Below are 57,671 nucleotides of genomic sequence, written 5' to 3'. Positions count from 1 at the left end.
ACACTTCAAATATGTGGCTTAGCTGGATCAAATACGTAATGCCGTACTACTATTTAATGCGCGACGATTACAGCTTTCTGGTCATCATCGTATTGGCGGGACTGATGCTTGGAGCGGCACAGCTCGTTTTTCATAGGAGGGATTTCTAATGATTGCAATCGAAACGAAGCAGCTGGCCAAAACCTTTGGATCCGTACAGGTTGTAAAAGGGATCAATTTGACTGTAAAAACGGGTGAAATCTTCGGATTTCTAGGACGCAACGGAGCCGGGAAATCGACGTTTATCAATATGCTTACCGGGATCATTAGACCGACCTACGGAAGTTATTCGTTATTAGGCGGAGACGGAGCCAGTGATGAAATCAAGCGGAGAATCGGCGTTATGCCGGATTACTCCACCTTTTACAGCTCGCTAACGGCACTTGAGCATCTTAAATATTTCTCCGCTCTCTCTGGGAAGCCAGCGGGAAGAGACAAATGCATGCAGGTGCTGAGAAGAGTGGGCCTGGAGGCTCATGCGAACAAAAAATCCGGTTCCTTTTCATTTGGCATGAAAAAGAAGCTTGGCATTGCACAGGCACTCATTCATGAGCCTGAGCTGATTTTTCTTGATGAACCGACTTCAGGGCTTGACGCCGAATCGGTGATTGAAGTGCAGCACTTGATCAGAGAGCTGCAGAAGCAGGGAATCACCATTTTCATGACCTCACACAATTTAGATGAGGTAGAAAAGCTGTGTACGACCATTGCCATTATGAAAGAGGGCCAGATCATCAGGATCGGCACGATCGAAGAATTACGGGCGTTTTATCGTTCAAGCATCTCGGTTCGGATCAAGCACTCGCCAATCCCTAATTCGGAGCTGGCTAATCTGCGGCAGTTTCTGGAATCGCTTGGAGAGGATTTGTCTATGACGGATGCCTACCTTCATATTTCCGTCAATGAGGAGAAAAAAATTGCGATGATGGTTCGCGCCTTAAACCAAATGAAAATCGACATCTTCCGTGTCGATGTGGAAGAGCCAACCTTGGAAGAGATGTTTTTGGAAGTGCAGCGATAGAATTTTGGGAATGGCGGGAAAGCTGGAGCACCGTTCCAAAACATTAACCGAGATTTTGAAGTAAGCCCTAGATCCATTAGTTGTTCGAGAAGCTTGAGAAATCAAGCTTTTTTTCTTTGCCGATGAAGTCAAAATAGTTTGGAATTGATCAAGATAGCGTTACGGTTGCAGCCGATCTTTTTAATACAATTAACTCAATGGATGAAATCAAAAACGAAAAGAGGTGATCCCTGTGCAACCGGTTGCGGAAACTCATAGGCTTACGCGAAGGAGGCGAATGAGCGGCATACAGCGGAAGGAGTCGCTTGCGGGCTGGCTTTTTGTCAGTCCCATGCTGATCGGTGTCGGTGTTATGGTGCTGTTGCCCATATTCGGTGCGATTTTCTTAAGCTTTTCGGAGTGGAGTATGGTTACGGGTATCGAGGGCATCAAATGGATCGGCTTCGACAATTACGAGCGGCTCCTGCAGGACAGCAAGTTTTTGAAAGCGCTTCGCAACAATGCTGTATTTTTGCTGACTGTGCCTGCTTATTTAACAATTTCACTGCTCCTAGCGATTCTGATCAACAAGTACGTGTACCTGAAAGGTTTGTTTAAAGTCATTTATTTCCTCCCATATATCTCCAGCGTTGTTGCCGTTGCCACCGTGTGGAGAGTACTGTTTCACCCGTCGATGGGTCCCGTAAATCAGTTTTTACGTTCCGTTGGGATCGAGAATCCGCCGAAATGGATCGCTGATCCAAGCTTTGCACTCGTTTCCGTAATGATGATTTCCGTATGGATTTCCATCGGGTACAACATGATCGTTTATTTGGCCGGACTGCAGTCGATTCCGAAGGATCTTTATGAGGCCGCTGATATTGACGGGGCAAACGGATGGACACGGTTTTGGCGCATTACGCTGCCGATGCTTTCGCCGACCACCTTTTTCCTGCTCATCACGGGCATTATTTATTCGTTCAAAGTATTTGAGCTCATCGTGGTGCTTACGCAGGGAGGACCGGCCAATTCGACCAACGTGATGGTGTATTACATGTATGACACGGCTTTTCTTAATTTAAAAATGGGTTATGCATCGGCTCAGGCCATTTTCCTGTTCGTATGCGTGCTTGTCGTTACGATGGTGCAGTGGATCGGACAGAAGAGGTGGGTGAATTATTGATATGAACAAACTTCAATGGCGGAAGCTGCTGACAACGGTAATTATGCTGCTATTTGGAATTGTGTTCGTGCTGCCGTTCGCGTGGATGCTTTCCGCCTCCTTTAAGCTTGAAGGGGAAGTGTTTTCCTATCCCATTCAATGGATTCCTACAGAATGGATCGGTTTTAGCAACTACGAGCAGGTGTGGTTCGGCAAGCATCCGTTCTGGCTTTATTATTGGAATACCTTGAAGGTTACGGTTGCGACGACGTTCCTGTCGTGCTTGGTTTCCGCATTGGCAGCCTACGGCTTTTCAAAAATTCAGTTTCCTGCCGGCAAATGGCTGTTCTTCATTGTGCTTGCTACCTTTATGGTGCCGCAGCAGGCGATTTTAGTGCCGCAGTTTATTCTTTATCGCATGATTGGATTATTTGACAGCCATGTAGGCTTGATCTTCCTTGGCAGCTTTAGTGTGCTGGGTACCTTTATGCTGAGACAGTTTTTTATGGGCATTCACAATGAGTTTATTGAATCGGCCAAAATCGATGGTGCCGGACATTTCCGCATTTTCACAACCATTGCCTTTCCGTTAGTAAAGCCGGCCATCGCCACTTATGCGATTCTCCGCTTCATCTGGACGTGGAACGATTACTTGAATCCGCTCATTTTTCTGCGGACGGATTCGCTCTATACGATCCAGCTTGCGATGCAAAAGTTTACTTCGATCAATGGGGAGTTTTGGGCTTTAATTATGGCCGCGGCTGTGTCGGCGATCGTTCCGCTTCTTGTCATGTTTGTGATTGGACAAAAACGGGTCATTGAGGGGATTGCCGCCGGGGGGATTAAGGGGTAAGGAAGCATATATGGTCAAAATGTTGTTATAAATAGTCAATCCAAGCGTATCGGAAGCTTTTTCCAATTGATACAATGTAACCAATAAATAAAACGCTTTCAACAGGAGGGGTACAATGAAAAAGAAATTTGCGAGCAATTGTGTTGCACTCGGCTTGACGCTCAGTTTATTGGCAGGCTGCACTTCAGGCGGGGGGACGGAGCCGGCCTCAGGAAATTCTCCCGCTCCAAGCGAGGGAGGCGCCAAGTCCAGTGGAGCAGCCGCAGAACAGGTGACGCTAAAATTTCATACACACGGCACCGAAGCGCAATACAATTGGAATGCGACGATTGCCGCCTTCAAGGAGGCTCATCCGAATATTAACGTCGAGCTCGTGCTGCTTAGTGAAAAAGGCGATACGAATGAAGCGACTCAAAAGCTCGACCTTGCCGCTGCATCCGGCGAGCAGCTCGATATTTTGATGTTCAGTGATCCGGCTTCCTATGCGCAGCGTGTTGGACTCGGCATGGTGGCCCCGATCACAACTTATATCAAGGAAGAAGGATTTACGGTTTCGGAAGAGTACAAGATCGACACGCTGCTGAATGGTGAATACTTCGCGCTCCCTGGTAAATTTAATCCGTGGTACGTGATGCTGAATAAGGATCACCTCGACGCGGCAGGACTTAAGGTGCCGACCGATTGGACGTGGGATGAATTTGTGCAATATGCTAAAGCTCTGACCACAGGAGAAGGGGCTTCGAAGCGGTATGGAACGTATTTCCATGGCCCGCAAAACGGCGGTTGGATGGAGTTTCTGCGGCTCACCATGGCGAACCGAGCGGATAACACTGATTTTCTAAAAGCCGACGGCACCTCTAATCTGGACGATCCGATGTTCAAAAAGACGCTGGAGCTTCGGCTGAAAATGGAGCGTGAGGACGCTTCAGCAACTCCTTATGCGGATATGCTTTCCCAGAAGCTGCACTACCGCACGCAATTTTTCAATCAATCCGCCAGTATGGTCATGATCGGCAGCTGGATGAACAGCGAGCTGGGAGGGACGGAGCAGAATCCTTTAAATTTCCATGTTGCGATCGCTCCTTACCCGAAGAACAGCAGCTCCGATCAAATCGGCTATACCCCGGTTACTACCGATTTCATGGCAGTGGCGGCCAAATCGAAGCACAAGAAGGAAGCATACCAATTTATTCGCTGGTACACGACGGAAGGGCTCTCCAAGTATGGACGTAACATTCCGTCCTGGAGCAAGGTTTCCGAAGGCGATTTGGACAAAATTGTAACCTCAATCCTGAGCGGGACCAAAAAGCCGGAGAACGTGGATAAAGCCTCCTTGATTCATGTGCTGAAAAACTCCAAGTCCGGAAAAATTATTCCGCCGGTCACCTATCAGGCGGAAGTGTATAAAGCGTTAAATGAACAATATGAGCTGATGATTTTGGGGTCACAGGATTTGGAAACAACGTTTGCCAGCATGAAAACGGCAGTTCAGGAAATTATCGACAGCAATAAATAAATAGCGATATGATAAGGAGGAAGAGGCGTAAGCATCGCGCCTCTTTTCGTCTTCGAAACGAAAGGAGTCGATATCGTGAAGCAGAGGCACTGGTTCCGTGCAGGAAACGGATCGTTTCGCAACAAGCTGCTTTTTACGTCGATCGCCTGCCTCCTTATTCCCACCTTGATTACACTCACCGTGTCCAGCCTGCTTACCAAAGACGCTGTGAAGGAGCAGGCGGAAACCAATGCCGCGGAGCAGTTGAAATTGATCGATGGCTATGTAACCAATCTGTTTCATTACATGCTCCATATTTCCAATTACATCACCGTTGAACCGCAAATGAATGTCATTCTGAAGCAGCTCGAAGCAGGTAAGCAATATACGGGTCCCGATGCGGAATACCGCAAATTTGTGGATCAGCATGAAGTGACAAGCAAAATCGAGAACATTTCTATCGTCGGCGAGAAAACCTATATTACGATTTTGCTGCCGGACGGGCGATCATTTACGAATTATTTGTATCAGGAGTATGACCCGACACTGCTTTTTCAGGAGCCGTGGTTTCAAAAGTTACATGATCTGGCGGTAATGGATACGTACTGGATTGAAGGACAGCCGTCCCCATTTTTATACGAAAAGGGACGTCACCAGCTCAGCCTAGCTAGGACCCTACGCCGACCAAATTATGAGATCTATGCTTATGTAATCGTTTCGATCCCGGATACACAAATTCAGGATATTTTTAGACGGCTGGCCGGAGGTCAAGAAACGATGCTCGTCGATGGCAGCAATCGAATTATGACCCATCTTCAGAGGGAGCGTATCGGCGAGCTGTCGCCTTTTACAGCGGGCAGCCATTCGAATGCAGCTTTAATCGAAGTCGGGGGTGAAGATTTCCTCGTTTCGCAGCGCCCGTTAACAATCAAGGATTGGAAGCTGGTTATGCTTACCCCTTATGAGGATGCGATCCATAAAATCAATGACATCTTTCGCTCTGTATTTGTACTGCAGATCATTTCTTTTGCCATTTTTCTCGTGCTGATGATCATATTGAACCGCACCTTTACACGGCCGCTCGTGCGGCTCGGAAAGTTGGCCCATACGGTGCAGCGGGGGAATTTGGAGGTTCGGTCCCATATTAAGGGGAACGATGAAATTGGCCGTCTCGGCGCATCCTTCGATCAAATGCTGGATCGAATCAAACAAATGATCCGGGAAATTACGCTGGAGCAATCGAGAAAGCGAAAGGCAGAGCTTGCGATGCTGCAGGCGCAAATTAATCCGCATTTCTTGTTTAATGTGCTGAACTCCATCCGGGTGACCGTGCTGCGCAAAGGGGATCAGGACAGTGCGGCGATGCTCGCCTCCTTGTCCCGTTTGCTTCGAATGACGATCGGACGCGAGGAGGAATCGATCACGCTGCATGAAGAGGTTAGCATCGCGATTGATTATGTTGCACTCATGAACATGCGGCAAAAAGAAAAGGTGCAGCTTCATGTCGATATCGCCGCGGACGTCATGCTGGCCAAGGTGCCGCGATTTTTTCTGCAGCCGCTCATTGAAAACGCCATCATTCATGGTCTGCAAAAGGTTGCAGGCTGCATTTCAGTGTCCGCCTGCCAAGCTGAATCGCAGCTTCTTGAGGTCAAGGTGTGCGACGATGGAGTCGGAATGCCGGAAGCGGCACTGCGGAAGCTTCGCAGAAAGCTGGCGGAACGCGATACTGTGATTGATGGCGGGGGAGAGCAGGGTGCGCGCTTCTCCGGCATCGGCTTGCGGAATGTGAATGAACGATTGCGAATTCGCTTCGGTGACGCCGTTCAAATCGGTGTAACAAGCGCCGAAGGAGAAGGAACATGCATTACGGTTCGGATTCCTTTATCGGAGGTGAATGAACATGCGTAGCGTCATGCTGGTTGACGACGATTATCCGGTGTTAGAGCTGCTGCAGGAGACGATTCCATGGGAAGCGCTTGGACTGAGGGTCGCAGGCTGTTTTGAAAATGGCGCGGCCGCACTGGAGGCGTCGCTTCGGGCAATGCCGGACATCCTCATTACCGATATCGGAATGCCGAAGATGGATGGATTAGAATTAATTTCTCTTATGAAAAAACGGAACGCGAATCTGCGCGTGCTGATTTTGTCCTGCCACAGTGAATTCGAATACGCCAAGCGCGCCCTTCAGCTGCAAGTCCATGATTATCTCATCAAAGATACGTTGACCCCGGAGGATCTCATTCCCTTACTGGAGAAATTCACGGCAAGCCTAAATGAGGAGCAGCGCCAGGATGTCGAGAAGGACCGACTGCGTCTTGCGGCGGACCGTTCAAGGGATGTCATGCGGGAGAGATGGATGCAAGCTACGCTCAATCAGCCTATTCTCCAAAAAGTGCGGTGGATCGAGGAATTAGAGAGCTTCGGCCTGCCGGCGGCCGGGCGGAACATTTTACCTACGGCCGGATTTATCGACGGCTTGCGGCAGGCCCGTCAGCGCTTTGCATCCGATGATATTCTTCGCTTTGCCGTGTCCAACGTGATTGACGAGGTGCTGGAGGGCTCTGCCGATCATGCACTGTCGTTCCCGTATGAATCCGGCAAATGGTTTGTTCTTCATTCCTTTCGGCCTACGCTTACCGTCAACGGGTACGACGAGACGCGCCGCTTGCTTGAACACGTTCAAGATGCGCTATATCGCTGCCTGAAAATTTCGATGTCCTTTATGATCGGCGGGCTTTGCAGGTCTCATGACGATGTTAAGCGCAGCGCGCAGGCACTGCTTGCTTCAGAGGAGCAGAGATTTTACCGGAGCATGGGTGAAATGATGTCGGTGCAGTCTTCTTATCCTACGGAGGCAGCTGACTTGTTTGCGTATTACGATGAAGCGAGCGAAGCCTTCCTCGAACAAGTAATGAAGCATGATTCCGAGTCGATCCATGCGAAGACTGCAGAGTGGATCCGCTTTATACGTTCGAAACGGTATCCCCCGGGACTCGTGAAGGAATGGTTCCTGAAGCTGCTGCTGGATCTTCGCCTGAAGCAGCATGCGCTTTGTGCGTTCCGCAGCTCGTTATCCGCGGAAAGTTTGCATAAGGATGCTGCGGAGATAGAATCGCTGCCGGAGCTGCAGGATTGGCTTGTGGGTCAGCTGCTTATGCTGGCAGCAGCGATCCAGAAGAACAGATATGCGTCTCATCGCAAGGAGGTACAGGAGGCGTGCGAATATGTTGCCGCCCACCTGGACCAACGGATCAGTCTGGAGGAAGTGGCGGGCAGCCTGCATTTGAACGCGAGCTACTTCAGCAGGCTCTTTAAAAAAGAAACCGGCGAGACGTTCATTGAATACGTCATTCGGACAAAAATCGATCGGGCAAAGCAGCTGCTGGATCAGACGGCGTATCCTGTCGTGAAAATAACCGAAATGCTGGGGTACGACAATCAGAGCTATTTTATTAAGCTGTTTAAAGGCTGCACGGGTATGACGCCGATGGACTACCGAAACCGAAGTTTACGTTCCGGGTAAGGAGGTATGGCCTTGAACTACCGTCAAGTTTGGCAGGCATTGGAATGGGGGGAGGCGGAGGGATCAGCTGAGCGGCTGTTTCCCGCTGCACGGGACCAACAGAAGTGGGCGGAAATACGCAGTGCTCCTTATTACTCGGAAATGATTCACGCTATTCGACAGGAAAACGAGGGTCTGCTGAGCAAGCCGATCCCTGTGCTGCCCTTCTCCTTATATAAACGATTCGATACGACGGGCTCCCGAATCGAGTACGAACGGGTCTATTTCGAACGGCGAAAACGTTTGTCCCTCTTGGCTTTTGCCTGCTTGTTAGAAGAAGATCAGCGTTTCTCTTATGCAGAAGCATTAGAGGATACGATCTGGGCGATTTGCGATGAATATACGTGGTGCCTGCCGGCTCACTTGGGCGGAACGTCAATGCAGCTTGTAGAAGAGGGGGCTGCTGTTTCTTCTTCGCGACAGGCTGCGCAGAGAGAGCATCCCCGATACGCGATTGATTTGTTCGCAGCGGAAACCGCCTTTGCTCTGGCGGAGATCCTATCGCTTGTCAAAGAGCTGGTAACCCCCGTTGTTGCCCAGCGGGCGGAACAGGAGATTCGCCAGCGTGTGCTTGAGCCGTTCACTTCATTAGGCTCAAGCTATTCGTGGGAAACATTGGGCAACAACTGGGCCAGTGTGTGCGCAGGTTCGATCGGAGCCGCCGCCCTATATGTGCTGCCCCATGCGAAGGAGCTGGCGCCGCTTCTATATCGGGTGCTCGGCACGATGTCCAGCTACCTTGACGGCTTTGGTGACGACGGTGCCTGCACCGAGGGGGTCGGTTACTGGAATTACGGCTTCGGCTTTTATTTGTTTTTTGCCGAACTGCTTAAGGAAAGAACGGCCGGCGCCATCAACCTGATGGGCAATGAGAAGGTAAGGCAAATTGCCCATTTTCACCAAAAATGCTACTTGTCCGGCAGTCATACGGTACCCTTCTCCGACACCGAAAGGAAAGCTTCTTATTCGACTGGCCTCATTCACCGGTTGAAGGAGTATTATCCTGAAGTCCATGTCCCACCCGCATCTCAACGCTATAAAATAGTGGAAGACCCGATCGGCAGATGGGCTCCCTTTATTCGTGATTTTGTATGGAGCCATGCCGAGTGGACGGGAGAGGAATGGCCTGAAGGAAGCGATTATCTTCCCGACGCGCAGTGGCTCATTCACCGGGGGAGAATCGGCTCGAGGCCGTTCGCCTTCGCCGCAAAGGGCGGGCACAATGACGAGCCGCATAACCATAACGATCTCGGCAGCTTTGTTTTGCATATCGACGGGGAAAGCTTGGTAAGCGATCTTGGATCCGGCGAGTACACGAAGGGATATTTCGGCAGGGAGCGGTATTCGTATTTGTGCAACGGATCGCAGGGTCATTCGGTTCCGATCATTGACGGTGGTTTTCAGCAGCCAGGCGATGAACGGAGGGCGAAGGTGCTGGTGTATGATCGTGAGCCCAATAGGGAACGGCTGGTGCTGGATCTCACGAAAGCTTACGATTGCTCAAATTTACAGTCTTTAATACGTGAATTTACGATTACCACGGAAGAAACACAAGTGGAAGCGGATAAGCAGGCCGAACGAAAATCTACTGTTTGTGATAACGCAGACGCTGTGCAAATTCATGAGAGAACGATGGTGTCCGTGGAGCTTACTGATCGTTTGGAGAATGGACTGAAGCCTTCCGCTTTTACAAGTAGGATGATTACGCTATACCAACCAGTCATGGAGGATGATCAGTCCATTCGAGTGGAGGGAGCCCATTCCGGTGTAAGAATGATCTACGACGGCGAGCGGATTCGAGCGTCGGTCCAATGCTATCCATTCATAAATAAAGGTTCGGAACCGGAGGTTGTGTACGCAATCGATTTTACCTTGCTGGATCCGCGAGCTGTAGATGAAATGAAGGTACGGTTAGAGGGCTACTTATTACGTAAAGAATAGGGGGTTATCGTAAGATGGAGATGGAGCGTTCAGCATGGGTACAAGAGGCATGGGAGCGTACGGTGGATAAAATGAAGCTGACTAGCCGGCGAATCGGAGATCATTTTCCTCATGCGAGTGTGAACGGGAAATATGTGCTGGAGCCCGCACATTGGTGGACGGCGGGGTTTTGGCCGGGATTGTTGTGGCTGCTGTACCGTGAAACGTCGGAGGAAACCTTTCGGGAGATTGCTGAATCGTGTGAAAGAAAGCTCGATCAAGTCATCACCGAATATTACAAGCTCGATCACGATATCGGCTTTATGTGGACACTGACGAGCGTTGCCCGATATAAGCTGCTTGGTGAAGAGGACTCGAAGCGCCGTGCGCTGCTGGCTGCGAATTTATTATGTGCTCGCTTTAACATCAAGGGCCGGTACATTCGAGCATGGAATCCTTGGCGTCCGGGCGAGGACAATACCGGCTGGGCGATCATCGACTGCATGATGAATTTACCGCTGCTGTACTGGGCTTCGGACGTGACCGGTGACCCTCGATATCGGCATATCGCTGAGGAGCATGCAAATACGGTGCTTGAGCACTTCATTCGTGCGGACGGCTCCGTAAACCATATCGTTATTTTTGACCCGCATACAGGGGAAAGGCTCGAGGCAAACGGGGGGCAGGGATACGCTGCAAACTCCGCTTGGTCAAGAGGCACGGCGTGGGCATTATACGGGATGGCGCTCAGCTACATGCACACGAAAGAAAAACGCTATCTAACGGCGGCTAAGCAGGTCGCTCATTTTTTCATAGCAAATTTGCCGGAAGATGCCGTGCCGCTATGGGATTTTCGGCTTCCGGCCGATGCGCCAAAGCATCGGGATTCCTCGGCAGGCGCATGCGCGGCATGCGGGCTGATCCTGCTTGGCCGCTTGGTCGATTCGGCTGAATCCGACCTGTACGGCCGGCAGGGAGAGCGCATCCTGCATTCCTTGTCTACGAAGTACAGTGCTTGGGATGCAGAGGAAGAGGGGTTGATTCTGCACGGAACAAGTCATGTTCCGGAAGGCAAAAATATCGACGTTCCTTTGATATACGGCGATTATTTCTTTGTTGAAGGTCTCGCTTTGCTGCGTGGGCAGCAAGAGCTGTTCTGGTAAGAAGGGGGTGCGGGCCAATGAAGCCATCATCATTACCGATTAGCCAAAATCCGCTTTCTACCCGAGAGGATCTGCAGCTCGCGGCACAGCAATTGCTTCGGCCGCTGCTGCCTTATTTTAGTGAAGGAAGAGCAAGGGTGCATCTTGGAGCAACGAGCTCCGGGGCGACGGATGCCACCGCCCAGCTGGAGGGCTTCTCTCGTATTTTATGGGGGCTTGTGCCATGGGCTGCCGGCTGTGCAGCAGACCGTACATTGGAACATGCGAGTAAGACAACCGTTGCGAGTCAGATTCTGCCGGAAGGTTGGACGGATGCAGAAAGCTGCTCGAAGGGTTCAGATGTAACGACGTCTGCACATGACGAGCTGTGGGCCGTTGTGCTGGAAGGCATCCGCAATGGAACGAACCCCGAGCATCCGGAGTATTGGGGTCCTGCGGCGGATTATGACCAAAAGCTTGTGGAAATGGCGGCAATGGGCTTTGCGCTGGCGCTGGCTCCCGAACGAATATGGCAGCCGCTTCGTTCGCAGGAACGCGAGCGCCTTTACTCGTGGCTTGAGCAAATTAACCATCGCAAGCTGCATGATTGCAATTGGCTGCTGTTTCAGGTGGTTGTCAATTTGGGTTTTCGTGCGGTCGGCATGCCATACGACCGGGAACTGATGAATCATTACCTAGACCGTATCGAGGCCTTCTATATGGGAAACGGCTGGTACACCGATGGCCCGCACGGTCATTGCGACTATTATGGCCCATTCGCCATTCATTTTTACAGTTTGCTTTATGCTGTGCTCATGGAAAAAGAGGACCCCGCCCGTTCTGCCTTGTACAAGGAAAGGGCTGCCGCCTTCGCCAAGCAATTTATGTACTGGTTCGCTGAAGACGGCAGCGCTCTGCCCTTCGGGAGAAGTCTGACGTACCGCTTTTCGCAATGCGCGTTTTGGGGGGCATTAGCATACGCTGGAGTCGAGGTTGTCCCGATGGGCGTGCTCAAGGGAATCCTGCTGCGGAATTTGCGCTGGTGGTTCAGGCAGCCGATTTTTCAACCGGACGGAACGCTAACGATTGGATATGCTTATCCGAACCTTGTGATGGCGGAAAATTATAACGCACCAGGATCGCCGTATTGGGCGCTGAAATCGTTTATACCGCTTGCATTTTCGCCCAATCATCCGTTCTGGCTGGCTGAGGAGCAGCCGCTTCCGACGCTTGGCGAATGCTCCGTGCAGGAGGAGCCGAAGCAAATTGTGCATCGGGAGATCGGCAGGAATCATGTCGTCGTTTTTAATGCAGGCTCCCGCAGAACGAACGAGCACACGCATACGTCGGCAAAATACGAAAAATTTGCGTATTCCAGCGCATTCGGCTTTAGTGTTCCACGCGCGGAGTGGGGCCTCGGTCAAGGCGCATACGATTCCATGCTGGCGTTAAGCGAGGCTGGCGACAATTTGTACCGGGTCAAACGAACGGCCGAGGAAGCTGTTGTTCGTGAAAATATGATTTATGCCAAATGGAAGCCATGGCGTGATGTGGAGGTGCAAACCTGGCTCATCACGGGCTCGCCCTGGCACGTACGTGTGCACTGCATCCGTTCCGACCGGGCATTAGATGCAGCGGACGGGGGCTTTGCACTCGGAATCGAAGACCGGGGGCGGCAAGGAGAAGGAGAGGCTTGGTGGGCCATCGAGGAGGAGAACCAAGCCGCAGGGCTGTCCGTCTACGGGGCGAGCGGCGTTTCCGTCCTGTTCGGCGGCGGTTCGGCAAGGCTTATTTTTCCGCACGCCAACACGAATTTGCTTCACACACGGACGGTGATTCCGACGGTGACCGCTAAGCTGGAACCCGGTACCCACTGGATTGCTACCGCCGTGTATGGTCAAGCGGGAAGCAAGAATAGCTTGAGCGATTGGAAGGAAGTTCCGAAGGTGGAGACTACGGATAAGGACATAGTCGTTTATGTGAACCCTTCGCCTAACGGTCCGATCGTCATTCCGAAAGTTCCCGTAATCTCAGAGTCATAAAAGTAAAATCGCATGTACTGGTGGCAAAGCAAGAAACTTAAATTTCTATCCTAATGAGATGATCCGGCACAATACGAGCGTTGCTCGTGCTGTGTCTTTTTTTTCGTGCAAGAAAGGAGCAGTCTGAACTACGGCATGATTGAGATAAGTCTAAGTAAAATTAGTGTTATATTATATGACACAAATGCGACTTAGCAATTGACAGGAAATAACCAGCGGTTATATAATCCTTGCAACAGAAGCCGAATGCCTGCTTGGCAAGATGCCCCAATCATTCGGAATACATACGATGGGTTCGCATTTGATGAAATCAGACCAAACGTTCAGCCGGTAAAGCCAGCTTGTGAGCGAAAGTCCTATTTTAATCATACCGCAGAATCCCATCGTATTTTTTTGTTAAATAACTTGACGCTTATGTATCGCAAGCATCCTCGACGGTGTACTCCAAGTTCAACACATACACTTGAACAATTGTACGTAACGGGAGGTAGTGGAGATGAAGAAGAAAACAACGTTTCGTTTGCTCTGCACCGTAGGACTGCTTACCGGACTAATTTCCGGCTGCAGCACCGGTGGAAGCCAGCCTGTAGAGGAGCCTAAGCCTGCTTCAGCCGTACCTGCTCCTGCTCCAGCAAGCACAGCGTTACCAGAGACTCCGGTTAAGATGCAGGGCACCTTGAAAGTCGCTGTGCAGAGTCCTTTATCCGGCAGCATTGCTACGCTCGGAGAATCGATCAAGCTCGGGGCGCAGCTTGCGCTGGAAGAAAAAGTCGAAGCCTTCAAGTCGCTTGGATTCACGCTGGAGCTGGTGCCCTATGACGATCAGGCAGACCCCAAAAAGGGTGTAGCCAATGCACAAGTGATTGGCGCTGACACCTCGATAGTCGGCATCATCGGTCATTTAAACTCGGGCGTATCGATCCCGGCCTCCGAAACCTATGAGAAATATAACCTCGCCATGATTTCTCCCGCTAGCACCGCAACCGATTTTACCGACCGCAATTTACAAGCGGCACACCGTATCGTTGCAAGAGACGACTTCCAAGGTCCGGCCGGCGCAGAATTTGCAGTAAAGACGCTTGGGGCCAAAACCATTTTTGTGATTCAGGATAAAACCGCATACGGCCAAGGTTTAGCAACCGCATTTCGCGATGCCGCCGAAAAGCTTGGTGCGACGATCGCCGGATACGAGGGCATCACCGTTGGCGAAAAGGATTTTAACGGCGTCCTAAACCAGGTGACTGCAAAAAAACCGGATCTCATATACTTCGGAGGCATGTATTCCGAGGGCGGCTTGATTATCAAGCAGGCACGTGAAAAAAATATTTCGGTGCCCATTATGGGAGGAGACGGAATGGATTCATCCGGATTAATCGAGATCGCCGGTGAATCCGCGGTGAATACGTACTATACTTCCGTTGCGGCCGATATTTCGAAGGTAGACTCCGGTAAATCATTCGTTGAAAAGTATATTGCCAGGTATGGAAAAAACGTCGAATCGTATTCGGTGTATTCGTACGATGCCATGGGGGTCATGCTGAAAGCGATCGAAAATGCAATTGCAGCTAACAGCGGTAAAATGCCTACCCGAGAGCAGGTTAGAGACGCGGTTCGGGAGATCCAGGATTACCAAGGGGTCGTCACGAAGGTCGGTTTTGACGAAAAAGGCGATAACAATTTTGCTAAAGTGTACATTTTTAAATTTGAAAAGGCGGCATATCCAGGAACGCAAACCGGAGAAGTAAGCAAATAACGGTACACATCCATCGGGATACTGCCGTGGAGACTGGCGGTATCCCTCCTTAAGAACAAGCATGGAGGTGAGTAGGTATGATCGATCAAATGCTGCAAACGGTGCCGCAGGTGCTGATCGACGGGCTTACGCTTGGAGCGGTATATGCCATTGTGGCGTTAGGCTATACCATGGTTTACGGCATCCTGGAGCTCATTAACTTCGCACACGGCGATATTTTTATGACCGGCGCATTTGTCGGCACAGCCGTCATTATGGGGACGATGTCTATATCCGCAGGTGCACTGCCCGCATGGGTGCTTCTCCCCGCGGCGCTTATTACAGCTTCGCTTATTGCCGGGGCAACCGGTGTTGCGATTGAGCGGGTCGCCTACCGACCGCTGCGTCACTCGCCGAGGCTGATTGCTTTTATCACGGCAATCGGCGTCTCGTTCCTGCTCCAGGACATCGTCCGCTTTATTACGGAGCTTACGCGCGGCAACTACATCGTCACCACACCGACATTGTATGACGCGCAGCTGTCCTTGCCGGTTTCCGCTGTATTTTCCGTCTTTAATGACGCACATTTTAAAACGATGACGCTGCTTCTGCTTGTTTGCGCGGTCATCGTGATGATTGCGCTCGATTTCTTTGTGAACCGTACCAAGTGGGGGACGGCCATGCGGGCGGTCGCACAGGATCGGGAAACCGCCTCGCTGATGGCGATTAACGTCAATAAAGTAATCGCACTCACCTTTTTTATCGGCTCTGCTTTAGGGGGCTTCGGCGGCGTGCTGTTTGCCCAGCAATATGGGACCATCGATCCTTACATCGGCTTTATTCTCGGCTTAAAGGCATTTACCGCGGCGGTACTCGGCGGAATCGGCAATATGCGCGGAGCGATGTTCGGCGGCATTTTACTCGGAGTCATCGAAATGTTTTCCGCCGCCAATTTGGGAATTTTGACGGCTGGGGCGTTCGGAGCCGAATATAAGGATGTTTTTGCTTTTTCGCTGCTGATCATCGTTCTGATCTTTAAACCGGAAGGCTTCTTCGGCAGGCCTATCAAAGAAAAAGTATAGGTGATGATCATGGAGAAACTACAAAAGCTCGCCATCCAAAACAAGGCCGTTCAAGCTGTTCTATTGCTGGTATTCCTGCTGGTGACCTCGTTAAGCCTTTATTTTGCCCAAAAGTCGGTCGTCGCGTTCCTGCTGCTGCTCGGTTCACTCCTGCTCTTGCATCTGCTGCCTTGGAAAGCTCCACTCAAATGGGGGCTGGCCGCTTGCATTCTACTGTTGATTTTACCCTGGAGCGCCAGCGGCGGTCCGGCGTACCAGTCATATATGGAGGTGGCCACGCAGGTCGGCATTTATATCGCCTTAGCTCTCGGTCTGAACATCGTCGTCGGATTCGCCGGACTGCTCGATCTCGGGTTTGTCGCTTTCTTTGCGGTGGGCGCTTATACGTACGGGATCTTTGCCACAAAGCAGGCTGCGGAGTTTATGCCGTTTGGAGCGTATCCGCTTCCGGGTGAAAGCTTCTGGATTTTTATTTTGCTCGGCGGGGCGGCGGCAGCGGTCTTCGGAATTTTGTTAGGCATTCCCGTGTTACGTGTCAAAGGGGATTATCTCGCTATTGTTACCCTTGGTTTCAGCGAAATTATTCGCATAGTTTTCAACAACCTAGATAAGCCGGTTAATATTACGAACGGGGCGATGGGACTCCCGTCCATTCAGCCGCCGGCATTATTTGGTTACACCTTTGTATACCCGAATCAATTTTACTTCATCGTCCTCGCCATTCTTGCGGTTGTATTGGTCGCCGTGAATAGAATGGAGCATTCTAGAGTCGGCAGAGCCTGGAAGGCCATTCGGGAAAATGAGATTGCCGCACAGTCGATGGGCATTCCGATCGTTCGCTTGAAGCTGACTGCCTTTGCTGCAGGCGCGAGCTTCTCCGGCATGATGGGCGTGTTGTTCGCCGCCAAGCAAACCTTTATTGACCCGACCAGCTTTACCCTCCTGGAGTCGATCACCATCTTAGTCATGGTGCTGCTTGGAGGGCTAGGGAGTGTACCGGGAGTGATTTTGGGCGCTGCGGTCATTGCCCTGCTTAACCTTCAGGTACTAACGGAGCTTACGAATTGGCTCAATCAACTAAGCCTTCAAGGTGAAATCGCAATTCCAGAGGCGCTTTCGCCGGCAAAAATGCAGCGGTTCATCTTTGGGGCTATTCTCGTACTGTTTGCCCTTTATAAGCCGCTTGGACTGCTGCCGCCCAAAAATCGAACCTGGGACGCGGAACAGCTCCGCCCGATTAAACAAGAGGAGGATAGCGCCTATGCCCGTACTTGAGATAAGCGGCGTGTCCAAGCGCTTCGGAGGCATCCAAGCAGCACAACGCATTGAAGCGGCTGTGGACCATGGCTCCATTACGACCGTTATCGGACCGAACGGCGCGGGGAAAACAACGCTTTTTAACTTAATAACCGGCATCTATAAGCCGGACAGCGGACGCATTGAGCTTGAAGGAAAATCACTTATAGGGGTTCGCCCCGATCGGATCGCCGCAAGAGGAATCGCACGAACGTTTCAAAGCATCCGTTTGTTCGGAAAGCTGTCGGTGCTGGACAATGTTCTGGTGGGGATGCACATTCAATTAAAAGCAGGCTTAGCCGGAATTCTTTGCCGGCTTCCAGCGGTTCAGAGAGAAGAAGAGGCGGCCAGGCGCGAAGCATTTCGCATACTGGATCATTTCGGGCTGGCTTCGCTGCTGAATGAAAATGCGGAAAATTTGTCTTATGGAGCCCAGCGGAGGCTGGAAATCGCCCGGGCGATGGCGTCGAAGCCGAAGCTGCTGCTGCTTGACGAGCCAGCGGCCGGGATGAACCCGAAGGAGACGGCTCAATTGGCCGATCTCATTCGAAGCATTCGCGATGATTTGGGAATTACCATTTTGCTGATTGAGCATGATATGAAGTTTGTCATGAGCTTGTCAGACCATCTGATCGTACTGGATCATGGTGAAACGATTGCGGCAGGGACAGCAGACGACATTCGGCGCAATCCGAAGGTCATTGAAGCGTATTTAGGAACGTCCGCCGCTGCGTTGGACAGCGGGCAAGGGAGGAAGCGGCATGGCCTTACTGGAACTTAAACGAATTCATACGTATTATGGTGGCATTCACGCACTAAAAAATATATCGCTGTCGGTTCATGAGGGTGAAATTGTGACTCTCATCGGAAGCAATGGCGCCGGGAAGTCCACGACATTGAAAACGATTAGCGGCCAGGCAGTTCCGAAGCAGGGGGATGTCATGTACCAAGGAATCCCGATTGGCCGTAAGCCCCCTCATGTGACCGCTGCAATCGGGATCGCGCATGTTCCGGAGGGGCGACGGATTTTCCCGCGTAACACAGTGAAAGAAAATATGGAGCTCGGCGCTTTTTTGGTGAAGGATAAGCAGGAGGTTAAGGAACGGATGGAACTCGCGTTTCATTACTTTCCGATTTTGAAAGAACGGCTGCAGCAGAAGGGCGGGACGATGAGCGGCGGCGAGCAGCAAATGCTGGCTATGGCAAGAGCACTTATGATGAGGCCGAAGATTATGCTGCTGGATGAACCTTCTATGGGGCTTGCACCGATGATGGTAGAGAAGATTTTTGACATTATATCCGTGCTTAATAAAGAAGGGATGACGATACTCCTCGTTGAACAAAATGCTTATCAGGCTCTGCAAATCGCACATCGTGGATACGTGCTGCAGTCCGGTGAAATCAAGCTCAGCGAGAGGGCTGAGCTTCTGCTCGAGAACGACATGGTACGTGAAAGCTATCTGGCTTAACTAAAGTTGGAATACAAGGCTGCCGAAGCGCGAAGCTTCTTCTCGGCAGTTTTATTTTTGCGTCAGGGGGGGAGTGTGATTCGTGTATTGCTCATAAATCATGCTAAAATGTGGGGGACACTAGCGTTCTAAGGAGATCGTATGGACTACCAGGATTGGACGATTTTAAAGATGCTTTACGAAAAGAAAAATATGACGAAAACCGCCCAAGTTCTCTTTATTGCCCAGCCTTCCTTGACCAGAAGAATTCAACAGATGGAAAACGAATTCAACGTAACGCTTGTTCAGCGCGGGACTAGGGGCGTACAGTTTACGCCGCAAGGCGAATATTTGGCGAAATGCGCCGACGAGGCACTGCGCCATCTCCAGCACGCGAAGGAAGCAGTGTTAAACATAGGGGATGAAGTAACGGGGACGCTTCGCCTCGGTGTTTCCAATTACATCTCGAAAAACAAGCTTCCTAAGCTCTTGAAGCGGTTTCGCGAACAGTATCCGAAGGTAGAATTTAAAGTCGTAACCGGCTGGAGCGGTGACGTATTCGATCTCGTGTACAATCAGGACGTCCATATCGGCTTTGTTCGCGGGGATTATAAATGGCCGGAATCGAAGCTGCTGCTCTTTCATGAGCATATTAGCATTGCCTCGATCGAACCGTTCGAAATCGAGCAGCTGCCCTTTCTGCCTCGCATTGAATACGAAATGGATCCGCTGATGAAGGCCACGATCAACCGTTGGTGGAACGGAACCTTTTCTCACCCGCCTTCGATTGGAATGGAAGTGGACAAAGGCGATACCTGCAAGGAAATGGTGCTTAACGGCTTGGGGTACGGAATTCTTTCCAGCGCACTCATTGACCACATACCGGACGTGGTGAAAATCCCGATTACCGACGAGCAGGGGAAGCCGATCATTCGAAATACGTGGATGGTTTACCACGATCATTCTCTAGAGCTGAAAACGATCCAAGCGTTCGTCCGCTTCGTTGAATCGATAGACTTTACAAATGACTTGATCTAATCGTGACATAAGCCGTCATCGAAAACGTGGGTGAATCCGCGTTTTTTTTGCATTGAGATACTTTTTTTCTATGACTATCGCTGCAAAATCCGTATTTTTCTCCCCATGAATTTTGGCTTACGATAAAACAACATAGAGAAGGGGAGCGAGTGCGATGGCCGTCTTTTTCGTGATTGTCGTTCAGGTGATTATACCGGTATTTATCTTAATTGCAGCGGGAGCTTATATCCATCGAATATTTCAGGTTGATTTGAACACTCTTTCTAAACTAAATCTGTACTTATTGCTGCCCTGTGTTACGTTTACGAATATTTATGAGAGCAGTATGAACGGTGGGACAATCATTCAAATTCTCGCCTTTTTGCTGGTGCAAAATATGCTCCTCATGGCGGTGAGCTGGGGGATTGCCAAGGCAGGAAAATACGATCAAAGCATGACGGCCACGTTTAAAAATAGTGTCGTGCTTAATAATTCGGGCAATTTCGGACTTCCGGTCAGTCAGCTTGTGTTTCAAAGCAATCCGTTAGGGGCTTCGATCCAAGTAATCGTGAGCATCTTTCAATATCTGCTGACAAACACGTACGGTCTGCTAAATGTGATATCCGCCAAGAGCACCGGCACAAAGGTACTGCTTGAGTTTCTAAAGCTGCCCACGCTGTACGCCCTTGTCCTTGGATTGCTGTTAAACATTACATCCGTACCGATTCCCGTGTTTCTATGGAATACGATCGAAAATATGTCGAACGCCTTTCTGGCGGTTGCCCTTCTTACGTTGGGAGCGCAAAGTGCTTATATCCAAATAAAGCGTGTTTCACTCCCATTGATTTGGAGTCTTGTTGGTCGGCTTATTCTTTCGCCTTGTATCGCATCGGGAGTGATCCTCTTGCTGGGACTTGATGGGATTGTGGCTCAAGCCTTATTTATCGCCAGCTCGTATCCATCCTCTAGAAACAGCGCACAGCTGGCCCTTGAATACAATCAACATCCGGAATATGCGGCGCAAGCGGTCCTTCTTTCGACGCTGTTAAGCAGCTTTACAGTTGCTGTTGTTGTATATTTGTCAACGGTGTTGTATGGCTAATGGCTCCTGGATCATGATATTTACTATATTAATTATTAATGGAATTAAAAATTATTTGTAGATAGGAAGGTTACGTTATGGACATTCGGATCGTACCTAAAAAACAAGCTTGGCAGCTCCGTCACAAGGTCATGTGGCCGGACCGGGAGCTCGACTATGTAAAGCTTGCAGATGACGACCAAGGGACCCATTTTGGTCTCTTTGAAAACGAGCTGCTTGTGTCGGTGGTGTCCTTATTCATTCAAGGGGAGGAAGCGCAGTTTCGAAAGTTTGCGACATTAACTTCCCAGCAAGGAAAGGGCTACGGAAGCAAACTCTTGAAGCACGTGCTTGATGAAGCAATGCACTCCGGAGTAAAGCGTATCTTTTGCAACGCACGAATAGAAAAAGCATCCTTTTACGAAAAGTTTGGGCTCCGGAAAACCGATCACACCTTTACGAAAGGCGGTAAGGATTACGTTGTGATGGAGAATAAATGGATATAGTCATTTAAGGAGGTTCCTTCCATGAGGGTGCCGAGGTACGATAAAGGCACCTTAAGCTGGAAGGATGTTCGTTTTCGTGCTCAAATTTAAATATTTATTTCATAACGTTGACTTGGCAGAAATGCTGTTGAAGCATTGGGAGTTCGACGAATCGTCCCTTGATATGTTCAAGCACTACCGCATTTCCTCCAATGCGATTTACCCCTTTAAGCGAGAAGGGAAGATACAGCTTTTGCGATTTGCTCCGCAGGAAGAGAAGCTGGAGACGAACCTAAGGGCGGAGCTGGATTTTATCGCGTATTTGCATGAAAACGGCTGTGGAGTGCTGAAAGCGGTGGAATCAAAGGGCGGGGTGAAGCTGGTTGAAGCAAAGACGCCTTGGGGAGAGTACTTTGCTACTGTATTTGAACGCGTCCCCGGAAAGCAGCTAAACGCCGCCGCAGTTAACGATCTCGTTGTCTACAAATATGGGCAAGCTTTAGGAAAGCTTCACTCCTTATCTAGCCAATATCACCCTGATTCCACGAAGAGATGGTCGTACGAGGATGTATTCGATTGGATTGAAGCTGTGCTTGCACGAGCTCCTGCTCTGGAAATCAGTCAAGCAGCATCGGCAGAGCTTACGTTGTTACGGCATTATTTTGCCGCGCAGCCTAAGTCGAATTCGAATTTCGGACTCATTCATTATGATTTTGAATACGACAATGTGTTTTATGATGAAAATACGCAATCCTGCTATATAATCGATTTTGACGATGCGATGTATCATTGGTATGCCATGGACATGGAGCGGACGCTGGCTAGCATGCAAAGCCTTGTTTCCTCTGGAACGGAAACCTGTTCCGCTATGAAGCGTATCTTTTTAGAAGGCTACGAGTCAGTGCACCCCATTCCCGCCGATCTGGACCAGATCCTGCCAGCCTGCAGCCGATTCGCCGATTTATATGGGGTTACTCGAATCCTGCATGCATCCTTGGAGAAGTGGGAGCATGAGCCGAATTGGCTCGTTACTTTAAGAAGAAGACTAGGAGAATCTATGGTCGAGGCAGCCTCTAACTTTGGTAAGATGCTTTAAGTCACGGAAAAAGGCAGCGATTATTTCCCGAGCAACCGCATAATAGGAAGCCTTTCGCGTTCGTTCGACGATGCGTCAGCATGATGTCAGTGAAACGTGCTCTGGTTTGTCGAATAAGAACATATAAGCAAATGGAAAGAGGTACTCATGTAAAAAGCGACTCCGCAGAGGAGCCGCTTTTTTTGTGGAAATTTAATTGGGACGATAGTTAACCTCATTCATCTTGCGGCACTGCGTTCTCATCCATATAAAACAGTTCCCAAATGTGCCCATTGACATCTTGGAAGCTCCAGGAATACATAAATCCGTGATCCTGCGGAGCTTTCGCGTGGCTGCCACCGGCAGCGAGTGCTTTCTTTACGACAGCATCGACCTGCTCACGGCTATGAGCCGTAAGGGCAATGAGCACTTCTGCACTCTTAGCAGTATCTGCGAGCTCTTTATCAATGAAAGTTTGAAAATAAGATTCTACTAGAAGCATTGCGTATGTATGGTCATTGATGATCATGCAGGCTGCCTTTTCGTCTGTAAAATGAAAGTTGAAACCAAATCCGATTTCTGAGAAAAAGTCCATCGTTTTCTTTAAATCTTTCACTGGCAAATTAATAAAGGTTTTACTAGGTTTAAAAGTCATCCTTTTCACCTCTTCATGAATTAATTCTCTCTATAACTTTACAAATGTAAAATAATACAACTCAAAGATATTGTAATATTTACCATTTGTCAAGATAGTGAATGTCTGTTTAAAAAAATTGACTTCCATGAGATCAATTACTACCATAAGCTAATAAGCAAATATTGGAAGGTGGAAGCTTTGGGAGAAATTCGCAATGCAGAACGTACACGGAAGGCCATTCTTCAAGCAGCAAGAGACGAGTTTTTTGATAGAGGATACAACGGTGCTAGAATTGAATCGATTGCCAAACGTGCTGGTGTAAATAAACAATTAATTTATCATTATTTCAAAAGCAAAGAAGAATTGATTAACGAAACGATCGAAGATTTTATCAAGATGTTACCTTCTGGAAATCTAACGATGCCCGCTGATCCCGTACAAATCGCCGAGTTTCGTTTTAAAGTGAACATCGAACATTTACTGGATTTTTTAAAGTTCACCGCATGGGAGGCTGTCGATACGCTTCCTGAAAATGCAAACGGAGAAGAGCGGAGGAGAACGGTCCTCCAATCCTACAACGAAGATATGAGAGTGAAGCAGGAAATGGGGCTTGTTCCCAAGGAGCTTGACCCTTCGTTACTTACCTTAATGCTCTCGAGTCTAACGGTCTACCCGCTTCTCTACAGCAATGTAACACGGATGATTACAGGTCACACTCCGGGTGATCCGGAATTTCAGCAAAAGTGGTCGCAATTTCTAAGGCTGATCAGTGAGCGGATTTTTAGGATGGCGTAAAATGAACGGTAAAAAATTGAGTTTATGTATTACTAAGTCTAGGAGGGGACGAATGACCGGAGCTGTTGGAAAGATCATTGGAATTACACGTTATCCGGTAAAATCGTTTGCCGGAGAAAGCTTGCAATCGTGTGAAATCGATACGTATGGATTATTTGGCGACCGTTTTTGTGCTTTTTATGATGAAACGAAACAAGGCTGGGACAGCTTTTTCACTGCGAGAGATTTGCCGGTTATGTTGTCCTATCAAGCACAGCTTATCGAGGATGAAGTAAGGATTACATCACCGGACGGGCGGGTGTTTCGCTGGGATCAGCAATTGCTAGAAGAAATTCAGTGCTATACCACACAAAAGCTATCCATGAAAAGCTATAAATCTCCGAACCCGGAAGCTCCTGAGCTGATGTCGGTAGATCTAGCAAGCGTCTTAATTATAACAGATGCTGCCCTAAATAGACTCGAAGAAATATGGGGAAAAAGACTCGACCCGCGTCGTTTTCGAGCCAATCTAATCGTGTCTGTGGATGAAGCTGCGCTTCAGGAGAATGAATGGATCGGGAAGCGATTGGCCATGGGGACTGCACAACTGGAAGTGAACCAATACTGTGAGCGCTGCTCTATGATAACGCTGGATCCGGATACACTCGAACGCGATACAACGCTGTTAAGGAAAGTAAGAGAAGTGATGGGGGTAAACTTCGGCTTATATGCTTCCGTGAAGCAAACGGGTTGCATTCAAGTCGGTGACAATGTGTATATCATGGATTGATCCAAACGATTTAATCAAACCGTGAGGAGGAAGAGGATTGAAGGAGTTAGTAGAAATGAAAATGGCCGTTGATCAGTTGGAGGTTGAAGAGACGAGGCAATATTTGCGATATGTTTTATTGAAGATCGGCCGGCTTAAGAAGCAGGAAGAGCCGCTGGAAGCGGTGGGAGACACGTTGATAGAGCTCTATGATTCACTCATGAGTACCCGGGAAAAAAGGACGGTATGGGATCCAGTACCGGACTGCACCCATGTTCATATCGTCGTCGGCGATTCGTTTTCCGGCGGTATGAAGCAGGCGTTGAAGAAGCTGGGGTGGGCGGACCAGCATAAGCTGATACCGCTGCGCGAAAATTATGCCATCGGTCCGCTTACCGGATTGAATTCTTTGGAAGGACGAAAGGCACGGGCGGACTGGTTTCGGGACAACATTTCGGAAGCTTTTGAGTCCTACACCGACTTCGAAGAGGACTTCCAAGAACTGTTGGCAAAGGTGGAAAACATTCCTGAGCAGGCTCAGGTGGTTTTGTGGGCCAGCGGGAATGCATGCGAGCAGACAGGGATGCGGCACGCGATTCAATTGCTTCGCCGTAAGCGCAATCCGATTTGCGTTTATGATGCCGCCTACCTTTCCAGTAAAATGGACAGCGACAAGAGGCAGGATGTTGAAATCGATTCTCTGCACTCAGGAGAGCTCTCGCCGGACAAGCTTACGAAAGCACTTCAGCGGATGGACGGAAGCGGAAACCTGTCTGAATCCAACATCCAAAGGCTGGAGGAAGAGTGGCAGGATATTTCCAGGCAAGAGGGGGTATTGCGCATTTGGCAGGATCAGAAGCTCGTTGAGGTAAAGGCCAATTATTTTGATTCATACCTCCTCGAGAAGCTGGACAAATTGAGACCGCCTGCTGCCGCTCAGGAATTTTTGGCCGCTCCTCGTCTTATTGGTGAGGCGATCGGGTACTGTGATCAATATGTTGGTGATACGTATTTTGAATACCGGCTAAGAGAGCTAATTTACGATGGTATTCTCGAAATTAAAGGGGTTCCAGCCGCGATGCGATTTTACAGAGTCAGACGAAAACAGCGCAAGTTATCGTAGACAAAGGAGAGGTCTTGCCCAATGGGTAGATATACGGAAATTGTTCGTTACATGAATGAGAATCGGGAACTATTCAACATGGAGTCTATGACTGCTGAAGAGGTTGCGAGAGAAGCGGCCATTAACGGAGTACCGCAGGATTACATCGATTTTTTAACAGAGGTAGGCTGCGGGAGTGTTTTGAACTCGTATTTTCATTTTTACGGAGGATTGGTTGAGGCAACCGAAATTTTCGACCATCTTATGGACGGGGAAGAACACGAGGAACTTGAAGATGTTCTTTTGTTCGGCGACAATGGTTCCGGTGATGGAATTGGATTTTTAACGACGGATGGATGGAGGATTGTCGAGATTTGGCATGATGACAATTTATCGATTCAGCCGCGAGAGGAAAAGAGCTTTGAGGAGTTTGTTCTCAAGCTATTTGCGGATCGGAATGAATAAATAACGTGTGAAGTAGAGAAATGGTCATACCATGTTTGGAGGGGGAGCCTATGTTTCCTTGGAATGAAGATGCGCAACCGCTATCTTCGGCTGCCTTGGAGCTTTGGAATACGTACGGGGTTACTGCTTTAGATAAAACATTCGTCATTATTCTTATCGTTGGTTTAACCTGGTTAGCCCTGAAGGTAAGAACCATGGTCATCTCTAAAATATTCCGGCTTACACGTCTGGAAGAGAAGCAGAGAAACACTTTGGAATCACTGTTGTTATCCTTTACCAAATATGTATTTGTGATTATCGCTTTTCTCATGTGTCTGAGTAATGTAGGGGTTGAGGTTGGGCCGATTATTGCAGGCGCGGGTGTTATTGGGCTTGCCGTCGGTTTTGGCGCTCAAACCTTAGTGAAGGATTTAATTACGGGCTTCTTTATCATTTTTGAGGATCAGTTTTCCGTCGGGGATTACGTTACGATTAATAACGGTGAAATTAACGGGACGGTTGTTTCTGTAGGGCTTCGTGCAACAAAAATTAGGACCTGGGCGCAGCATGTGGTTGTGATCCAAAATTCTGAAATACGGATCAGTCAAAATTATAATCGGGAAAAAATGAGAGCCATCGTAAACGTTTCAGTTCCTTACGAGACGGACCCAGCGGATGTGGAAGGGGCGGTGCATGCCGTTTCAGAGCATATGGTTGATACGATGAAGCATTTATTTTTGCTGGACGAAAAAGGCGAGCCGATAGAACCGCCGCAATTGTACGGGATTACGGATGTTGAAAACAACGCGCTTGGAGCGAAATATACAGTTGTGGCACTCGTGAAGGATGTTCATTATTTCACCGCGTGCAAAGTCATGAGACAATTCATTGTAGAACAGCTAAAGGCTGGCGGAATTCATATTTCCTACCCGAGAAGGGTGGAGCGGAAAGACGTCGAAATGTTTTATCAAACTCGATGAACAAAGTTCGGTCCGCTATCCTTTACTGTAGCTCGTCGAAGGAGCGATCGATACTCGAGGTCTAGTCGCTTTATACCATTGAGAAAAAAGAATCGTGATTAGGATTGCATCCACGGCATCGCCGCCATAATACATGAGCATACTGCCGATCTCCACTTGCGCTGAAGGTACACCGGCCGGTGGATTGGCATACAAGTATTTTGATAAAATACCGTGACCAGCCAAGGCAAACAGGAGTACCACGGTTCGGTATACGAAGCTCGTACGATGAACGGCCAAGTCGATCTGGAGCATAGCCGAGGTGAAAAGATAGCCTGCGGCAAGCAAGTGGAAATGCACGATCCAATGGACGATTCCATTTTGCTGCATGATCAAATATAAATCGGTTGCATAGAGCATCCATAGTCCGCCCAGGGTAAGGATTGAAGCTGGAATCGGATCGTTGAGAAAACGAATCGGAGCACTTCTCATCAGCTTCGACAGTGTACGCGACCATTTCGTCGGCATTGTTCTTAAAAGAAGGGTCATAGGCGCGGCAAGCGTGAGTAAAAGCGGGGCAAGCATGCCGAGCAGCAGATGGACGAGCATATGTGAAATGAAGTTATGGTGGGCTTGCTCCGCTAACGGACCGATCACGGCCACCGCCGCACTGCATATACCAACAGACCAACAAACATAACGGTACAACGGAAATGGCTTGAATTGTCGGCTTGAACGTACAGCGGCCGCGACATAAAGGACGATGAGCAGGAAAAACAGCAGAACAGCGATCAGCTCGAAAACATTTGAATTCGGATGTTCATGATGCGTCATTTTGAAAATTCTCCATGCACCTGCAGGTTTCGCTTCGAGCGTTGAATGAGAATTCCACCGGCTAGGATCATTACTATAGCTACCAAATTCCATACGATATCATACACGATAAGGTTATCGACATACCGAATTTGATGGATTCGCATAAGCTTGTGCTGGATCGTGCCGTCGTACAGCTGGAATAAACCGGCGCCCAGCCATACGCTGCCAATCCAACGCTGTAACAACAAGGCAGACCGACGGCGAAGATCGGCAAACAGAAATAATCCGCCAATCGTTGCAAACCAGCTGAATGCATGAAACCATCCGTCGGAGACCAATCCCACTGCCGTCGTCGATTGGTCGTAGAAATGATGCCAATGCAGCAGCTGATGGAAGATCGTTTCATCCAAAAAAGCGGCGAAGCCAAAACCGAACAATAAGCCTGACCAAAGGTTCCGTTTAAGATATTGTGAAGTAGGGTGTTGAGCGGATGTTGTAGACATGGAATCTCCTATAAAATGGTTTATACGGTATTCTATCTTTGTATCCATTTTATGGTGTTTTTAATCGTGCAGTGATTCGATGAGTGAGATGATTAACATAATATTATTATGGTTAACCAAATCTGATTTCTCCACCTAAAAACAGAACCCCGCTCTTGCCCGGATAGGAGAGAGCAGGGTTCTTTCGATTACGATTGAGGTTTTGGTTCTTGTTCTTTAGCTTTTGCCTCGGCTGCTTCTTTCTCGATCGCGTCGTCTAATAAAGCCTGTCCTTCCGTTTCGATCAAACGAAGAGTCTCCTCTAGAGTGAGATCACCTTTGACCAGGGCATTCCAATGCTTCTCCGCCAGTGGCAAGAACTCCAAATCGAATTGGCGGGGGAGCGCTTCGTAGGTCGAGTACACATCATTCTCTTTGGGCGGCAATAAATAAAATGCTTCCATATGCTTTCCGGACGGATTCTGCAAATACTCGGTCCGTACCGGCAGCCCTCCTAAAACCGGAGAACGTGCGAACACTTTTCCCATGGCATCCGAATTCACATATTTCACGAATTCCCATGCAGCGGCCAAATGTGGTGATTTGGCGTTGATGGAGAATATATCCTGCAGGAAGAAGGAGGAGGTTTCCTTCGGCATGCCCTCATGAACAGGGACGGTTACCATGTCCCAGTCAGACACGGCTTCTTCACCTAGAACACTACTGGCTTCTTTCAATTGATTCATATAATAAGGACCGCTGATGTTCATTGCAACTTTACCGGTCGTAAAGAGATCTCGCCGTAAATAGTCCTCATAATTCATCGATTGGCCGCTGTTTCGTTCCGGTTCATAAGTCGCCTTCGATTTCGCGATCCGAAGTGTTTTCTCCGCAACCTTTTTCCAAGAATCCGTGTTTAAAGTTAGTTTATTGGATGAGAAATCAATATAGGATAAATCATTGTCCATGCCGAACCGGATCAGTGTGTTGAAGGATGAGCCCATTCCTGCTTGTATGCCATAAACCCGGTTCTCGCCGGTGCCATCCGTCGGAAATCGTTCGGCAAGCAGCATAATTTCCTCCCAGGTCATGTTGTCCTGCGGATGGGGGATTCCGTACTGATCAAACAGCTTTTTATTGTAAAATAGCACGTTGCTCGAAAATGTCGGAGCAAGACCGTACAGTTTTCCGTCTCCCAAATCCCTCATCTTTTTCATAGCAGCAGGTAAAATGCCTTCCGTCGAAAATCCATCCTGTTCCATGACCGAATCCAGCTCGTATAGAAGGCCGTCATCCTTTAACGGCTTAAAAAACATGGAATCCAGCATCAAGATGTCGGGTTGTTTTTCCGCTACAAGCTTCTTGAAAGCATCCGTTGGGTTGGTGCCATCTCCATTAAAAACACCAGCAGTGGAGACAATCTCAAAATCGATATTTGGAAACTGGGAGATAAATAAGTTTCCTAAATTTTGATAGAATGAATGCTCGTCCCAATACGTAATCTTTAACGTTACTTTTTCGTCTTTGTTATAGGCGGGGAAAGCCTTCTTACTGCCGCTGTCTCCTGGGCTGCATGCACTGACGATGGTCAACGCCATGATTACAATAAATAGGAAAGCGGTCTGTATCTTTTTCTTCAACTTGATCTCACTCCTATACTAAATTTCTAGATCCATACTATTAACGCTCATAATCTGGAAATAGTTTCATATAGGAGGAAAAATTCTGTTTGTCATGATCCCCCACGCAGCAGGCGGGATTCCAGCTTGGCTTATTTTCATCGTTTATTGGTTGTGATATATTCGAAATAAAATTGGTAATATGTACCTCCCCATGGTTTGTCGAAGCTATTATGCACTAGAATCTGCTTCAGGTAAAAGAATGAATTGAGGTGAAAACATGACTCGATTTTCCCAAATGGAAAGTCAGCAGGATCACTCGATGCTTCCGTCAAAACAGAAAGAGAAATCTTCCTCACATGAAAGTAGAACTTCTCTTGAGCCATTCGTTTTTCAACCTCATATCCCAGTTGACGCGAGTCGTCTAAGTACTCATCATATACAAACTTTACAACAAACCATCGGGAACCGGGCAGCAATGGGCTTAATCCAAGGCCGAAGCCAAACGGCTGGGAACTCAGAGGGCTCTACCATACAGCGAATGTTAGAGAAAGCCCAAAAACTGCAAAAGGTTAAAGTTTGGCTAGAAAATGAACAAAAAATTATCAACGGAAGAGTAGCAGAGTCTTATAATTTTTCGAAATCAAACGAAGAGGAAGAAGCTATTGTAACGATTCAATTAGAGAATAAAAGAAAACAAATTCAAGTGGATTGTAAGCATGTTTACTCCTCTGATATGGATGACGAAGATATTTATAAGTCTGAAGGTATCAAGATTCAAGACCCGAACCATGACCTATATGCTTTATTGGCTCAAAAGCTTGGGAAAGAAGAAGAGGAGTTCATTTCTCTAGTTCTTAACGATATAAACTTAAAACAATATATTGACGGGGATAGCGAATATTTAAAGGATGTCTTAGAGGGAAATACAGAATCTGAGGAAGAAGAAAGTGAGATATTAAAAGATTTAATTGTAATGGTTGATGATGCCGAAAGAAATGAAGAGAGTTTGAAAGCGATTGGCACCGGAAAAAGTTCGAGTAGAGACTGGGCTTTTACGAGGATTCGATTTGAAGCATCCAAATTGGCAAGAAATTCAAATACGGGAATATTTCCCGGAGGTAAATATTCTCTGCACCATAAGATATCGCAAAATCACTTGGATACGTTACATGGCCAAATGGAACAAGACGGAGATCAGGCAGAACCAGTAAGGACTGTATTGAAAGAAATTGCAGCTTACATCGGTACAGGTTCAACCAATTACAATAAAATATTACACAATATGCCTGCCGGTTTGGAGGCAGGGCCGCCATCCGATCAGCGAATAGGGGATCCGGGCAGCAGTTTTGACGGGAATGTTCCCGATAGTCCCAGAACCGTGCGGTTACGAAAAGTAGATGACGCGATTACGCATAGCCCCAATCATATTCCATGGCAGGAAGTAGCCCAGAATCTAGCGGAAGCTCATAAAATCCATAAAAAACTGACTGGTGATAAGTTGTTAAGTGATCCTAAGTCGAAGCAATGGAAACAAATGCGGGATGGAAAGTTTGAACGGGGAAATTGGGAAGAGGACTAATCTGTGTAGATAAGGGTTTGTATAGGGGAGGAAGTACTCGGCCACCACAGGTTCGAGTGCTTCTTTTTTTAGGCGATCAGAATGTCAACTACTCCATTATGTATGGCCTTTAGCGTCTATCATCAAAAGTCTCGAATAATCGTAAATTTTACGAATAGTATTGACGGTGTACCAGTTTATGGATAATATACATATTTGGGAGGCTTGATCGTAATTGTTACTATTTAATAGCAGGAGGAAGCGATGACAAGAAAAACGGTTTCTATGATTTCAGCGATGGTTGTTGCATGTATGTTGGTGGCAGGCTGCAGTGACGGGAAGGCAGGAACTACGAAGAGCATGTCTGCCAGCCAAGAGTTAGTTTATGCTACTGCCAAGGATATCAATGATATGAATCCCCATTTATATCCGGGCTCCATGCCGGCGCAGGGGATGGTTTATGAATCGCTCGTGGAAAACACGGCGGAAGGCATTCGGCCGCTGCTTGCCGAAACGTGGGACATCTCGGATGACGGCAAGGTGTACACGTTTCACCTAAGAAAAGGCGTTACGTTCCATGACGGCGAGCCCTTCAACGCGGAAGCCGTCAAACAAAACATAGAGGCTGTACTGCGAAATGCCGGGAAGCATTCGTGGATTAAGCTGTCAACCAAGATTACAGGTTGTACCGTCGTTGACGAGCATACGGTGAAAATCGAATTGTCGGAACCGTATTATCCGGCACTGGTGGAACTGTCGATGACTCGGCCGTTCGTCTTTTTATCCCCCAAGGATTTTAAGGATGGGGAAACGAAGGATGGCGTAAACGGATTCCACGGAACCGGCCCATATAAGTTAGCAGAACATAAAGTAGATCAATACGCCGTGTTCGAAGCGAATGAGAAGTATTGGGGCGGTGCCCCGAAGGTGAATAAAATTACGGCAAAGGTTCTTCCTGCAGGTGAAACGACTTACTTGGCACTGCAGAAGGGAGAAGTGAATTTTGTATTTACGGATGATCGCGGGGCTGACAGCATCAATGTAGAGGCCATGGAAAGCTTGGTTTCCTCCGGCAACTACCAGTTGGTGAGAAGCGAGCCGATGAATACCAAGATCATTGTGGCGAACAGCAGTAAAGCAGGCAGTCCGGTGACGGAAACAGCTGTACGCGAAGCGCTCTGGTATGCGGTGGACAGAGAAACCATCAGCAAGCAAATCTTTAGCGGTACGGAAAGCGTTGCGGAGACCTTGTTTGCGGCTAACGTCAATTATGCCAATGTCGACTTGAAGAAACGCGGCTTTAACCTGGAAACCGCAGCGAAGCTTCTGCAGGATGCGGGATGGCAGCAGGACAATGGCAGCAAAGTTCGGATGAAGGATGGAAGTCCCTTAGCCATGAAGCTTTACTATGACGTCAATTCTTCCTCCCAGAAGATGCAAGCGGAATTTATACAAAATTCGGTGAAACAAATTGGAATGCAGCTGGAGCTGATCGGTGAAGAATCTTCCTCGATCGCCAACCGGAGATCGACAGGCGATTATGACCTGTTATTCAATCAAACGTGGGGACTGGCTTACGATCCACAAAGCACGATTGCCGCCTTTACCTCGAAATCCTCTTATTATCACACGACAAGCGGAATATCAAAAGCAGATGAGCTGTACAAAAAAATCGATCAGGTTATGGTGTCTACAGATGAAAAAAACAGACAATCGCTCTACGCGGATATTTTAAAAATTGTCCATGATGAAGCCGTATTTATTCCGATCACGAACGGAAGCATTACAGTCGTGGCTCCGAAAACATTGCAGGGAATCGCGTTTAAGCAAACACAATACGAGCTCCCGTTCGAGAAGATGCACTTTGAACAATAATCAATCCATGTAAGAGGGGGGCTCCCCCTTTCTATTTGTTCAGGAGAGGAGAGGACGATGGGACTTTATATTGTAAAAAGGGTTCTGCTATCGGTCCCTTTGCTGCTGGCGGTTTCATTTCTCACGTTTGTTTTTATCCATTTATCTCCGATGGATCCGGCGGAAGTGATTCTGCACGCCCAAGGCGTTCCGAAGATTACCGAAGAGCTGATTATGCAAACCAAAGCAGAGCTTGGAATGGACCGGCCGTTTCTCGTTCAATACTTTCATTGGATGGCGGCCTGTCTGCAGGTCGATTTCGGAAACTCTTACGTAACGGGAAAACCGGTCTGGTCTTTATTAGGGCCTGCTTTCCTCAACACCTTGAAGCTGACACTCGTTTCAACGATAGCCATTATCCTCTTATCGATTGGGTTAGGAATCATATGTGCTTGGCGGGAGGGTAGGATGCTCGATCGGTCGGTTCGCGGCGTTTCGTTCTTTCTGACTTCCATGCCGTCCTATTGGCTCGGTGCGCTTATGATTTGGTTTTTTGCGGTGAAGCTGAATCTATTACCGACGAGCGGAATGAATTCCTATCAGAGCTACATTTTGCCGGTTGTACTCATTACCGTCAATTATGCGGGCATTTACTTTCGCATCGTTCGAAGCTCGGTGCTGAGCAATTTAAACGAGGACTATGTGCTGTACGGCAGGGCCTGCGGGCTTTCGGAGAAAACCGTTATGCTTCATATCGTAAGAAACTCCTTGCAGGTAGCCGTTTCGGTCTTTTGCATGGCGGTGCCGATTATTCTCGGAAGTACCGTCGTCATCGAGAATATATTTGCATGGCCGGGATTAGGTACGCTTAGCGTTAACTCCATTCTCAGCAGAGACTTTCCGGTGATCCAAGCCTATGTTCTGATTTTGGCGGCAGCCTTCGTTTTCTTTAACACCGCTTCCGACATCTTGAATGCGGCACTGAATCCTCGATTAAGGAATGATCTATAAATGGTACTTTTAAAGAACGTACTAAAAGATCGGCTGGCCGCCATTTCCTCCGCCATTTTACTTACGGTTATGATTGTCGGGATCTTTGCTCCATGGTTCGCGCCGCATGATCCCGAGGAAGTGCATATGGAGCTCCGATACGCGTCAGCTTCATGGGAATACCTGTTAGGAAACGATCATCTGGGCCGGTGCATCTTATCTAGAATGATTTACGGCATTCGCCCCAGCGTATTATGGGTATTTGCCGCGTTGGTGCTGACAGTAACCTTTGGAGCCATTCTAGGCTTTCTAGCCGGCTATTTTAGAGGAAAAACGGATGCGGTGCTGATGCGGATCTGTGATGTGATGCTGTCCTTCCCCGGTTATGTGATGACTTTGGCACTCATTGGTATTTTGGGCGTAGGCCTAGAAAATATTTTGATCGCGTTCCTCTTGTTAAAATGGGCCTGGTTTGCCCGAATCATCCGAACGGCGGTTATGCAGTACGCCGATTCCGATTATGTGAAGTTTTCCAAGGTGACCGGGGTAAGTGATGTGAACATTATGCTGAAGCATCTTGTTCCGGTTACCCTTCCCGATATTGCCGTCATCGCGAGCAGCTCCTTTGGCACGATGGTTTTGCAAATTTCCGGCTTCTCCTTCCTCGGTTTAGGCATCCAAGCCCCGAACGCGGAGTGGGGGATGATGTTAAATGAAGCCAGGGAAGTGATGTTCTCCAAGCCTGAATTTATGCTGGCACCCGGGCTTACCATTATTATCGTTGTATCCAGCATTAACTTTTTGTCCGATGCGCTTCAGGTGGCATTAGACCCGAAATTAAGAACCACCAAACAAAAAGAAAAAGGCTGGTTCAGAGCCCCTGCCGGCAAGCTCGAGAGAAAAGAGGTGGCATAGCTCTAACATGAATATTTTGAAAATTAATAAGCTGAAGATTTGGGATCAAAGCTCCGGCAAGGTTATCATTCCGGATAGTTCATTTGATGTGAAGCAGGGGAGCTGTTTGGCTATCGTAGGTGAAAGCGGGAGCGGGAAATCTGTAACCTGCAGAGCAATCATGAGATTAAACAAGCCTGGAATCCGCCATACAGGAGACATTTTGTTTAAAGGGGAGAACCTCGCTCAGGTTTCCGAGAAGGAAATGAGAAAGAAAAGAGGGAAGCAGCTTTGTATGATTATGCAGAACGGGATGCGTGCCTTTGATCCCTCCTGCGTGGTAGGCGTTCACCTCAGGGAGACGCTGGCCGAGCATTTTGGCTGGGGACGGGAGGAAACGACGGAAAACATGAAGCTGGCTATGCACAGCGTGATGCTGAAAAATCCAATAGACGTGATGAATTCCTATCCTCATCAGCTTTCAGGCGGTATGCTTCAACGAGTGATGATCGCGCTTGCACTCGTCTTAGAGCCCGACGTCGTCATCGCCGATGAACCGACGACCGCACTCGATACCGTCTCCCAATATGAAGTGTTAGAGCAGTTTATCGCGCTCCGGGAACGCTTGGGGAACACGATGATTTTCATCTCTCATGACTTAGCTATCGTTCGGAAAATCGCCGACGAAGTGCTGGTGATGAAGGATGGAAGCATCATTGAGCAAGGCACCACGGAAGCTATTTTTGCAGATGCAAAACAAGAATATACCCGCTACCTGGTATCTACAAAGCTGTCGCTGCATGAACATTTTCAGCGGATTATGGGGGCCTAAACGTTGTTGAGCGTGGAACAGGTACATAAATCGTATCGTAAGGGCGGACTGTTTTCGAACGAGAAAAAGCAGGTACTGCATGATATTACATTTGAATGGCTGCCAGGGGAATGTCTTGGCATTATCGGCGAAAGCGGGAGCGGAAAATCCACGTTAGGCCGACTGCTTCTTGGAATTGAAAAGCCCGACCAGGGAACGATTTGCTTCGAGGGAAAAAGCGTGGAGCATCGAAAGGCGAGAGTCGGGAAGATCAGCGCCGTGTTTCAAGACTACACCTCCTCTTTAAATCCTTTTTTTACAGTAGAAAAGACGCTCTTAGAGCCTTTACGGATGCTAAAGAAGGGGCAGGCCGACGTTCAAGCAAAAATTGATCTTCTCTTAACGCAGGTCGGATTAGACTCTACTTATCGAGACAAGTATCCGCATGAGCTGTCAGGAGGGGAGGCGCAGCGGGTTTGTATTGCGAGAGCTGTGGCCACTGAACCGAATTGCATCGTATTGGACGAAGCGATTAGTTCGCTGGATGGATCCGTACAAATCCAAGTGCTGGAGCTGCTGAAAAATTTGAAGGCGATGTACGGAATGGGGTATATATTTATCACTCACGATATACAAGCAGCCGCATACCTTTGCGACAGAGTCATGTTTATTCGCAGCGGGCACGTGGAAGAGATCGTAACCGTTGAGCAGCTGAAGGATCTTCAGTCCCCTTATGCAAAAAACATGCTGCAGATGATCATTACGTAATGGATACTGGCAAATGGATGGATCATTCGATTACGGAAGGAGCTTATGCGTGGGAGGAGCTCTCTCATGGCCGTTTTTACGGCTGTATGTGTTAACTCTCTTTTATTTCAGCGCCAATGCGATCCTCAATGTCACGATCCCATTAAAAGGGGAGTCGCTCGGCGCAACGAATTCAGCAATCGGTTTGATTATGGGAGCGTACTTGTTTACAACGATGTTTTTCAGACCGTGGGCAGGGCGCGTCATCCAAAAGCATGGTCCTGTAAAAGTGCTTCGTACCCTACTCATTTTGAACGGGATTGCACTGGCATTATACACATTCTCCGGTTTAGAGGGGTTTTTCGTTGCCAGGGTAATGCAAGGCGTTTGTACGGCCTTTTTCTCCATGGCGCTGCAGCTTGGCATTATCGATGCGTTGCCTGACAAGGATCGGTCCCAGGGGATTTCCATGTATTCCTTATGCTCTTATATGCCGGGAATTTTCGGTCCATTGCTTGCGCTAGGCATGTGGGAAGCGGGGAATACGAATATTTTTACCGTTGCGATGATTGTGATCGCTGTCAGCACCGGTGTGGTAGGTTTCAGTGTAAGGATGGATCGGAAAGAGGCGGATGCCGCCCCAGTTCCTGCGGAGCAGGGAGCGGTGTCGATGGCGAGTTCCTTCGGCCAGCTGTTTAAAAATCCGCATTTGTTCCGATGCAGCAGCTTGATGCTGAGCGCGTCGATCGTATTTGGATCCGTGACTACCTTTGTACCGTTATATGCTGACCAAGTGAAGCATGGAAACGCAGGTGTTTATCTTATGATCCAAGCGGGAATCGTCGTGTTATCACGCTTTATTCTGCGGAAGAAAATCCCTTCGGATGGAAAATGGCATTCTTCCTTTGTGATGTTCATTTTTCTAATCTTGACGATTGCAGCACTAAGCATCAGTTTTTCAGCTGCAGGCGGAGTTGTTTTCTTTTACATAGGGGCTGCACTCATGGGAACCGCACAGGCGCTTCTTTATCCGACGCTCACCACCTACTTAACCTTCGTTCTGCCGCAGGCGAGCCGGAACGTTCTCGTCGGGTTATTTATCGCCATGGCGGACTTGGGCGTATCCATGGGCGGAATGCTTATGGGCCCGATCGCCGATCTGTTTTCCTATTCTACGATGTACTCGATTTGCGCAGCTCTTGGCGCATTGATGATCGGATTGGCATACCGAAGAGGTCAAGGCAAGCGAGAGGATTACAACATACAAAATCCTCATAACGCTGTATGACCGAGAAATGGCAACAAAGTTCATGGATGAAAAGAAGGGCCGGTATGAATCTCGCCGGTCCTTTTTCGTGTTCCTAAAATGTAAATTTTGGAGTTAAAGAAAATTCTCTCTTTTTGAAAAGGATAATGTGGCATTGTTGTCGAATAATGTCGTATTACGCTGTATTTTTTTTGGCGAGAAAGGGGATGAAAAAAGAAAAACAGTCAGTGGTGTAAAAAGGAAAACGTATTTAACTCTCACATCAGCTTAGAACAGACAAGCATAGGAGGACTTTGGTGAACACCTTTTTACGCAAATGGATAACCGGTTGTTTAGTTATGGCACTTATCGTCATGATCGTTCCCTTTGGAACAACGAATGCAAATCCTGCCGGAACCATTGTTCAAATGGACAGTACCGTGCACACTTCAATGGTTTTGACCAATGACGGAGCTCTTTGGGTGGCGGGCCACAATCTTTACGGCCAATTCGGCAATGGTACAAAGGCACCGTCTGGTGTTTACTCGCCTTATTATGAGAAATTGCAAACCATCTCGGATGTGGCTATGATCGCTTTGGGCGACAGCACCAGCTTTGCACTCAAACATGACGGAACGGTATGGGCTTGGGGCAGCAATATTGCCGGACAGCTTGGGAACGGAACCACTACGGAATCTTTGCTCCCTGTCCAGGTACCCGGACTATCCGGTATTGTTTCAATCGCCGCAGGCGCCTTAACCGGTTATGCAGTAAAAAGTGATGGCACCGTATATTCTTGGGGCAGCGGTTCGTCCGGAGCGCTGGGAAATAATTCATCAGCAAACTCGAATATCCCGGTACAAGTCATGGGCTTAACAGGTGTGATTCAAGTTTCCGCAAATTATTATGGCGCCGTCGCTTTGAAAGGCGATGGAACCGTTTCGACCTGGGGAATAGGTGAATACGGCGCATTGGGGAATGGCACTACAGTACAATCAACAATCCCGGTAAGCGTCCCCAATTTATCTGGCATTATCGCTGTTTCAAAATCGCGAATTGGCGGCTTTGCCCTAAGAACGGATGGAACCTTATGGGGCTGGGGATATAATGCACAAAATCAGCTGAATACCGATGTCGTTGATCCGAACGCTCCTGTATCGCCGAGCAACCAATTGACGCCAGTGCAGATCACGGGATTATCCGGAATAACAAAGATGTCCGCCGGTGATTTTCATACCATGGCGATTGATGAGCAAAAACGCGTATATATCTGGGGGCGCAACTCCGGCTTAGTAGGGGATGGAACGTCAGCTAATACTTATAAAATTGAAACGGTAACAAATGTACCGGATCCAAGCCTCATTTTTGCGGGCAGCAATAATAGCTTCATTGTAACGAGCGGAAATCGGATCTACTCGACCGGATACAATGCCACAGGGTTATTGGGAGACGGTACGACGAGCGGAAGAACTACATTTGCATCAAACAACTCTATACCTATAGCTCTGCCTGACGTTCTCAACGTAACGGAGGATAGCTTCGCTACGGGAACACTCAAAGGCACCGATGCTGATCAGGAACCGTTAACGTATCACATTGTGACTCCGGCTTCGAAGGGTACGGTGACGATTACCGATCCGGCAGCGGGAACATACCGTTATACCCCTAACCTAGACGCCACGGGAACGGATGAATTTAGCTTCAAAACCAACGATGGAAGATCAAACTCCTTGCCAGCTTCCATTACCGTCACGATCACACCGGTACAGGATACGCCTATAGCGGAAAATGGTACGCTTCACGCAGTCGAGGATACCGCAGCTCATGGTACTTTACCGGGCAAAGATGTAGACGGGGATACGCTAATATACAGTGTGGTGGATCAGCCGGGCAAAGGAACAGTAACCATTACGAATCCGGCTACTGGAGCCTATGTTTATCAGCCAAATCTCAACGAGAATGGTTCGGATTCCTTTACGTTCAAGGTAAATGACGGGATATCCGATTCCAATATCGCGCACATTCAGGTTTCCATTCAAGAGATCAACGATGCTCCGGCCGCGACAGATACCCGCTATTCGACGTTTGTTGATACCTCTTTTAACGGGCGCCTTGCAGCAGCCGACGTAGAGAGTACGTCTGAACAATTGACGTATACGATCGTACAACAGCCGCAGAACGGGATAGTTACGTTGGAAGCGAATGGCGGGGGAATGTTTACCTATACGCCTAACGCAGGATTTATTACGGACAGCAGCACGACAGAGTCATTTCAATATCAGGTTAGTGACAGCGGGCAGCTTACCGACACGGCTTTCGCTCGCATCGATGTATTGAAATCGGCGAATGCTAAGCTTTCTGACCTTGTTGTCGCAGCAGAGGAGAAAACAACAACTCTTGTGACCAGCACGGACACTACGAATCAAACGAGTTTTCACCTCCAGGTTTCAAACGAGGTTGCTAGTGCTACGGTAACCGCTTCGGTTTATAACCAATATGCTAGCATCAATATTAATCATGAGTCCCAGGCCATGCTTGCTGGAACGGCAATCGCGACGATTCCGCTTTCGGTCGGCGATAACGTAATTCCTGTCCAAGTGACTGCCCAGGACGGAACGTTGATGACCTATGAAATTCGGATTTCTAGAGCATTGTCCAATGATGCGCGTTTAAAGCTGCTTTCTGTAGATTCGGTCAATTTTATGCCTGTATTTAACGAAGAACAACCAAGCTATGAAGCAAATGTACCGAATTTAACGGCCGAGGTAACCGTTACTGCTGCCGTCTACGAGCCGAATGCGAAGCTCAGCTTGAATCAATTGGAGATGCAAAATAATGTAGGAACAAGCGTTGCGCTCCAAGAGGGCAGCAACACAGTAAGTATTGAGGTGCTTGCGCAGGACGGCGTTACCCGTAAGACGTACGTATTAAATGTGATCCGCGCGGCATCGTCTGATGAAGAATCTTCCGGCGGCGGGGGCGCTGCGCCAGCTTATGCAGCTCCTGCACAACCAGCCGCATCTCAACAGAACCAAGGAATAGCTGTTAAAGTAGACGGGAAAATTCAAGAACAATCCGCTACGGCATCGACTTCTAACGTAGCGGGCAAAAAAGTAACGAAGGTACAAGTAGATAATGACAAGGTGATCGCACGTATCGAGCAGGATAGCAGCCGATCCGTCAGTATTCCGGTACAATCGGATTCCGAAATTGTTATCGGAGAGCTGAACGGTCAACTGGTTAAGGCGATGGAAAGGAAAGAGGCGGTTATTGAAATCCAGACTAATCGTGCTCATTATACGCTTCCAGCCTCCCAAATCAACATTGACCGGATCTCTAGTCAAATGGGTGCTAAGGTTGAACTGAAAGATATTACAATCGGCATTCGCATTGCACAATCGTCGCAGGAAAATAGGGATCAAATGAAGCTGGCTTCGCAAAAAGAAAAGCTTGAGTTGGTTATCGAGCCTGTTGATTTCGAAGTTCAAGCGACTTATAACGGTAATACGGTGGACGTCAATACGTTCAACAGCTACGTTGAGCGGGCCATTGCGATTCCAAATGGAGTAGACCCGAGCAGAATCACGACAGGCGTCGTCTTAAACAGCGATGGAACGATTTCTCATGTACCTACTAAGGTGGTGTCCATGGACGGGGCGTATTTTGCACTTATTAGCAGTTTAACGAACAGCACCTATTCTGTCGTTTGGAACCCAACATCATTTACCGATGTCGAGCAGCATTGGAGTAAGGATTCCGTTAACAATATGGGCTCCAGACTTATCATCCAAGGGATCTCGGATCAGGAATTTGCTCCGGACCAAAACATTACCCGAGCTGAGTTTGCAGCACTTGTCACTAGGGCAATGGGACTGTATAAGACAAGCCATCAGGCTGGCGTTATGATGACGGATATTCACAGCTCCGAATGGTATTACCAAGCCGTTCAAGCTGCCTTGGCCTACGGATTGGTCAACGGTTACGAGGATGGAACGTTCCAGCCGAACCAAACGATTTCTCGAGTAGAAGCAATGGTAATTTTGAATCGTGCGATGAAGCTCTCGAAGCTTGAAGAGGGAATGAATCAGCAGGAGGCCGTGCAGCTTTTGGATCAATTCGATGACCACCGTGAAGTGGGTGATTGGGCTGTCAATGCAACGGCAGCGGTTGTAAACCAGGGTATTGCACAAGGGTACAATGGGAATTTACATCCAGCCGATTCGGTAACGAGAGCGCAAACGGCAGTAATGCTGGAAAAGCTGCTGCAAAAAGCAGATTTGATTAACAGCAAGAACGAATAATTATTTTCAACGTTAAGAACCCCCTTGATCGGAAAAGGCCTGCTTTAGATCCAAGGCTTTTTCCGTTAAAGGGGGTTCCCTTTTTGCCTACATAAAGGCGCTTCTATTCAAAGAAATGCGAACGATTATCAACCGGTTGAGAAAATCAGAGATTATCGTTAGTATATAGGGTAGGGTACAGGGATGAAATTTTCAAGAAATAGACAATTCATAGCACATATTTTTACCCTGGACATCTTGAAGAACCTCATGACGAGTGTTTTAATTAACGTACTTGCTTTTCTGTTTAGATCAATGAGTTTTATCACTATGTAAAGATATAGAGGTGGAGATTATGCAAACGACGGAAGGACAAACCGCTTATTCAAGAACGAATCCTTTTCAAGCAAAGGTACTTAAAAATGTTAATTTAAATGGTGCTGGATCCAGTAAAGAAACGAGACACCTGGAGCTATCGTTAAAGGGATCGAACCTCTCCTATGTGCCTGGAGATTGCTTGGGAGTCATCCCGGCGAATGATCCACAGCTTGTATCTGCGATTCTGGAGGAAACGAAATGGGATGCGGAGCAGCCGATCACCATTAATAAGCAGGGCGATACCCTCCCATTAAAAGAAGCGCTAACTACTCATTTCGAAATTACGTTATTGACGAAAAAAATTGTACAGCAAGCAGCGAGCTTTACAGATCATGCAGAGCTTCAGCAGCTGGTATCGAGTGAAAATGTGGAGCAATTGAAGGAATACATTGACGGCCGTGATTTCCTTGATTTGCTGCGCGATTTCGGTCCATGGAAGGCTTCCGCCGAAGAAATGCTGTCGCTTCTGCGAAAAATGCCGCCGCGTCTGTATTCCATCGCAAGCAGCATCGCCGCGAACCCGGAGGAAGTGCACCTTACCATCGGTGCCGTGCGATACATGGCTCACGGACGTGAACGCAAGGGAGTATGCTCGGTTTACTGCGCGGAGCGCCTGCCAGAAGGGGATACGGTTCCAGTATTTATTCAGCAAAATAAACACTTTAATCTGCCGGAATCGCAAGAGAAGGATATTATTATGGTTGGCCCGGGAACAGGAATTGCGCCATTCCGTTCCTTCATTCAGGAACGTGCGGTAACAAAAGCAGCAGGTAGAGCATGGTTGTTTTTCGGCGACCAGCGTTCGGCTACGGACTTCCTATATCAGGATGAATTGGAGCAGTATCAAAAGGACGGTGTGTTGACTCGCTTAGATGCGGCGTTTTCCCGTGATACCGAGCAAAAAGTATATGTACAGCACAAAATGCTTGAAAACAGTAAAGAATTGTTTGAATGGCTGCAGGGTGGAGCTTATTTCTATATTTGCGGAGATAAGCAGCATATGGCGAAAGACGTCCACAACATGCTGATCGATATTATCGAAAAAGAAGGCTCGATGTCTCGTGAAGCCGCAGAAGCATACTTAAATGATTTGCAGGAGCAAGGGCGTTACCAGCGTGACGTGTATTAATAATCATAAATATGTTTTACTATAGACGAAAGAGTGATTCGAACCACATTTCGCGGTGGAAGAGAATCACTCTTTTGTTTGTCCTGTTTTTGACACGCGTCAAATTTCGTTTACTTTTTAAAACTATCGAGTTCATAATAAGGGCAACGGAGTGAAACAGGAACGACATAAGAGGAAGTGGATTCGTAATGATTTCTTCAAATGAACTTCAGCTTTATACCAATTTTGAAGAATTAGCAAATGATGTTTTGCAAATGGCCAGTGAATTTATGAAGGACAAGCTCATATTCCTAAGTGCGATAACTCAAACCCAACAGCTTATTTTAAAAGTATTGGACAACAACTCGGGAAGCCGGATAACAGAGGGCATGGAGCTTGACATACAAGGTACGGTTTGCCAAAGGATTGATTTCGATAACCGGATGCCATTAATCTATGAAGACATGAGTAAAGAATCATGTTTAGATGACGTGAGAAATGTAATTCTGGATGCAAATGTGAATTCCTATGTTGGAGTTCCGATCGTACAGGAGAACGGGGAAGTATTTGGAACGCTTTGTGCTGTCCACTCCTTAGCATCCACGTTCGACCCAAAGAGCGTTCGAATGCTGCAGCGTATTTCTAAAATGTTCTCCTATTATCTCGCCTTAGAGCAAATGGCCTTTCGAGATGCTTTGACCGGCCTGTACAATAGGCAGTATCTATCCAAGCATTTTTCCGCCGAGCCTTCAACAAGCGGGGCGATCTTTTTCCTTGATTTAGATGGGTTTAAGAAGGTCAATGATCTTTACGGACATGACAAGGGAGACTTCGTATTAAAAGAGGCCTCTCACCGTATAAATTCGTACGTTACAAAACATAATGGGTTTGCTGTGCGGCTGGGTGGTGATGAGTTTATCATTACTGTTCCAGAGGTGATGGATTCAGCACTTCTCTCTACTTATGCGGAAGAAATCATTTCCCGTTTGTCTGCCTGGGAGTTTCCGATAAAAGAGTGCGATTTATCAGCCAGCATCGGCATCGTCACCTGCCATCCGGAGGATCGTCAAGACTTAAACGCACTGTTGAAAAAGGCCGATCAGGCTTTGTATCAAGCGAAAGCAGCAGGGAAAAGAGCATACCGATTTTATTAAACCAAAAGCCGCATGATCCATTTTTTCATAGGATCATGCGGCTTTTTCACATTACGATTGCGGCTTCGCTTGGCTCATTTCTACGCACATCAGAATAAAGGCTCCTGCGCCGTGCAGATCGTTCTCACTGGTCGGACGGGCAATATAATGAGCGTAATCGCCGATGCCGGTACCGATACAAATTTGACCGATGACAACGTTGCCGTTCTCGTCGAACTTCAGTGTATCGATTACGCCCTGATAGCCCTTCCAAGCATACTCCATATATTTTTCGTCAAGGTAACCGAAACGCACCGCTTTGGCGATGGCATGGACATACAAGGAAGTACACGAATTTTCCAGCCAGTTATCCGGACGATCCCCTTTATCAACAACCTGATACCATAAGCCCGTTGCAGGATCCTGATAGTTAGTGAGGGCGATGAGTAAATCTTGCAGAATTTCCGTAAGCGCGGCTTTATCTTTGTGATCCTCCGGCAGGTACTCGAACATTTCCAGCAAAGCTACCGGATACCAGCCAATCGCTCGTCCCCAGAACTCAGGCGCCAAGCCGGTTTCCGGATCCGCCCAAGCTGCTTCCTTGGTTTCGTCCCAACCGTGGTACAACAGCCCGGTGACAGGGTCTTTCGTATGCTTTGCCATCAGGAGCGCTTGGAACGTCATCATGTCAAAGTATTCGCTTTCACCGAAGGTCTTCGCAAACTGAACGGCGATCGGACCTGCCATATACAAGCCGTCGAGCCACATTTGGTTCGGGTAATGTCCTTTATGCCAGAAGCCGCCGGATGGGTTCGTTCTCCATTCCTTCAGCAAAGGAACGAGATGATATAGGGCTTTCTTATACCGTTCGTCTCCCGTTTGCTCATATAAATTATAGAGAAGAACTCCCGGCTGAATATCGTCTAACTCATCGGGCTTGAACTTTTTGATGCTGCCATCCACGAGTACTTGACTGTCTACCCATGCTTTTAAGTAATCATAATATTTCTGGTCTCCAGTCTGCCGCCAGCATTTCTCCATGCCGGACAGAAAGACGCCTTGATGATAGTGAAACCGGTCCGGCGGCAGCATTTCCGGTTCGAATTTGGCCATTAATGCTTCGCAGGCTTTTTCCGCCCATTGGATCGGGGTCAGCGTAGATACATTGGAATTCATATGTAACATCCTCCTTCTTGAACTTACCTCCATCTTACCATCACAAAATGTACATTATTTGCGTATATGCTTTAATTCTTCTTATATTTTGCGGTAAAATGAAAGCACATCGTGAAATAGAGGAGGGGGAAGCAACGGGAAATCTACATTTTCAAAATGAAGCCGGAACGTTCTCCGTTTCCTATCGGAAGGCATTAAGTCACCATATGCCGGACAGCCACTTTCATAGTACATACGAAATTTACTTCTTGCTTTCCGGCAATCGGGAATTTTTCATTAAAGACCGGACGTTCGTCATTAGCGAAGGCGATGTCGTCGTTATCTCTCCGAATGTTCTACATCGAACGACGAATACGGAAATGCCCGAGCATGAACGGCTGATCATAAATATACACCCGAGTCATTTGATTACGCCGGACGGCTCGCATAAAGAAATTTTGCAGCCGCTCTTTGACAACGAGTATTTGATCATACATTGTCCCTTACAGCTTCGGCTAACTGTTGAGGCGATTGCGCGAAGTATGATTCAGGAATCGAAGGAGAGGCCGCCCGGCTTCGAAATGTATACGCAGACGCTGGTCATGCAGCTGCTGATCGTCTGCTGCCGGCATATGAAGGTAAACGCCTTGGAGCCTTCGGAGCAGCCAAGCCCCATGCACGAAAGGATTTTTGAAATTGTTCGTTACATTAATGATCATTATCCGGAACAATTAACGTTGCAGCTGCTGGCGGAGAAATTCTATATCAGCCCATATTATCTGAGCCGTTTTTTTAAGGAAGCAACGGGTTTCACGTTCGTGGAGTATGTAAACAGCGTTCGCATTAAAGAAGCGAAGAAGCTGCTTGAAGAATCCTCGATGAAGGTGCAGCTGATCGCCAAGAAAGTCGGTTTCGGCAGCGTTACGAATTTCGGCAGGGTATTTAAGGCCGTGACGGGAAATGCACCTCTGTTTTATCGAAGAGGAAAATAAAGGGTTGTGATTTCTTAATCGCCGGTGGGGAGATTTTTTATCGGTTGCCCAGCGGCAGATGCGCTGATTCTCATAGAGGGTATAGATGTTGGAACAGGGAAACTTTTTTAGTTATTTAAAAATGTTTTGTGTGCAGGAATAATTCGAATGTCTAATGGGATATTAAAAAACGTGATGGCATGAACTCACGCCAAATCATACAAAAAGGAAAGGAGGTCCACAACCATGCAATTGTCGGAACTCGAGCTGCAAAACCTGCGTCACCTTATCGGTAAAACACAAAATGACGCCAATAAGCTTGAAACCTACGCGCAGCAAGCTACCGATCCGCAAATTAAACAAGCTTTCCAGCAGGAAGCCGCGACAGCGAGAGCAACACAGCAAACACTTATCACCTTTTTAAAATAGGAGGGGAACCTGGATGAACGAAAAAGACATGGTGCTGGATTACCTGCACACGATGCACTCGAACTTAATGAATTATGCGATTTACATCGCCCACACCGACAATCAGTCCTTGCGGCAGGCGTTAATCGATACCCGCAATTTTGATGAACAGCGCCAATACGACTTTTATCAGCTGGCGTTTCAAAAAGGCTATTACCAGCCCGCGGATGCGGCCTCTCCGCAAGATATCCAAGAGGTCAGAAGCCTTTTTACCGTTCAGTAAAATCACCGAGTTAAGCTGGCCTTTCTCCGCTTAGTGCTGAGGCAAGCACTTCTATCCAGCCTTTTTGTAAAAGGGCCGGGGATAGGAGTGTTTTTGCTATGCGATGCTCCAGTTTTCCGCTTTCTCACGAATGGAGATAAACCTGCGGTAAACCCCGTCGGCTGCGGCCAGTTGTTCATGGGTGCCTCGTTGTACCAAACGACCGCGATCCAGCACGATAATCTGATCGGCCTTTTCAATGGTTGCGAGACGATGCGCAATGACAATGACGGTTTTTCCGCGAGTAAGTCTGCTGATGGCCTCTTGCAGGTAATGCTCGTTCTCGGGGTCGACGCTAGCCGTCGCTTCGTCCAAGATAATAATCGGGGCGTCTTTGAGCATCGCGCGGGCAATGGAGATCCGCTGCTTTTCCCCGCCCGAAAGGGAGGAGCCGCCTTCACCGACCATGGTGTGATAACCATCGGGCAGGGCCGTTATAAATTTGTGGCAGCGTGCCTGCTTTGCAGCTTCGATTACCTCGTCCATTGTAGCATCCGGTTTGCCGAACTTGATGTTGTTCAAAATCGTATCATGAAACAGATACACCTGCTGAAAGACCATGCTGATGTTTGTAAGAAGGCTGTCGCAGGTCATCTGACGAATATCTGTACCGCCAATGGAAATTCTTCCTTCATCCACGTCGTAGAACCGGGCAATGAGGTGACATAGCGTTGTTTTGCCGGAGCCTGACGGTCCCACAATAGCAGTTGTCGTGTTCTCGGGAATCGTTACGTTGATCCCGCTCAGCACCTCGCGATGTTCGTAGGCAAACGAAACCTGATTCAATTCAATGCTGTACGCTTTGACTTGCATGTCTTTGCCGTCCTCATCAATCAGCTGCACACGTTTCATGTCGTCCTGCTTATCCAGCGTGGCACGGATGATTTGCAGGACATGAGTGGCGTTGTTGATTTGCTCTACATGGTTAAATAGGATAAACGAGAACACGGCCAGCATGAGAAAGACCGGTACGGATAAGCCTCCCTGCACGGTAAGGATCGCAGATACAGCTGTAACCCCAACGGAGGCTGCTTTCAGCGCAAGCTGATGCAGGCAGTTGGCAGGGACGAATTCCTTTTCAATTTTTACATTAATCCGTCGATGGGTATGAAACGCCTGGCGTATACTTTCCATGGAAGCACCTTCCTGTCCGTATGCCTTGACGACGGGAATCCCACGGGCAAATTCCAGCACGGAGGTAATGATGTCGTTTTGGGCTTCTTGATGAACAGGAGCGTTGCGATGGCTATAGCTCCCCAGCATTCGCAGTGCCAAAGCGGACAACACGATGCCGAGGATCGCGACCAATGCCGCGTGCGGACTGTAGGGCAGTAAGCAAAGCACCATCGTAAAGGTACTGATATATCCGCCTACCACTGTGTCCACCATTTTCATCGCATACATTTCCATGAAGGAGAGGTCGGTCGTGACCGCACCCGCCAAATGACCTGTTCTATTGCGGCCAAAGAAGCCGAGAGGAACCCGCTTGAATAAATCGCCAATCTGTATTCGGGTATCCGCAGTAACCTCATGCCCGATGCTCTCTTGATAAACAGCTCTCAAGTAGGAGAACAAGAATCGGCCCAGCACCATTACTATCATAAAAAGCAGCAGGTAAAGCGCCCAAACAGGGGTTAACGTGACGCTGCCGGCCTGATCCTCCAGCATAAGGTTCAGCACGTACGCGGCTCCCATAATGGGCAGCGCTGTGAACATCGTTTGAAGAAAGGACCAGAGGAAGCCCCAGTACAGCCGATATCTTCGTTTTCCCGTCCAGCGGATCATGCGGAACATGGTTTTAAGCATGCAGGGAATCCTCCTTAAAGCTGCTGTTGGCCGCCCATGCTTTGGCCCCAATATGGGACTGCCACATGGTTCGGTAAAGTTCGCTGCTACTCAGCAATTGATGATGCGTTCCCTTCGCGCTGACGCGGCCGCGTTCCAATAGGACGATTTGATCGGCATGCCGGATGGTGGAGAGGCGATGGGCGATAACGAGCATCGTCTTTCCCTTGGCAAGCGCCGCAAGGGAATGCTGAAGCTTTTCCTCGTTTTCCGGATCGGTAAAGGCGGTCGCTTCATCGAGGATGACAATAGGAGCGTTCTTTAAAATGGCGCGGGCGATGACGATGCGCTGCCTCTCACCGCCAGAAAGCTTGGATCCGGCCTCTCCCGCGAGGGTGTGCCAGCCATGCTCGAATCGCGAGATGAATTCCTCGCATTGAGCAGCCCGGGCGGCAGCATACACCTCTTCATCGGAAGCGGTCGGTTTTCCCACCCGAATGTTCTCCATAAGTGAACAATGGAACAGGAAGTTGTCCTGAGTCACGAAGCTGATTAGACTCGAAAGCTGGGCTAGAGGGATTTGACGAATGTCAATACCACCGATTCGAATCGAACCGCCATTTATATCCCAAAACCGGGCAATCAAGCGAGCTGCGGTGGATTTACCGCTGCCGGAGGGTCCAACCAGCGCGGTGAAGCTGCCTTCCGGCAGATCTACATTGATGCCGTGCAGAACGTCCCCGTCTTTTTCATTGTACTGAAAGTGCACATCCTGAAGCTCCACGCCATAAGACGAAATCGTAGCAGGGGCAGCTGCATCCGGCAGTACAGGCAAGTGCAGCAGCTCATTAGCCTCCCGAATAGCATACTCAATCGATTTCCAATCATTAACCGCAATCGTAAACCAGGTCATGGGCGCGATGATGCTTAAGGACAGAATCATGCACTGGGTAAATTCCGCAGGACTGAGGCTTCCGTCGATGTAAAGCAGCATGCCCACCGGCAAAATGCCGAGTAAAGTCGACGGCAGGATCGCCCCGCCTAGGTTCATATGCTTCCAGGTGGCATGAAACCACGCCAGCGTCAGCTCCTTGAACGCGTTTACCGCTCCAGTGTATTTTGCATAAGAACCGGCGGATTGGCCAAAGGCTTTGATGACCTCAATGCCTTCTACATATTCCACGATGACACTGTTGACATGATTGCTTGCTTCCATATAAGCGGCGTACTGCTTGTTGTAGCTTTTCATCATGATGGCATATACCATTGCCCCAAGTGGAACGCAGAGTAAAGCTGCCGCAGCCATTCGCCAATCGATGGCAATCATGTAAACAAACACGGCAGCAGGCAGCAGCAGATTGGAGATTCCCTCCGGAATCATGTGCGCCAAGGGGAGCTCAAGGGTCTCCACTCGGTCTACAATCATGTTCTTGAGCTTACCCGCCGTATACCTTTGCACAACACCTAAGGGAGCCTCGATGAGCCGCTTGGTCATTGCCAGACGGAGACTCTCCAAAATCCGGTAAGCGGACATATGGGATAACACCGTTGATAATCCGTAAAAAACAACTTTTACTAAATAGCCGGTTAGACAGATTCCTGACCATAATAAAATATCTTCGATCGCTGGGGTCCCCTCAAAGAAAAGGAGGATGATCTGATAAACTCCCCAAAAAGGCACGAGCCCGCCGGCAACGCTAAGAATGGCACATAAAACAGATAGCAGCATCGATGATTTGCATTCTTTGGAAAACTCAAGAATGGTACGGAACGTACCGGAACTCTTCATGTTCTGTTCTCACCTCCAACAAAATAAGGATGACCCCTGTAAAGGATCATCCTCATCTTATCGTCAACCTAACGTATTCAATAGACCAAAACAGACGGCAGTATTCCATTCAGACAACGGATTTCCGGTACTCAGCAGGCGTCATACCGATCACGGATTTGAAGGCGGCCGAAAATTTGCTGGCGCTGTCATAGCCCATTTCCAGCGCGATGGTCGTCACGCTGTCCTTCGTTCTGCGCAGCCTTACTGCCGCTGCATTCATCTTGTAGGCCTTCATATAAGCGTAAATGGAGGTGCCGTACACGCCCTTAAAACAATTTTTCATGGAGGTAATAGGGAAGTCAAACCGCGCGGAAAGCTCCTCCAGGGTATAACGCTTTTCCGGCTTTGAGGTAATCAGAGCCATAATGGCTTTTACTTTCTCTACGTGCGTTTTGTAAAAATAAGGACGTTCTCCGCCGCCCGGTGGAACCGCCATGGTACTTAACACAAGAAGAAGCTCCAACACCTTGACTTTAAAGAAAGGTGCGCGTATCGCTTCCGGCACTGCATACAATTCAGCAAAAATTTGCTTGATGGAATTTCCTGCCCTCATAATAAATGGCTTTTCACAATGGCAGAACCGATTTCGCAATGCATGAATATCTACGCAAAAGCCATCTATGACACCAGGCAATATCGAAGCAGCCTCATTTATGTTAATGGCTAAGGTGATCCCATGGTAGTGGCGCAGTGGAAACCGGAACATTCGCGAATGCCGAGCGCGGGAGCTCATTTGCAGATCGGCCGCCTCCATATATAAATAGCTGCCATCGTCCATTTCCCATTCAAGCCGGCCCTCCCGGCAATGGTCGATGCAGAACAGGTCTGCGTTCGTTTGAAAGGAGGAGAGACAGCTGTCGATGTGAAAATCATTGTACATCAGGTCAACTCCTGGGAAAATGTTGTAGCAGGTCATCATGCCCTCTCCAGTGGAATCCTCCAGCTTATACACCGTACACATATCATCCCGGCAAATCAGGGAAACATTATCTCCAAGATAAGTCGATGCTTCAAGAGACATCACTACACCACCTTTTCTTTCTCTTTTCTCCGCAACCCGCCCCCAGCCTCCAAAAAATAATCAAGCATCCGATCCATGCCGGAGGAATCCAACGTTATGTTCTCTTTGATGCTGCCCTTTTCGAGCCTCAGCAAATGGGTGCAGCAGGAAAGAATGAGCTCAGGGTCATGGGTAATCACGAATAATGTTCTTCCCATCTCGGCAAGTCGGGTGAGGCAGTCTGCCACCTCCCGCATGTGCTGAAGATCAAGACCGCTGGTCGGCTCGTCAAACACAATCAGTTCACGTTCTGACGCCACAGCTGACGCAATCGCCACACGCTGTTTTTGTCCGCCGGAAAGGGACATAGGGTGCGTATTCTCCAACTGTAGCAGATCGAGATGGCGCAAGATCGAACGTGCTTTCTCCACATCCGGGATTTGCATGGAAATGAGCACCTCGTCAAGAACACTTTCTGTAAACAGCTGATGATTTACATCCTGCATGACCATATAACAGGATTTCAACCGCTCTTTATTGGATAACCGGCAGCCGTTTACAAGAACGGAGGCACGGCACTTTTTTTCCAACCCGCACAAGCATCGGGCAAAGGTTGATTTCCCCGCGCCGTTGTGGCCGATGACCGCAATGATGCCGCCCTTCGGAACGCTTATCGGATTCAGCCGAAGCACCTCGGAGCAAGTTGAATATCCAAAAACAAAGTCGCACAGGGTAATGACTTCGTTTTGCGGTTCCGTTGCTCCTGCTGATCCTGTTGCTCCTGAATGGCTCTCCATCGAGAGGACGCGAAGCCCCAAATCCTCCAACCGATGTTTGGGCAGGCTATAAAATTCAGGGCCCTTATATTGCTCCATTAGCTGCCCGTTTTCCATCACGAGTACCCGATCGGCGAGGCCTGACAAATAATAAAGGCGGTGCTCGGAGATGACGATCGTTTTCCCTTGACTCTTCCAGTAGGTCAGCAGGCCTCTTAATTCCTCGATGGCCTTCGCGTCCAGATTGGACGATGGCTCGTCCAAAACCATCACTTGGGGGTCAAGCGCAGCAACGGAACCGCAGGCAATCTTTTGTTTTTCGCCGCCGGAGAGAGCAAAAATACTGCGGTTAAGCAAAGCATGCAAGCTGAGCTCCTCGGTCGCCCGTTCTACGCGCGTGCGGATTTCTTCTTCCGGCAGGCCCATATTCTCGCAGCCAAAGGCGACCTCGCTGGTCGTGTCCACGTTAAAGAACTGGCTTCGCGGATTTTGGAAGACGGAGCCAACCAGCTCAGCGGTTTCATATAAAGGAGCCCGAGAAACGTCAGTGCCGTTCACCAGAACCTGTCCGGTTAGATTCCCGGCATAGTAGTGGGGGATTAAACCGTTGATCAGGCGGGTCAACGTTGTTTTACCACAGCCGGAGCTGCCGCAAAGCAGCACAAATTCTCCTCTTTGAATGGTCAGTTCAATGCCGGACAAGCCTCCGTTTCCATTTCCGCTCTCGTAAGAGAAGGACACCTTCTTGAATTCAATCATGATAAACACCCCCTAATAGATCAACCATGTCAGCAGCAGCCCGACACTGATCAGGATGAGCGCCCAATCGAGTGCCGAAAAGCCAATTCGGCAAATATTGGTACGGCGCACGGGCTTGCCGAGCCCCCGGGTCAAGGCAGCCGCCGACAGCTCTTCGCCGATTTTCGCACAGCAGATCAGCATGGGGACAATTCGGTATTCCAGCATGGCGCTGGTGTTCTGACCGCCGAGGCGGATTCCACGCATACGCATCGCGTCCTGGATGGCGGCCATTTCTTCTGCGACTGTTGGAAAGAAGCGAAGCATAACCGAGAAGGGAATAATGATCTGCCGGGGGAGGCCCAGCCGTTCCAGCGCTGCGACAAGCTCGCTGATTTTGGTCGTACTGACGACATAATAGCCCATGACCAGCACGGGAATGAAGCGAGACAACAGCCCGGAGGCTATGACGGCCACTAAATTCAAGAGCCCTGCGGTACGGGAAACCAAAAAAGCTTCCATGCTTAGCGCAGCGCTCATGATGATCAGGTACAGAAAGGCGGGCATGGTTTTTCTCTCAGCCGCAAGCAGCAAGAAAGGCAGCAGGCCCAAAGCGGGTCGAATGAAAGCGTCCGCCCCGCTTATGCTTCCACCGATCATCACGATATTGACGGATGCCAGCATGATGATCTTTGTGCGGGGATCCAGCCAAAGACGGGATTCACCCATATTCGAAAAAACGGCTATCTTCATGCTGCGATTCCGGCCCGCCGAAAGTGCTTCCTCAGTACAGACAATCCCAGACTGGCACCTAATAAGCCTCCCGCTCCGGCTACGGCAAACATGGTCCAGAATACCCAAGCCGGAGTAATGGACATCAGCGTTTCCGCATAGGTGTCACCGAATGAAGCACGGATGGAGGAGAAGTAGGATTCGCGCATAAAAAATAAAGGGAGCATGAGTCCAACGGTCCATTGGCTAAACACGATATAACCGGTCCGGACGGCGGTTCCGCTTCGATAGTTCCCTGACATGAAAATCAGGTCTCCGGCTAACGCGAACAATGTGCCCGTTACTAAAATTGGCCACGGATGCCCCGTGAGCACCATGAGGAGGCTGAGTATCGTCCCCATGATTGTCACCATACCGAACTTGCGGACCTTCGTTAAAAAGAGCATAAACGGAATTCCCGCTACGAGCGGACAAAGAAAGGGAAGCGCCGGAATCAATACTGGAACATAGCCGACCATTGAAACAGCAAAAAAAACAGCATAATAAATGGCGGTAAAGATACCAACATGAATCAAATCCTTGGTTTGCAGTCTGTGATCCAAACGAAAACCTCCTCTAATCAACGGATAGGTATTTGCCTACTTCAATACAGTTGTAAAGGATAACGGGAAAAATATCTGCTCCAATCCGTCAAAACTGCTCCATTAGGACATTGATTTGTCCGTTTGGAGGGTTTCCTTCGAAGCACCAATTATCGATAGATTTTATTCATTTGCGGTTTTCATCATACCAAAAATGTTGCCCCAGGTAAAAATATGTGTTAGATTACAAGTGTTGTAACGAGTTCGCCGAATCAGAATGCGCGATTCATGGACAACAACACGCCGATCATAGAAGGTCAGGAGGTATGCATGCACATGAAAATGGATTCGCTGCCAGAGCCATCGACCAGGAGAGAAATTTTAATTCTGCTCAAAAAAAGCGGATTTCTAACCGTGCAGGAATTGTCGGAGCAGCTTGGCTTCACGGGAATGGCCATCCGAAGGCAGCTTCTAGCGCTGCAAAGTGAAGGCTATGTCCACGTCGCTTTTCAACGGCGCAATGCGAGAAAACCATCCTGCGTATATCGCCTGTCAGTTAGTGCAGAACGTTTATTTCCAAACCAATACGAAGGGTTGGCGCTTGATTTATTGGAATGTATACAGGAACTATGTGACGATTCGTTTCTCAATACCCTTTTTACTAATCGAACCAAGAGACTAGAAAGCAAATACCGAATCGTGAAAAAAGGAAAAAACTTAAAAATACGCATACAAGAACTAGCCCATATCCAGGACACGGAGGGATATATGACGAAGCTAGAGGAAAATGAGGACGGCTCGTTTACCTTTGAAGAGGGCAATTGTCCCGTATCCCAGGTTGCTCTTCGGTTTCCGCAGGTTTGTCAATGTGAACTGGAGTTCTTTACCGACTTGCTTGACGCTCACGTAGAACGGGTGGAATGCCTGTCGGACGGGGGGACGCATTGCCGTTATTCGGTATCGGAAAGGTATAAAAAAACGTTGATTGTTGGTGATCGTTCTTCATAATCCATCGTCTGAACGGATTACTGTCGTCCGTTTCGGTCTAGTGATGATTTCACCTTGACGATAAGATGAGGATGCAAGGATTAATTGTAACCCTGCAAAGGAGGTAAATCCATTGAGTGAAGCAGCAGCTCATGAAAAGATAGAGCAGCAGCACTTTATCTTGAACGAAAGCTTGTGGAAGGTAATGGTTCGGTTATCGTGGCCGGCGATCGTTGCAATGGTGCTCTACGGACTAAACGCTGTCATTGCCGCTGTGTTTGTCGGGCGATATATTGGTGAAACGGCATTGGCTGGCGTCTCGGTAGCGTATCCACTAACGCAAATCAGCGCTGGATTCGGCTCGCTGATCGGGGTCGGGGCCGGTTCGGTACTTAGCATCGCGATTGGCCGCAAGGATACCAAGAAACAAGAGCGGCTGCTGGGCCATGTTAATAGTCTATGCATTATTTTTACGGTCATCTATATGATCGCTGGTCTGCTTTTTTCAGAAGAGCTGATCCGTCTGATGGGCGGTGAAGGGGAAGCGTTGGCGTTGGGTGAGCTCTACTTCAGCATCACCGTGTTCGGTGCATTGTTTTGGATCTATGGGCTTGCGGCCAATATGATTGTCAGAGCCGAAGGAAAAATGAAATCGGCGGCCGTCGTCATGGGAATAGGCTTGGCGGCCGATGTGCTATTTAATTATATCTTCGTAGTTTTGCTTGACTTGGGTGTTGCAGGAGCTGCCTGGGCAACGAATGGAGGAATGCTGGTTTACACTCTGCTGGGCTGGATCTATTTTGGAAAAGGCCTTTCCTCCTTCAAAACGAATGTTTTTTCTCTACACTGGGATTCAGCTACGATCAAATCCATCCTTGGACTCGGAATGTCCGCATTGATTATGGTTGTGATGAACCTTGTGCAAGGAGTGGTCGTTTTTAATGCCCTTGCCCGATATGGAACGGTTCAGGATATCGCTTTTTATGGAGTCGTTTATCGCGTATTTACGTTCCTGCTCACACCGATATTCGGCCTAATGCGAGCGCTGCAGCCCGTTATCGGAATCAATTACGGTGCAGGGAAGAATGACCGGGTGATCAAATCCTACTATATGTTCACCCTAGCTTCGATGCTGCTTACCGTGCCGATGTGGGCGGTTTCGATGGTCGCTCCCGACGCCGTTCTTGGGCTCATGCTTCCCGACCAGGAGTTTACGGGGGAGGAGGTCACGTATTTCCGAGTTTATATGGCAATACTTCCTTTGTTGTCGGCCATTTTTATGGCGTTAACCTTTTTTCCATCCATCGAAAAAGGGAAGCCGGCGGCCATCATTGGGATCGCGAGGCA

At 48.5% G+C, this 57,671-nt stretch carries 50 protein-coding genes (2 of these 50 cut by a window edge); 39 read left to right on the top strand and 11 right to left on the bottom strand.

Features of this window, described 5'->3' with window-relative positions; genetic code table 11:
• The 19 genes from GQS10_RS06515 to GQS10_RS06425 form a co-directional block, all read left to right on the top strand.
• Window positions 1-149 carry the 3' portion of an ABC transporter permease gene (locus tag GQS10_RS06515; RefSeq protein WP_166240268.1) on the top strand. 541 nt of this gene lie to the left of the window's left edge, so 149 of the gene's 690 nt are visible here — the last part of the coding sequence; its start codon lies beyond the left edge, outside the window; the stop codon is at window positions 147-149.
• Complete coding sequence (locus tag GQS10_RS06510) at window positions 149-1,060, top strand: ABC transporter ATP-binding protein (RefSeq protein WP_166240266.1); 912 nt, start codon at window positions 149-151, stop codon at window positions 1,058-1,060. The genes GQS10_RS06515 and GQS10_RS06510 overlap by 1 nt, the downstream gene beginning before the upstream one ends.
• A 277-nt stretch (window positions 1,061-1,337) precedes the next feature.
• A complete protein-coding gene (locus GQS10_RS06505) occupies window positions 1,338-2,222 on the top strand; it encodes a carbohydrate ABC transporter permease (RefSeq protein WP_166240264.1) in 885 nt (294 codons plus the stop codon).
• A 1-nt stretch (window position 2,223) separates the two neighbouring features.
• Window positions 2,224-3,054 (top strand): carbohydrate ABC transporter permease, encoded by an 831-nt coding sequence (locus GQS10_RS06500; RefSeq protein WP_166240262.1) that lies wholly within the window; start codon window positions 2,224-2,226, stop codon window positions 3,052-3,054.
• Window positions 3,055-3,169: 115 nt separating this feature from the next.
• Window positions 3,170-4,570 carry an ABC transporter substrate-binding protein gene (locus GQS10_RS06495; RefSeq protein ID WP_166240260.1) on the top strand — a complete coding sequence of 467 codons (1,401 nt, stop codon included), beginning with the start codon at window positions 3,170-3,172 and terminating at the stop codon, window positions 4,568-4,570.
• A 75-nt stretch (window positions 4,571-4,645) separates the two neighbouring features.
• Window positions 4,646-6,460, top strand: a complete 1,815-nt coding sequence (locus tag GQS10_RS23630) for a histidine kinase (protein ID WP_166240258.1) — start codon at window positions 4,646-4,648, stop codon at window positions 6,458-6,460.
• On the top strand, window positions 6,453-8,075 hold the full coding sequence (locus GQS10_RS06485; protein ID WP_166240256.1) for a response regulator: 1,623 nt from the start codon (window positions 6,453-6,455) through the stop codon (window positions 8,073-8,075). Before GQS10_RS23630 ends, GQS10_RS06485 begins: the two co-directional genes overlap by 8 nt.
• A gap of 12 nt (window positions 8,076-8,087) precedes the next feature.
• Window positions 8,088-10,055: a heparinase II/III domain-containing protein gene (locus GQS10_RS06480; protein WP_166240255.1), complete on the top strand. Its 1,968-nt coding sequence runs from the start codon at window positions 8,088-8,090 to the stop codon at window positions 10,053-10,055.
• Between the two features lie 14 nt (window positions 10,056-10,069).
• Window positions 10,070-11,197: a glycoside hydrolase family 88 protein gene (locus GQS10_RS06475; protein WP_166240253.1), complete on the top strand. Its 1,128-nt coding sequence runs from the start codon at window positions 10,070-10,072 to the stop codon at window positions 11,195-11,197.
• A 17-nt stretch (window positions 11,198-11,214) separates the two neighbouring features.
• Entirely contained in the window at window positions 11,215-13,218 is a 2,004-nt protein-coding gene (locus tag GQS10_RS06470) for a DUF2264 domain-containing protein (RefSeq protein ID WP_166240251.1), read from the top strand.
• Window positions 13,219-13,714: 496 nt separating this feature from the next.
• A complete protein-coding gene (locus GQS10_RS06465) occupies window positions 13,715-14,971 on the top strand; it encodes a branched-chain amino acid ABC transporter substrate-binding protein (protein WP_166240249.1) in 1,257 nt (418 codons plus the stop codon).
• Window positions 14,972-15,048: 77 nt separating this feature from the next.
• On the top strand, window positions 15,049-16,032 hold the full coding sequence (locus tag GQS10_RS06460; RefSeq protein ID WP_166240247.1) for a branched-chain amino acid ABC transporter permease: 984 nt from the start codon (window positions 15,049-15,051) through the stop codon (window positions 16,030-16,032).
• Between the two features lie 9 nt (window positions 16,033-16,041).
• Complete coding sequence (locus tag GQS10_RS06455) at window positions 16,042-17,307, top strand: branched-chain amino acid ABC transporter permease (protein WP_166240245.1); 1,266 nt, start codon at window positions 16,042-16,044, stop codon at window positions 17,305-17,307.
• Complete coding sequence (locus GQS10_RS06450) at window positions 17,294-18,109, top strand: ABC transporter ATP-binding protein (protein ID WP_166240243.1); 816 nt, start codon at window positions 17,294-17,296, stop codon at window positions 18,107-18,109. The genes GQS10_RS06455 and GQS10_RS06450 overlap by 14 nt, the downstream gene beginning before the upstream one ends.
• A complete protein-coding gene (locus GQS10_RS06445) occupies window positions 18,090-18,797 on the top strand; it encodes an ABC transporter ATP-binding protein (RefSeq protein WP_166240241.1) in 708 nt (235 codons plus the stop codon). The genes GQS10_RS06450 and GQS10_RS06445 overlap by 20 nt, the downstream gene beginning before the upstream one ends.
• A 141-nt stretch (window positions 18,798-18,938) precedes the next feature.
• Window positions 18,939-19,814, top strand: coding sequence for a LysR family transcriptional regulator (locus GQS10_RS06440; protein WP_166240239.1), 876 nt, complete (start codon window positions 18,939-18,941; stop codon window positions 19,812-19,814).
• A 154-nt stretch (window positions 19,815-19,968) separates the two neighbouring features.
• On the top strand, window positions 19,969-20,895 hold the full coding sequence (locus tag GQS10_RS06435; protein ID WP_166240237.1) for an AEC family transporter: 927 nt from the start codon (window positions 19,969-19,971) through the stop codon (window positions 20,893-20,895).
• A 77-nt stretch (window positions 20,896-20,972) separates the two neighbouring features.
• A complete protein-coding gene (locus tag GQS10_RS06430) occupies window positions 20,973-21,380 on the top strand; it encodes a GNAT family N-acetyltransferase (RefSeq protein WP_207952169.1) in 408 nt (135 codons plus the stop codon).
• Between the two features lie 76 nt (window positions 21,381-21,456).
• Window positions 21,457-22,455 (top strand): phosphotransferase, encoded by a 999-nt coding sequence (locus GQS10_RS06425; protein ID WP_166240235.1) that lies wholly within the window; start codon window positions 21,457-21,459, stop codon window positions 22,453-22,455.
• A 214-nt stretch (window positions 22,456-22,669) separates the two neighbouring features.
• On the opposite strand, the gene GQS10_RS06420 is transcribed toward GQS10_RS06425, so the two are convergent.
• Window positions 22,670-23,089: a VOC family protein gene (locus GQS10_RS06420; protein WP_166240233.1), complete on the bottom strand. Its 420-nt coding sequence runs from the start codon at window positions 23,087-23,089 to the stop codon at window positions 22,670-22,672.
• Between the two features lie 180 nt (window positions 23,090-23,269).
• Here GQS10_RS06420 and GQS10_RS06415 point away from each other — a divergent pair, with 180 nt between their 5' ends.
• Genes GQS10_RS06415 through GQS10_RS06395 form a run of 5 tightly spaced genes read left to right on the top strand, consistent with a single transcriptional unit; the run spans window position 23,270 to window position 27,140 of the window.
• Entirely contained in the window at window positions 23,270-23,866 is a 597-nt protein-coding gene (locus GQS10_RS06415) for a TetR/AcrR family transcriptional regulator (RefSeq protein ID WP_166240231.1), read from the top strand.
• A gap of 52 nt (window positions 23,867-23,918) precedes the next feature.
• Window positions 23,919-24,635 carry an MOSC domain-containing protein gene (locus GQS10_RS06410; protein ID WP_166240229.1) on the top strand — a complete coding sequence of 239 codons (717 nt, stop codon included), beginning with the start codon at window positions 23,919-23,921 and terminating at the stop codon, window positions 24,633-24,635.
• 37 nt (window positions 24,636-24,672) lie between these two features.
• Entirely contained in the window at window positions 24,673-25,737 is a 1,065-nt protein-coding gene (locus GQS10_RS06405; protein ID WP_243734996.1) for a DUF1835 domain-containing protein, read from the top strand.
• Window positions 25,738-25,758: 21 nt separating this feature from the next.
• Window positions 25,759-26,181, top strand: coding sequence for an SMI1/KNR4 family protein (locus GQS10_RS06400; RefSeq protein WP_166240227.1), 423 nt, complete (start codon window positions 25,759-25,761; stop codon window positions 26,179-26,181).
• A gap of 50 nt (window positions 26,182-26,231) precedes the next feature.
• A complete protein-coding gene (locus tag GQS10_RS06395) occupies window positions 26,232-27,140 on the top strand; it encodes a mechanosensitive ion channel family protein (RefSeq protein ID WP_166240225.1) in 909 nt (302 codons plus the stop codon).
• Between the two features lie 15 nt (window positions 27,141-27,155).
• Here the strand turns inward: GQS10_RS06395 and GQS10_RS06390 are convergent, their stop codons facing one another.
• The 3 genes from GQS10_RS06390 to GQS10_RS06380 form a co-directional block, all read right to left on the bottom strand.
• Window positions 27,156-27,953 carry a cytochrome c oxidase assembly protein gene (locus GQS10_RS06390; protein WP_166240223.1) on the bottom strand — a complete coding sequence of 266 codons (798 nt, stop codon included), beginning with the start codon at window positions 27,951-27,953 and terminating at the stop codon, window positions 27,156-27,158.
• The gene (locus GQS10_RS06385) at window positions 27,950-28,438 is read right to left on the bottom strand and encodes a DUF2243 domain-containing protein (RefSeq protein WP_166240221.1); all 489 of its coding nucleotides are present in this window, start codon (window positions 28,436-28,438) and stop codon (window positions 27,950-27,952) included. Before GQS10_RS06385 ends, GQS10_RS06390 begins: the two co-directional genes overlap by 4 nt.
• Window positions 28,439-28,626: 188 nt before the next feature.
• Complete coding sequence (locus GQS10_RS06380; RefSeq protein WP_166240219.1) at window positions 28,627-30,057, bottom strand: ABC transporter substrate-binding protein; 1,431 nt, start codon at window positions 30,055-30,057, stop codon at window positions 28,627-28,629.
• Between the two features lie 277 nt (window positions 30,058-30,334).
• Between GQS10_RS06380 and GQS10_RS06375 the strand changes: the two genes are divergently transcribed.
• From GQS10_RS06375 to GQS10_RS06330, 10 genes are all read left to right on the top strand, one after another.
• Window positions 30,335-31,618: a hypothetical protein gene (locus GQS10_RS06375; protein ID WP_207952167.1), complete on the top strand. Its 1,284-nt coding sequence runs from the start codon at window positions 30,335-30,337 to the stop codon at window positions 31,616-31,618.
• Between the two features lie 243 nt (window positions 31,619-31,861).
• Window positions 31,862-33,472 (top strand): staphylopine-dependent metal ABC transporter substrate-binding lipoprotein, encoded by a 1,611-nt coding sequence (cntA, locus tag GQS10_RS06370; protein WP_166240215.1) that lies wholly within the window; start codon window positions 31,862-31,864, stop codon window positions 33,470-33,472.
• A gap of 57 nt (window positions 33,473-33,529) precedes the next feature.
• Window positions 33,530-34,462, top strand: a complete 933-nt coding sequence (gene opp1B / locus GQS10_RS06365) for a nickel/cobalt ABC transporter permease (protein ID WP_166240213.1) — start codon at window positions 33,530-33,532, stop codon at window positions 34,460-34,462.
• Window positions 34,463-35,356: a staphylopine uptake ABC transporter permease subunit CntC gene (gene cntC, locus GQS10_RS06360; protein WP_166240211.1), complete on the top strand. Its 894-nt coding sequence runs from the start codon at window positions 34,463-34,465 to the stop codon at window positions 35,354-35,356.
• A gap of 7 nt (window positions 35,357-35,363) precedes the next feature.
• On the top strand, window positions 35,364-36,167 hold the full coding sequence (gene cntD / locus GQS10_RS06355) for a staphylopine uptake ABC transporter ATP-binding protein CntD (RefSeq protein ID WP_166240209.1): 804 nt from the start codon (window positions 35,364-35,366) through the stop codon (window positions 36,165-36,167).
• Between the two features lie 3 nt (window positions 36,168-36,170).
• On the top strand, window positions 36,171-36,914 hold the full coding sequence (locus GQS10_RS06350; protein ID WP_166240207.1) for an ABC transporter ATP-binding protein: 744 nt from the start codon (window positions 36,171-36,173) through the stop codon (window positions 36,912-36,914).
• Window positions 36,915-36,963: 49 nt separating this feature from the next.
• Window positions 36,964-38,181: a staphylopine family metallophore export MFS transporter CntE gene (gene cntE / locus GQS10_RS06345; protein ID WP_166240205.1), complete on the top strand. Its 1,218-nt coding sequence runs from the start codon at window positions 36,964-36,966 to the stop codon at window positions 38,179-38,181.
• 275 nt (window positions 38,182-38,456) lie between these two features.
• The gene (locus GQS10_RS06340; RefSeq protein WP_166240203.1) at window positions 38,457-42,440 is read left to right on the top strand and encodes an RCC1 domain-containing protein; all 3,984 of its coding nucleotides are present in this window, start codon (window positions 38,457-38,459) and stop codon (window positions 42,438-42,440) included.
• A gap of 334 nt (window positions 42,441-42,774) precedes the next feature.
• The gene (locus GQS10_RS06335) at window positions 42,775-43,926 is read left to right on the top strand and encodes a sulfite reductase subunit alpha (RefSeq protein WP_166240202.1); all 1,152 of its coding nucleotides are present in this window, start codon (window positions 42,775-42,777) and stop codon (window positions 43,924-43,926) included.
• A 188-nt stretch (window positions 43,927-44,114) separates the two neighbouring features.
• Window positions 44,115-45,059 (top strand): sensor domain-containing diguanylate cyclase, encoded by a 945-nt coding sequence (locus tag GQS10_RS06330; RefSeq protein ID WP_166240200.1) that lies wholly within the window; start codon window positions 44,115-44,117, stop codon window positions 45,057-45,059.
• 51 nt (window positions 45,060-45,110) lie between these two features.
• Here the strand turns inward: GQS10_RS06330 and GQS10_RS06325 are convergent, their stop codons facing one another.
• Entirely contained in the window at window positions 45,111-46,214 is a 1,104-nt protein-coding gene (locus GQS10_RS06325) for a glycoside hydrolase family 88/105 protein (RefSeq protein ID WP_166240198.1), read from the bottom strand.
• Between the two features lie 98 nt (window positions 46,215-46,312).
• Between GQS10_RS06325 and GQS10_RS06320 the strand changes: the two genes are divergently transcribed.
• The 3 genes from GQS10_RS06320 to GQS10_RS06310 all read left to right on the top strand — a co-directional run bounded on the left by GQS10_RS06320 (window position 46,313) and on the right by GQS10_RS06310 (window position 47,855).
• On the top strand, window positions 46,313-47,185 hold the full coding sequence (locus GQS10_RS06320) for an AraC family transcriptional regulator (RefSeq protein WP_166240196.1): 873 nt from the start codon (window positions 46,313-46,315) through the stop codon (window positions 47,183-47,185).
• Window positions 47,186-47,410: 225 nt separating this feature from the next.
• Window positions 47,411-47,593 (top strand): hypothetical protein, encoded by a 183-nt coding sequence (locus GQS10_RS06315; protein WP_166240194.1) that lies wholly within the window; start codon window positions 47,411-47,413, stop codon window positions 47,591-47,593.
• 13 nt (window positions 47,594-47,606) lie between these two features.
• A complete protein-coding gene (locus tag GQS10_RS06310) occupies window positions 47,607-47,855 on the top strand; it encodes a spore coat protein (RefSeq protein WP_166240192.1) in 249 nt (82 codons plus the stop codon).
• Between the two features lie 96 nt (window positions 47,856-47,951).
• On the opposite strand, the gene GQS10_RS06305 is transcribed toward GQS10_RS06310, so the two are convergent.
• The 6 genes from GQS10_RS06305 to GQS10_RS06280 form a co-directional block, all read right to left on the bottom strand.
• Window positions 47,952-49,700 carry an ABC transporter ATP-binding protein gene (locus GQS10_RS06305; RefSeq protein ID WP_166240190.1) on the bottom strand — a complete coding sequence of 583 codons (1,749 nt, stop codon included), beginning with the start codon at window positions 49,698-49,700 and terminating at the stop codon, window positions 47,952-47,954.
• Window positions 49,693-51,468, bottom strand: coding sequence for an ABC transporter ATP-binding protein (locus tag GQS10_RS06300; protein WP_166240188.1), 1,776 nt, complete (start codon window positions 51,466-51,468; stop codon window positions 49,693-49,695). Before GQS10_RS06300 ends, GQS10_RS06305 begins: the two co-directional genes overlap by 8 nt.
• Before the next feature lie 109 nt (window positions 51,469-51,577).
• Window positions 51,578-52,531, bottom strand: a complete 954-nt coding sequence (locus GQS10_RS06295) for a helix-turn-helix domain-containing protein (protein WP_166240186.1) — start codon at window positions 52,529-52,531, stop codon at window positions 51,578-51,580.
• Between the two features lie 2 nt (window positions 52,532-52,533).
• The gene (locus GQS10_RS06290; RefSeq protein ID WP_166240184.1) at window positions 52,534-54,045 is read right to left on the bottom strand and encodes an ABC transporter ATP-binding protein; all 1,512 of its coding nucleotides are present in this window, start codon (window positions 54,043-54,045) and stop codon (window positions 52,534-52,536) included.
• Window positions 54,046-54,057: 12 nt separating this feature from the next.
• Window positions 54,058-54,777, bottom strand: coding sequence for an energy-coupling factor transporter transmembrane component T (locus GQS10_RS06285; protein ID WP_166240182.1), 720 nt, complete (start codon window positions 54,775-54,777; stop codon window positions 54,058-54,060).
• Window positions 54,774-55,358: an MptD family putative ECF transporter S component gene (locus tag GQS10_RS06280; protein WP_166240180.1), complete on the bottom strand. Its 585-nt coding sequence runs from the start codon at window positions 55,356-55,358 to the stop codon at window positions 54,774-54,776. The genes GQS10_RS06285 and GQS10_RS06280 overlap by 4 nt, the downstream gene beginning before the upstream one ends.
• A gap of 309 nt (window positions 55,359-55,667) precedes the next feature.
• Between GQS10_RS06280 and GQS10_RS06275 the strand changes: the two genes are divergently transcribed.
• Both GQS10_RS06275 and GQS10_RS06270 read left to right on the top strand, forming a co-directional pair.
• Complete coding sequence (locus GQS10_RS06275; RefSeq protein ID WP_166240178.1) at window positions 55,668-56,345, top strand: helix-turn-helix transcriptional regulator; 678 nt, start codon at window positions 55,668-55,670, stop codon at window positions 56,343-56,345.
• A 112-nt stretch (window positions 56,346-56,457) separates the two neighbouring features.
• A protein-coding gene (locus GQS10_RS06270) for an MATE family efflux transporter (protein ID WP_207952165.1) crosses the window boundary here: on the top strand, window positions 56,458-57,671 show its 5' portion. It continues 187 nt past the right edge of the window; only the first 1,214 of its 1,401 coding nucleotides appear in the window; it begins with the start codon at window positions 56,458-56,460; its stop codon lies off the right edge, out of view.

Source organism: Paenibacillus turpanensis (assembly GCF_011421635.1).
GTDB classification, from domain to species: domain Bacteria; phylum Bacillota; class Bacilli; order Paenibacillales; family YIM-B00363; genus Paenibacillus_AK; species Paenibacillus_AK turpanensis.
Note: the sequence above shows the minus strand (reverse complement) of the source record. Positions and strands in the feature narration are given on the sequence as shown.

What these genes read in the sequence shown, in the direction of transcription:
- GQS10_RS06510 (WP_166240266.1), top strand. Translation starts at nt 149, where the DNA reads ATGATTGCAATCGAAACGAAGCAGCTGGCCAAAACCTTTGGATCCGTA.
- GQS10_RS06505 (WP_166240264.1), top strand. Translation starts at nt 1,338, where the DNA reads ATGAGCGGCATACAGCGGAAGGAGTCGCTTGCGGGCTGGCTTTTTGTC.
- GQS10_RS06500 (WP_166240262.1), top strand. Translation starts at nt 2,224, where the DNA reads ATGAACAAACTTCAATGGCGGAAGCTGCTGACAACGGTAATTATGCTG.
- GQS10_RS06495 (WP_166240260.1), top strand. Translation starts at nt 3,170, where the DNA reads ATGAAAAAGAAATTTGCGAGCAATTGTGTTGCACTCGGCTTGACGCTC.
- GQS10_RS06485 (WP_166240256.1), top strand. Translation starts at nt 6,453, where the DNA reads ATGCGTAGCGTCATGCTGGTTGACGACGATTATCCGGTGTTAGAGCTG.
- GQS10_RS06475 (WP_166240253.1), top strand. Translation starts at nt 10,070, where the DNA reads ATGGAGATGGAGCGTTCAGCATGGGTACAAGAGGCATGGGAGCGTACG.
- GQS10_RS06470 (WP_166240251.1), top strand. Translation starts at nt 11,215, where the DNA reads ATGAAGCCATCATCATTACCGATTAGCCAAAATCCGCTTTCTACCCGA.
- GQS10_RS06465 (WP_166240249.1), top strand. Translation starts at nt 13,715, where the DNA reads ATGAAGAAGAAAACAACGTTTCGTTTGCTCTGCACCGTAGGACTGCTT.
- GQS10_RS06460 (WP_166240247.1), top strand. Translation starts at nt 15,049, where the DNA reads ATGATCGATCAAATGCTGCAAACGGTGCCGCAGGTGCTGATCGACGGG.
- GQS10_RS06455 (WP_166240245.1), top strand. Translation starts at nt 16,042, where the DNA reads ATGGAGAAACTACAAAAGCTCGCCATCCAAAACAAGGCCGTTCAAGCT.
- GQS10_RS06450 (WP_166240243.1), top strand. Translation starts at nt 17,294, where the DNA reads ATGCCCGTACTTGAGATAAGCGGCGTGTCCAAGCGCTTCGGAGGCATC.
- GQS10_RS06445 (WP_166240241.1), top strand. Translation starts at nt 18,090, where the DNA reads ATGGCCTTACTGGAACTTAAACGAATTCATACGTATTATGGTGGCATT.
- GQS10_RS06440 (WP_166240239.1), top strand. Translation starts at nt 18,939, where the DNA reads ATGGACTACCAGGATTGGACGATTTTAAAGATGCTTTACGAAAAGAAA.
- GQS10_RS06435 (WP_166240237.1), top strand. Translation starts at nt 19,969, where the DNA reads ATGGCCGTCTTTTTCGTGATTGTCGTTCAGGTGATTATACCGGTATTT.
- GQS10_RS06430 (WP_207952169.1), top strand. Translation starts at nt 20,973, where the DNA reads ATGGACATTCGGATCGTACCTAAAAAACAAGCTTGGCAGCTCCGTCAC.
- GQS10_RS06420 (WP_166240233.1), bottom strand. Translation starts at nt 23,089, where the DNA reads ATGACTTTTAAACCTAGTAAAACCTTTATTAATTTGCCAGTGAAAGAT.
- GQS10_RS06410 (WP_166240229.1), top strand. Translation starts at nt 23,919, where the DNA reads ATGACCGGAGCTGTTGGAAAGATCATTGGAATTACACGTTATCCGGTA.
- GQS10_RS06400 (WP_166240227.1), top strand. Translation starts at nt 25,759, where the DNA reads ATGGGTAGATATACGGAAATTGTTCGTTACATGAATGAGAATCGGGAA.
- GQS10_RS06395 (WP_166240225.1), top strand. Translation starts at nt 26,232, where the DNA reads ATGTTTCCTTGGAATGAAGATGCGCAACCGCTATCTTCGGCTGCCTTG.
- GQS10_RS06390 (WP_166240223.1), bottom strand. Translation starts at nt 27,953, where the DNA reads ATGACGCATCATGAACATCCGAATTCAAATGTTTTCGAGCTGATCGCT.
- GQS10_RS06385 (WP_166240221.1), bottom strand. Translation starts at nt 28,438, where the DNA reads ATGTCTACAACATCCGCTCAACACCCTACTTCACAATATCTTAAACGG.
- GQS10_RS06375 (WP_207952167.1), top strand. Translation starts at nt 30,335, where the DNA reads ATGGAAAGTCAGCAGGATCACTCGATGCTTCCGTCAAAACAGAAAGAG.
- cntA (WP_166240215.1), top strand. Translation starts at nt 31,862, where the DNA reads ATGACAAGAAAAACGGTTTCTATGATTTCAGCGATGGTTGTTGCATGT.
- opp1B (WP_166240213.1), top strand. Translation starts at nt 33,530, where the DNA reads ATGGGACTTTATATTGTAAAAAGGGTTCTGCTATCGGTCCCTTTGCTG.
- cntC (WP_166240211.1), top strand. Translation starts at nt 34,463, where the DNA reads ATGGTACTTTTAAAGAACGTACTAAAAGATCGGCTGGCCGCCATTTCC.
- cntD (WP_166240209.1), top strand. Translation starts at nt 35,364, where the DNA reads ATGAATATTTTGAAAATTAATAAGCTGAAGATTTGGGATCAAAGCTCC.
- GQS10_RS06335 (WP_166240202.1), top strand. Translation starts at nt 42,775, where the DNA reads ATGCAAACGACGGAAGGACAAACCGCTTATTCAAGAACGAATCCTTTT.
- GQS10_RS06330 (WP_166240200.1), top strand. Translation starts at nt 44,115, where the DNA reads ATGATTTCTTCAAATGAACTTCAGCTTTATACCAATTTTGAAGAATTA.
- GQS10_RS06325 (WP_166240198.1), bottom strand. Translation starts at nt 46,214, where the DNA reads ATGAATTCCAATGTATCTACGCTGACCCCGATCCAATGGGCGGAAAAA.
- GQS10_RS06320 (WP_166240196.1), top strand. Translation starts at nt 46,313, where the DNA reads ATGAAAGCACATCGTGAAATAGAGGAGGGGGAAGCAACGGGAAATCTA.
- GQS10_RS06315 (WP_166240194.1), top strand. Translation starts at nt 47,411, where the DNA reads ATGCAATTGTCGGAACTCGAGCTGCAAAACCTGCGTCACCTTATCGGT.
- GQS10_RS06310 (WP_166240192.1), top strand. Translation starts at nt 47,607, where the DNA reads ATGAACGAAAAAGACATGGTGCTGGATTACCTGCACACGATGCACTCG.
- GQS10_RS06305 (WP_166240190.1), bottom strand. Translation starts at nt 49,700, where the DNA reads ATGCTTAAAACCATGTTCCGCATGATCCGCTGGACGGGAAAACGAAGA.
- GQS10_RS06300 (WP_166240188.1), bottom strand. Translation starts at nt 51,468, where the DNA reads ATGAAGAGTTCCGGTACGTTCCGTACCATTCTTGAGTTTTCCAAAGAA.
- GQS10_RS06295 (WP_166240186.1), bottom strand. Translation starts at nt 52,531, where the DNA reads ATGTCTCTTGAAGCATCGACTTATCTTGGAGATAATGTTTCCCTGATT.
- GQS10_RS06290 (WP_166240184.1), bottom strand. Translation starts at nt 54,045, where the DNA reads ATGATTGAATTCAAGAAGGTGTCCTTCTCTTACGAGAGCGGAAATGGA.
- GQS10_RS06285 (WP_166240182.1), bottom strand. Translation starts at nt 54,777, where the DNA reads ATGAAGATAGCCGTTTTTTCGAATATGGGTGAATCCCGTCTTTGGCTG.
- GQS10_RS06275 (WP_166240178.1), top strand. Translation starts at nt 55,668, where the DNA reads ATGCACATGAAAATGGATTCGCTGCCAGAGCCATCGACCAGGAGAGAA.